At 64.0% G+C, this 57,671-nt stretch carries 48 protein-coding genes and 1 tRNA gene (1 of these 49 running past the window's edge); 28 read left to right on the top strand and 21 right to left on the bottom strand.

Annotated elements, in window-relative coordinates:
• The 5 genes from HY019_RS01870 to HY019_RS01850 form a co-directional block, all read right to left on the bottom strand.
• Positions 1-356, bottom strand: the 5' portion of a protein-coding gene (locus HY019_RS01870) for a phosphatase PAP2 family protein (RefSeq protein WP_290687923.1). 331 nt of this gene lie to the left of the window's left edge; the window shows 356 of its 687 coding nt (coding positions 1-356); its start codon is at positions 354-356; its stop codon lies beyond the left edge, outside the window.
• Positions 357-393: 37 nt separating this feature from the next.
• Positions 394-1,959 (bottom strand): FGGY-family carbohydrate kinase, encoded by a 1,566-nt coding sequence (locus tag HY019_RS01865; RefSeq protein WP_290687921.1) that lies wholly within the window; start codon positions 1,957-1,959, stop codon positions 394-396.
• An 8-nt stretch (positions 1,960-1,967) separates the two neighbouring features.
• Positions 1,968-3,455, bottom strand: a complete 1,488-nt coding sequence (locus tag HY019_RS01860; RefSeq protein ID WP_290687919.1) for a glycerol-3-phosphate dehydrogenase/oxidase — start codon at positions 3,453-3,455, stop codon at positions 1,968-1,970.
• 34 nt (positions 3,456-3,489) lie between these two features.
• Positions 3,490-5,088, bottom strand: a complete 1,599-nt coding sequence (locus HY019_RS01855) for an FAD-binding oxidoreductase (protein WP_290687917.1) — start codon at positions 5,086-5,088, stop codon at positions 3,490-3,492.
• Positions 5,089-5,298: 210 nt separating this feature from the next.
• The gene (locus HY019_RS01850) at positions 5,299-5,853 is read right to left on the bottom strand and encodes a DNA-deoxyinosine glycosylase (protein WP_290687916.1); all 555 of its coding nucleotides are present in this window, start codon (positions 5,851-5,853) and stop codon (positions 5,299-5,301) included.
• A 126-nt stretch (positions 5,854-5,979) separates the two neighbouring features.
• Between HY019_RS01850 and HY019_RS01845 the strand changes: the two genes are divergently transcribed.
• Both HY019_RS01845 and HY019_RS01840 read left to right on the top strand, forming a co-directional pair.
• Entirely contained in the window at positions 5,980-6,657 is a 678-nt protein-coding gene (locus HY019_RS01845; protein ID WP_290687914.1) for a methyltransferase domain-containing protein, read from the top strand.
• The gene (locus HY019_RS01840; protein WP_290687912.1) at positions 6,654-8,477 is read left to right on the top strand and encodes a GspE/PulE family protein; all 1,824 of its coding nucleotides are present in this window, start codon (positions 6,654-6,656) and stop codon (positions 8,475-8,477) included. The genes HY019_RS01845 and HY019_RS01840 overlap by 4 nt, the downstream gene beginning before the upstream one ends.
• Here the strand turns inward: HY019_RS01840 and HY019_RS01835 are convergent.
• Both HY019_RS01835 and HY019_RS01830 read right to left on the bottom strand, forming a co-directional pair.
• Positions 8,474-10,822, bottom strand: a complete 2,349-nt coding sequence (locus tag HY019_RS01835) for an ATP-binding protein (RefSeq protein WP_290687910.1) — start codon at positions 10,820-10,822, stop codon at positions 8,474-8,476. The genes HY019_RS01840 and HY019_RS01835 overlap by 4 nt on opposite strands.
• 47 nt (positions 10,823-10,869) lie before the next feature.
• Positions 10,870-11,598, bottom strand: a complete 729-nt coding sequence (locus tag HY019_RS01830) for a response regulator transcription factor (RefSeq protein ID WP_290687908.1) — start codon at positions 11,596-11,598, stop codon at positions 10,870-10,872.
• Between the two features lie 191 nt (positions 11,599-11,789).
• Between HY019_RS01830 and surE the strand changes: the two genes are divergently transcribed.
• The 4 genes from surE (at position 11,790) to rlmD (ending at position 15,942) form a co-directional block, all read left to right on the top strand.
• Positions 11,790-12,539, top strand: a complete 750-nt coding sequence (surE, locus tag HY019_RS01825; protein WP_290687906.1) for a 5'/3'-nucleotidase SurE — start codon at positions 11,790-11,792, stop codon at positions 12,537-12,539.
• Positions 12,536-13,423 carry a protein-L-isoaspartate O-methyltransferase gene (pcm, locus tag HY019_RS01820; RefSeq protein ID WP_290687905.1) on the top strand — a complete coding sequence of 296 codons (888 nt, stop codon included), beginning with the start codon at positions 12,536-12,538 and terminating at the stop codon, positions 13,421-13,423. Before surE ends, pcm begins: the two co-directional genes overlap by 4 nt.
• A gap of 49 nt (positions 13,424-13,472) precedes the next feature.
• Complete coding sequence (locus HY019_RS01815; protein ID WP_290687903.1) at positions 13,473-14,414, top strand: peptidoglycan DD-metalloendopeptidase family protein; 942 nt, start codon at positions 13,473-13,475, stop codon at positions 14,412-14,414.
• An 88-nt stretch (positions 14,415-14,502) separates the two neighbouring features.
• On the top strand, positions 14,503-15,942 hold the full coding sequence (gene rlmD, locus HY019_RS01810; RefSeq protein WP_290687902.1) for a 23S rRNA (uracil(1939)-C(5))-methyltransferase RlmD: 1,440 nt from the start codon (positions 14,503-14,505) through the stop codon (positions 15,940-15,942).
• On the opposite strand, the gene HY019_RS01805 is transcribed toward rlmD, so the two are convergent.
• The 4 genes from HY019_RS01805 to HY019_RS01790 form a co-directional block, all read right to left on the bottom strand.
• On the bottom strand, positions 15,871-17,253 hold the full coding sequence (locus tag HY019_RS01805; RefSeq protein ID WP_290687900.1) for a diguanylate cyclase: 1,383 nt from the start codon (positions 17,251-17,253) through the stop codon (positions 15,871-15,873). The two genes, rlmD and HY019_RS01805, sit on opposite strands and share 72 nt — an antisense overlap.
• 179 nt (positions 17,254-17,432) lie before the next feature.
• Entirely contained in the window at positions 17,433-19,190 is a 1,758-nt protein-coding gene (locus HY019_RS01800) for a PhoH family protein (protein ID WP_290687898.1), read from the bottom strand.
• A 344-nt stretch (positions 19,191-19,534) separates the two neighbouring features.
• Positions 19,535-20,014, bottom strand: a complete 480-nt coding sequence (locus tag HY019_RS01795) for a peroxiredoxin (RefSeq protein WP_035035232.1) — start codon at positions 20,012-20,014, stop codon at positions 19,535-19,537.
• 106 nt (positions 20,015-20,120) lie between these two features.
• A complete protein-coding gene (locus HY019_RS01790) occupies positions 20,121-20,495 on the bottom strand; it encodes an Mth938-like domain-containing protein (RefSeq protein WP_290687895.1) in 375 nt (124 codons plus the stop codon).
• A gap of 139 nt (positions 20,496-20,634) precedes the next feature.
• Between HY019_RS01790 and HY019_RS01785 the strand changes: the two genes are divergently transcribed.
• The 6 genes from HY019_RS01785 to HY019_RS01760 all read left to right on the top strand — a co-directional run bounded on the left by HY019_RS01785 (position 20,635) and on the right by HY019_RS01760 (position 27,000).
• Positions 20,635-21,870 (top strand): pyridoxal phosphate-dependent aminotransferase, encoded by a 1,236-nt coding sequence (locus HY019_RS01785; protein ID WP_290687893.1) that lies wholly within the window; start codon positions 20,635-20,637, stop codon positions 21,868-21,870.
• An 80-nt stretch (positions 21,871-21,950) separates the two neighbouring features.
• Positions 21,951-23,288 (top strand): homoserine dehydrogenase, encoded by a 1,338-nt coding sequence (locus HY019_RS01780; RefSeq protein ID WP_290689130.1) that lies wholly within the window; start codon positions 21,951-21,953, stop codon positions 23,286-23,288.
• Between the two features lie 110 nt (positions 23,289-23,398).
• On the top strand, positions 23,399-24,820 hold the full coding sequence (gene thrC, locus HY019_RS01775) for a threonine synthase (RefSeq protein ID WP_290687891.1): 1,422 nt from the start codon (positions 23,399-23,401) through the stop codon (positions 24,818-24,820).
• Between the two features lie 30 nt (positions 24,821-24,850).
• Positions 24,851-26,173 (top strand): gephyrin-like molybdotransferase Glp, encoded by a 1,323-nt coding sequence (gene glp, locus HY019_RS01770; RefSeq protein ID WP_290687889.1) that lies wholly within the window; start codon positions 24,851-24,853, stop codon positions 26,171-26,173.
• Between the two features lie 13 nt (positions 26,174-26,186).
• Positions 26,187-26,447: a molybdopterin converting factor subunit 1 gene (moaD, locus tag HY019_RS01765; protein WP_290687887.1), complete on the top strand. Its 261-nt coding sequence runs from the start codon at positions 26,187-26,189 to the stop codon at positions 26,445-26,447.
• 1 nt (position 26,448) lies between these two features.
• Positions 26,449-27,000, top strand: a complete 552-nt coding sequence (locus HY019_RS01760; protein WP_290687885.1) for a molybdenum cofactor biosynthesis protein MoaE — start codon at positions 26,449-26,451, stop codon at positions 26,998-27,000.
• 42 nt (positions 27,001-27,042) lie between these two features.
• Here HY019_RS01760 and HY019_RS01755 read toward each other — a convergent pair whose 3' ends face one another.
• On the bottom strand, positions 27,043-28,479 hold the full coding sequence (locus tag HY019_RS01755; protein ID WP_290687884.1) for a carotenoid oxygenase family protein: 1,437 nt from the start codon (positions 28,477-28,479) through the stop codon (positions 27,043-27,045).
• Positions 28,480-28,635: 156 nt separating this feature from the next.
• Between HY019_RS01755 and HY019_RS01750 the strand changes: the two genes are divergently transcribed.
• The 3 genes from HY019_RS01750 (at position 28,636) to HY019_RS01740 (ending at position 33,346) form a co-directional block, all read left to right on the top strand.
• A complete protein-coding gene (locus HY019_RS01750) occupies positions 28,636-29,802 on the top strand; it encodes a GGDEF domain-containing protein (protein ID WP_290687881.1) in 1,167 nt (388 codons plus the stop codon).
• Between the two features lie 118 nt (positions 29,803-29,920).
• Positions 29,921-32,467: an ATP-dependent chaperone ClpB gene (gene clpB, locus HY019_RS01745; RefSeq protein WP_290687879.1), complete on the top strand. Its 2,547-nt coding sequence runs from the start codon at positions 29,921-29,923 to the stop codon at positions 32,465-32,467.
• A 186-nt stretch (positions 32,468-32,653) separates the two neighbouring features.
• On the top strand, positions 32,654-33,346 hold the full coding sequence (locus HY019_RS01740) for a type IV pili methyl-accepting chemotaxis transducer N-terminal domain-containing protein (protein ID WP_290687877.1): 693 nt from the start codon (positions 32,654-32,656) through the stop codon (positions 33,344-33,346).
• Here the strand turns inward: HY019_RS01740 and HY019_RS01735 are convergent.
• The 3 genes from HY019_RS01735 to HY019_RS01725 form a co-directional block, all read right to left on the bottom strand.
• On the bottom strand, positions 33,321-34,400 hold the full coding sequence (locus HY019_RS01735) for an MBL fold metallo-hydrolase (protein WP_290687875.1): 1,080 nt from the start codon (positions 34,398-34,400) through the stop codon (positions 33,321-33,323). The genes HY019_RS01740 and HY019_RS01735 overlap by 26 nt on opposite strands.
• A gap of 99 nt (positions 34,401-34,499) precedes the next feature.
• Positions 34,500-36,026 carry a fumarate hydratase gene (locus tag HY019_RS01730; protein ID WP_290687874.1) on the bottom strand — a complete coding sequence of 509 codons (1,527 nt, stop codon included), beginning with the start codon at positions 36,024-36,026 and terminating at the stop codon, positions 34,500-34,502.
• Between the two features lie 103 nt (positions 36,027-36,129).
• A complete protein-coding gene (locus HY019_RS01725; RefSeq protein WP_290687873.1) occupies positions 36,130-36,732 on the bottom strand; it encodes a TIGR00645 family protein in 603 nt (200 codons plus the stop codon).
• 187 nt (positions 36,733-36,919) lie between these two features.
• Here HY019_RS01725 and HY019_RS01720 point away from each other — a divergent pair, with 187 nt between their 5' ends.
• The 3 genes from HY019_RS01720 (at position 36,920) to HY019_RS01710 (ending at position 42,478) form a co-directional block, all read left to right on the top strand.
• Positions 36,920-38,233, top strand: coding sequence for an HD domain-containing phosphohydrolase (locus HY019_RS01720; RefSeq protein WP_290687871.1), 1,314 nt, complete (start codon positions 36,920-36,922; stop codon positions 38,231-38,233).
• Between the two features lie 206 nt (positions 38,234-38,439).
• Positions 38,440-40,422 (top strand): acetate--CoA ligase, encoded by a 1,983-nt coding sequence (acs, locus tag HY019_RS01715; RefSeq protein ID WP_290687870.1) that lies wholly within the window; start codon positions 38,440-38,442, stop codon positions 40,420-40,422.
• Positions 40,423-40,636: 214 nt separating this feature from the next.
• A complete protein-coding gene (locus HY019_RS01710; protein ID WP_290687869.1) occupies positions 40,637-42,478 on the top strand; it encodes an MFS transporter in 1,842 nt (613 codons plus the stop codon).
• A gap of 108 nt (positions 42,479-42,586) precedes the next feature.
• Here HY019_RS01710 and HY019_RS01705 read toward each other — a convergent pair whose 3' ends face one another.
• Positions 42,587-42,898, bottom strand: coding sequence for a c-type cytochrome (locus tag HY019_RS01705; RefSeq protein ID WP_290687868.1), 312 nt, complete (start codon positions 42,896-42,898; stop codon positions 42,587-42,589).
• Positions 42,899-43,016: 118 nt separating this feature from the next.
• Between HY019_RS01705 and HY019_RS01700 the strand changes: the two genes are divergently transcribed.
• Positions 43,017-43,277 (top strand): TIGR04438 family Trp-rich protein, encoded by a 261-nt coding sequence (locus HY019_RS01700; protein ID WP_290687866.1) that lies wholly within the window; start codon positions 43,017-43,019, stop codon positions 43,275-43,277.
• A gap of 77 nt (positions 43,278-43,354) precedes the next feature.
• On the top strand, positions 43,355-45,205 hold the full coding sequence (ilvD, locus tag HY019_RS01695) for a dihydroxy-acid dehydratase (protein ID WP_290687865.1): 1,851 nt from the start codon (positions 43,355-43,357) through the stop codon (positions 45,203-45,205).
• A 93-nt stretch (positions 45,206-45,298) separates the two neighbouring features.
• Here ilvD and HY019_RS01690 read toward each other — a convergent pair whose 3' ends face one another.
• Positions 45,299-46,555 (bottom strand): putative Na+/H+ antiporter, encoded by a 1,257-nt coding sequence (locus HY019_RS01690; protein ID WP_290687863.1) that lies wholly within the window; start codon positions 46,553-46,555, stop codon positions 45,299-45,301.
• A 78-nt stretch (positions 46,556-46,633) separates the two neighbouring features.
• On the opposite strand from HY019_RS01690, the gene lgt reads away from it, so the two are divergent.
• Entirely contained in the window at positions 46,634-47,437 is an 804-nt protein-coding gene (lgt, locus tag HY019_RS01685; RefSeq protein WP_290687861.1) for a prolipoprotein diacylglyceryl transferase, read from the top strand.
• A gap of 177 nt (positions 47,438-47,614) precedes the next feature.
• Here the strand turns inward: lgt and HY019_RS01680 are convergent, their stop codons facing one another.
• From HY019_RS01680 to HY019_RS01665, 4 genes are all read right to left on the bottom strand, one after another.
• Positions 47,615-48,415 (bottom strand): ABC transporter ATP-binding protein, encoded by an 801-nt coding sequence (locus HY019_RS01680; protein ID WP_290687859.1) that lies wholly within the window; start codon positions 48,413-48,415, stop codon positions 47,615-47,617.
• A gap of 38 nt (positions 48,416-48,453) precedes the next feature.
• Complete coding sequence (ntrB, locus tag HY019_RS01675; protein ID WP_290687857.1) at positions 48,454-49,389, bottom strand: nitrate ABC transporter permease; 936 nt, start codon at positions 49,387-49,389, stop codon at positions 48,454-48,456.
• Between the two features lie 233 nt (positions 49,390-49,622).
• Positions 49,623-50,867, bottom strand: a complete 1,245-nt coding sequence (locus HY019_RS01670) for a CmpA/NrtA family ABC transporter substrate-binding protein (protein WP_290687855.1) — start codon at positions 50,865-50,867, stop codon at positions 49,623-49,625.
• A 321-nt stretch (positions 50,868-51,188) separates the two neighbouring features.
• Positions 51,189-51,821 (bottom strand): ANTAR domain-containing protein, encoded by a 633-nt coding sequence (locus HY019_RS01665; RefSeq protein WP_290687853.1) that lies wholly within the window; start codon positions 51,819-51,821, stop codon positions 51,189-51,191.
• Between the two features lie 76 nt (positions 51,822-51,897).
• Between HY019_RS01665 and tsaD the strand changes: the two genes are divergently transcribed.
• The 7 genes from tsaD to ndhC all read left to right on the top strand — a co-directional run.
• Positions 51,898-52,965 carry a tRNA (adenosine(37)-N6)-threonylcarbamoyltransferase complex transferase subunit TsaD gene (gene tsaD / locus HY019_RS01660; protein WP_290687851.1) on the top strand — a complete coding sequence of 356 codons (1,068 nt, stop codon included), beginning with the start codon at positions 51,898-51,900 and terminating at the stop codon, positions 52,963-52,965.
• Positions 52,966-53,139: 174 nt separating this feature from the next.
• Positions 53,140-53,409, top strand: a complete 270-nt coding sequence (gene rpsO / locus HY019_RS01655; RefSeq protein WP_290687850.1) for a 30S ribosomal protein S15 — start codon at positions 53,140-53,142, stop codon at positions 53,407-53,409.
• Between the two features lie 200 nt (positions 53,410-53,609).
• The gene (pnp, locus tag HY019_RS01650) at positions 53,610-55,904 is read left to right on the top strand and encodes a polyribonucleotide nucleotidyltransferase (RefSeq protein ID WP_290687849.1); all 2,295 of its coding nucleotides are present in this window, start codon (positions 53,610-53,612) and stop codon (positions 55,902-55,904) included.
• Complete coding sequence (gene tpiA, locus HY019_RS01645; protein WP_290689128.1) at positions 55,904-56,659, top strand: triose-phosphate isomerase; 756 nt, start codon at positions 55,904-55,906, stop codon at positions 56,657-56,659. The genes pnp and tpiA overlap by 1 nt, the downstream gene beginning before the upstream one ends.
• Before the next feature lie 36 nt (positions 56,660-56,695).
• A complete protein-coding gene (secG, locus tag HY019_RS01640) occupies positions 56,696-57,067 on the top strand; it encodes a preprotein translocase subunit SecG (RefSeq protein WP_290687847.1) in 372 nt (123 codons plus the stop codon).
• 111 nt (positions 57,068-57,178) lie between these two features.
• Positions 57,179-57,263, top strand: a tRNA-Leu gene (locus HY019_RS01635).
• Between the two features lie 148 nt (positions 57,264-57,411).
• A partial coding sequence (ndhC, locus tag HY019_RS01630; RefSeq protein ID WP_290687845.1) for an NADH-quinone oxidoreductase subunit A occupies positions 57,412-57,671 on the top strand: 260 nt, incomplete at its 3' end.

The raw sequence follows: 57,671 nt of genomic DNA, 5'->3' as shown, positions 1-57,671 counted from the left end.
TTCAATCTGTACGCCACGAGCACCCCGCCGATCGCAGAGCCCAGCGCCAGCCAGGACATGACACGCTGGCGCGCCATCACCAGGTAGCCCCATACCGCGCCCACAGCCAGCGTCAGCACGGCCGGGCTGCCCAGTGCCGTGAGATCGCGCATGCCCTCCTGCAGCCACAGCGGCCCTGCGGGGGTGAGGTGCTGGTCGCCGGTTCGCAGCAGATGAAGGATCCACAGGTCCACGGTGCGGGCATCGCCCTCCAGCACCTCGCCAGCGATCTTCATGAAGCCCCATACCGCGACGGCCATCAGCAAGATGGGCCACAGCAGGCGCAGTTCAAAGTGTTGGCGTACAGAAGGGCGCATGGCCGACAGCTTAGCGCGGTTGCGGCGGCCTGCTCGCTCAGTGCTTGGGGTAGTTGGTGATGTGCCGGATCGACCTGTAGAGCGGCGACAACCTGTCGTACATGCGGTTGTAGACCTCGCGGTAGAGCCGGTCGTAAAGGCGGGTCTTGTCCGACTCAGGCTCGAACGCCTGGCCTGGCCGCGACATGGCTGACACGGCCTGGGCATGCGTGGTGTAGTGGCCGGCGCCCACCGCCGCGTTGATGGCCGCGCCCAGGCCGGAGGCCTCGAACGTGTGAATGCGTTCCGTGCGCAAGCCAAAGACATTGGCCGTGATCTGCATGATGCGGTCGCTTTGCGAACCGCCGCCGGCCACCCGCAGGCTGTGGATGGGCACGCGGTTGCGGTGTTCGAGTTGCTCCTTGCCGTGTCGCAGGGCGTAGGCCAGGCCCTCGATGATGGCGCGGTACAAATGGGCCCGCGTATGCACATCGCCAAAGCCGATCACCGCGCCTTTGGCCTCGGGGCCGGGGAACTTCACGCCGGGGTTCCAGAACGGTTGCAGCACCAGGCCCATGGCGCCGGCAGGGGATTCGTCCAGCAGGGCGTCAAACAGCACCTCGGGGGCAATGCCGCGTTCCTCGGCCAGCCGCACCTCCTGCGCGGCGAACTCGCGCTTGAACCAGTTCACCATCCAGTAGCCCCGCTGCACGATGATTTCAGAGTTGTAGGCGTGCGGGATGGCGGCCGGATACGCCGGCAGGAAGGGCATGGGCGGCACATAGCGGGTGTTGCCCGTGTTGATGGTGGCCGTGGTCCCATAGCTGATGCAGGCGATGTCCGGGCTGATGCCGCCACAGGCCAGCACCTCGCAGGCCTTGTCTGCGCCTGCGGCATACAAGGTCAGGCCTTGAGGGATGCCGGTCTGCCGGGCGGCCGTGGCGGAGATCGTGCCCAGCGCGTCGGAGGCTTGCACCAGTTCTGGCAACTGGCCTCGTGTCACGCGCAAGGCCCGCCAGCTCAGGTCGGAGTCGGCCGCCCATTGCTGGTGCTTGTGGTCGAAGGGCACGTAGCCCACTTGCGATGGCACCGCATCACGCAGGTGGCCGGTCAGACGGTGGGTGAGGTAGGCCGACAGTTGCACGAAGTGGCGCGTGCGCGCCCACACCTCCGGGAAGTCCGAGGCCAGCCAGTTGCACTCGGCCTTGGACTGCAACTGGTACATCATGTGCTGCTGCCCGACCAGGCGCACGCCCAGCTTCAACCACCACGGCAGATCCGGGTAGCGATCGGTGCGGCGCGAGTCCAGCCAGATCGTGGCAGGGCGCAGCGGCTTCATCTCCTCGTCCAGGCAGATCATGGAGGCACGCTGGCAAGTCAAGGCCACGGCGGACACGCGCTCCTTCAGCAAAGGGTAGTCGCGCCACAGGTGTTGGCAAGCCAGGCCCAGGTGGTGCCAGAAGTAATCGCCGTTTTGCTCGGCCCAGTTCGGTTGATTGGAGAAGTAGGGCGTGATGTGCTGCTGCGACTTGGCCACCAACTGGCCGTTCAGGTCGAACAGCATGGCGCGCACGCTTTGCGTGCCTTGATCGATCGACAGGATCAGGTCTTGCGCGTGGGGCATGGCGGGCCTCATCGGTAGCTGCTGGCGATCACAGCGCGGTAGCGTGTGCATTCCCATTGCCAGCGCGCCTCATCCCAGCCCAGATACAGCTGGCACATGGGCTTGAGCGAGAGCAGCAGCGATTCGCCCGCATCGGCGCACAGCACGCCCAGACGCAGGCGCCGCAGCAGCAGGTCATCCAGGTGCACCACCATCTCGTGCGTGAGGATCCACTCGACCTGTGCTTGCAGCACGCCGCCCGAGGCGGTGCCGCGCACGGGGTCATTCAAACCATGCGGTGAGGGCACGGCGTGCCTGAAGCAGCGCAGGTGCCGGCCCTGGTGTGCCTGGCGGTGCGTGGCCGCGTCGATCAGGCCCGCGGCCTTGAGCGCGTCCAGGGCAATCTGCCTGAAGGTGGTGAGCTTGCCGCCCGACACCGAAATCACCCCATTGGCCTGCCAGACCAGGTGGTCGCGCCGCTCCTTCGATGGGTCCTTGCCCTTGCCGGATGCAATGATGGGGCGCACACCGGCCATGGTGGCGAGCACGTCTTCGCGGCGCAGGTGCAGCGCTGGCAACTCGCTGTTGGCGACCTTGAGCAGGTAGTCGATTTCGGCCGGCGTGCAGTGCGGCTCGTCCTGAAGGCCCTCGCGGTGGTCGATGTCGGTGGTGCCGATGCAGGTCTGGCCCTTCCAGGGAAACACGAACACCGGCCGGTGGTCATCCGGGTGCAGGATGGTCAGGCAATCCCGCACGGGCAGGCGCGAGGCCGCCACGAACAAGTGCGTGCCGCGTTGAGGCCGCACCACGGGTGGCGTGCCAGACAGGCGGTCTGCCCACAGGCCCGTGGCGTTGAAAACGTGGCGGGCGTGCAGCGTGAGGCGGGCGCCGTTGTCGGTGTTGGTGTCCTGCACCAGCAGTTCATGCATGTCACCCTGCGCCTTGATGTCCAGCACCTCGGTGTAATTGCGCGCCCTGGCTCCTTCAAGCGCGGCCTCCTGCAGCACGCGGATCACCAACCGGCTGTCGTCGGTGAGGGCATCGGTGTAGCGCATGGCGCCGCGCAAGCCCGCATCGTTCAGGGCCGGGTAGGCTTGCCGGACTTCGTCACGGCTCATCCAGCGGTGATCGCGGATGCCCGCCAGCGCGTCGTACAGCTTGAGGATGAAGGTCATCGGCCAGCGGCCAGGAAAGCGCCCCTGCCTGATCGGGAAGACATAAGGCATGCGCACGACCAGGTCCGGCAACTCGGCCAGCAGGCGCTCGCGCTCCTGCAAGGCATGCCGCGTGAGTTGGATGTCGCCCTGCGCGATGTAGCGCAGCCCGCCGTGCACCATCTTGGATGAGCGGCTGGACGTGCCCCACGAGAAATCCCTTTGCTCCAGCAGCAGCACCTTGTGCCCTCTGCGCGCCGCTTCCAGCGCGATGCCAGCCCCGGTGATGCCGCCGCCGATCACGACGGCATCCCAGGCACCGTGCGCCGCCAGCTCCGGCAGCGCCCTTCTTTGACCCAACATGGCGGTGCCTCCTTGGTGTGGGTTCGCTCGTGGATCAGTCATGGAAGCGCCCGAGGCAGCCCTTGTTGAGTTGCTCCTGCGGGTCGAAGTAGCGCAGCACCTGCCCGATGGCCGCCATGCCCAATGGGCCCTTCTCGGCCTGAAGCCAGGGCGCATGGTCACGGCCCACACCATGCTGGTGGCTGATCGTGCCGCCGACGCGCACGATGGCGTCTGACGCAGCAAGCTTCATGGCGCGCCAGCGCTGCAGCGTTTCGGGGTAGTTGTCCGAGTTGCGAAAGAAGTAGGTCGTGTAGATGCTGGAGCCTTGCGTGTACATGTGCGAGAGGTGGCTGAACACATGGGCTTGCTCGCCAGGCCCGGCATGGGCCCGCACCGCTGCTTCGATCTCGTGCATGGCCTCGCTGACATGGGCCCAGTTCACGCAGGTCTCCAGCGTGTCGATCGAGTAGCCGTGCTCCCAGAACCCGTGGCGCAGATACGGCGAGCGAAAACGCGAATGCGCCCATTTGCGGCCCATGAAAGTGCCGCCGTAGAAGCCCCCCTCACGCCGGACCACGCGCTTGACTTCACCCAGCACGTGCCGGGCTTGCCGCGCCGTGCCCGTTGCGCCGAAGGTGATCATGCATTTGCCATCCGGGCAGCCGCGCAAAGCCGCATAGCGGTTCAGCCACCGGGCCTGCCAGGCTTCGGCGCCCAGCAGCAGGTGCGTGCGTGTCTCCTCGGGGTTGGACAGCCGCAGCATGGACACCGGCACCTTGGTCTGGACCAGCTCGCGCACGATGCGCAAGGCGGCATCCCAATCCGGTGCAAAGGCCACATGGAAGGACTCGTGCTCGGGCAGGCGCTGCACGCGCACATCCACCTCGGTGAGGATGCCCATGCGGCCTTCCGTGCCCATGAACATCTCGCGCAGATCCGGCCCGGCAGACGAGGCCGGGATGGTGGGGATGTTCAGCGTGCCCTTGAAGGTCTCGATGCGGCCCCCCGCGAACAACTGCTCGATGCGCCCATACCGGATGGACTGCTGACCCGAGGACCGGCTGGCCACCCAACCCCCCACGGTCGACAGCTCGAACGACTGCGGGAAGTGGCCCAGCACATAGCCCTTGTCGGCCAGTTGCTGCTCCAGCATGGGGCCGGGCGTGCCCGCGCCGAAGCGCGCAATCTGGCTGACCTCATCCAGCGCCAGCATGTGGTTCATCCGTCCCAGTGAGATCGTGAGCACGGGCTGAGGCGAGGGCTGCGGCGTGATGTGCCCTGCCACGGATGTGCCACCGCCATAAGCAATCACCTGGACACCCATGCCATGCGCCCAGGCCAGCAGTTCGCGGACCTGATCCGTGCTGGTGGGCTCGGCCACCCCATCCGGAAACTGCCCGAACTGGCCGGAGCGCATGGCGTACCAGTCCGGCAGGCTCTGCCCTCGGGCATGCCGGATGCGCCTGTCCGGGTCTGTGGAGACCAGCGGGTGATGCGGCAGGCGGCTGGCGGGCACGCTCTGGCGCACCGACGCCAGCGTGGCATCGGGTAACACACGCCCCTGGCCGATCAGGCCGCGGATGTATTGCAGGCCCGCCTCCCTCAAGGGGTAGTGGTTGTTCTCGTCACCCCAGCCATTCCAGCGCCGCATAGCCAAACCTGCCTGTATCGCCCATTCAAATGCCATGAAAAAAGACGCGCAGGCTGACGCCATCGGGGTATGGGCATACCCGATTCAAAAGGCTGAAGCAGCGCGCGGGCTCAGGTCACAACGCGGGTGCGTGTGCCGGCCATCAACATGGGCCCATTGTTTCGAAACCGGCCCGCGGGGGCTTGACCTTCGCTGTCAAGCGTTGACCGATCACGCCAATCTGTGCGTGGCGAAAACGGTGCGCCACGCCGCCAGCTTGCGCTCGAAAGACCAGGACGCATTGGCCGGGCTGGTTGAGGGCAGTTTGTAGACCGGCAGCCCAAGCGCCTGCGTGATCTTCATGTGGCGGGCTGATTCGCCCCCGTTGTGCGCAATCGCCTCCAGCGTCGGGATGCGCTGGATCAGGCCGGCCAGATCATTGAGTTCGGCCTTCTGAATGGCACTGTCCAGGCTGCCCTGGCGTTCGCAGCCGGCGTACACATCCCAGATGGCCAGGCCATGCGCCTGCACGATGGGCAGCCGCTCGGCATAGGGCAGGGCGGTCAAGGCCTGGGCGCCTTCCAGCCCCCACAAGGCCGACAGAATGGGCCAGAAGTGGTTGCGTGGGTGCGCGTAATACTGCTGGGCCTGCAAGGAGGCCACGCTGGGGAAGCTGCCCAGCACCAGCAACCTGGCGCCCGGTGCCGCGACCGGCCCCAGGCCCGACAGCCGTGGTGCAGGCGAGTCAGTGGTTGCAGCAGGACTGGGCGAACGCGGGCGGGCCATGAAGGCGACTGTGCCACACTGACGGGCGTGAAACGCACCAAAGCTGTCCCCCTGCCTGACGCCACCATTTCTGAAGAAAGTGGCCTTCGATACCTCCACCTTGAGACGCCCTGGATCCAGGGCGCCATGCGCATCCGCCAGCCGCAGAAGCTGGAGCTGGACTACATCCAGCGCATGATGGCCTGGATGCTGCTGCGCGACCCGGCCGAGCTGGCCTACACGCGCTGCCTGCAACTGGGCCTGGGCGCGGCCGCCATCACCAAGTACTGCCACAGCGTGCTGCGCCTGCCCACCACGGCCGTCGAGATCAACCCCCAGGTCATTGCCGCGTGCCGCAACTGGTTCCACCTGCCTGAAGACGACGAGCGCCTGCACGTCATCCTGGGTGATGCGGCCAAGTACGTGAACAAGGATGACAACGTGGTCAGCGCCGATGCCCTGTGCGTCGACCTGTATGACCACGACGCCGCCAGCCCCGTGCTCGATGACGAGGATTTCTACCGCGCTTGCTGGCGTGTGCTCGACGACGGCGGCATCATGACCGTCAACCTCTTCGGGCGCGACGCCAGCTTCGAGCGCAGCGCCTCGCGCATCAGCGCCGCCTTTGGCGAAGGCCGGGTGGCCATGCTCAAGCCCACCACCGAAGGCAACACCATCGTGCTGGCCTGGAAGGGCTTTGACATGCCTGAGCGTGAAGTGCTGGCACAACGTGCCGAAACTTTACAGACCCGGTGGTCGCTTCCCGCGCGAAAATGGGTCAAGCTTCTGTCCACCTTCACGCCTGCCGCAACCAGCAAGACATGACCGCACACGCCTCGTCTTCGGGTGCCCCGCATGGGGCCCACAAGCCGCACACCAAGCGCCCCGTGACCTACAAGGGCCCCCTGGAGTGGCGCGCGCTGTTGACCTGGCTGACCGAAGACAAGGTGCTCTCGCTCAAGGATGCCGAATCGGTGGCGCAGCGCTTCGGCGCGGGCGACAGTGCCCAGCACCCGCTGGTGCGCCTGGCCGGCCTGGGGCTCAAGCGCGCCGATACCGGGGCCGCCCTGGAGCTGGAGCCGCTCACCGAATGGCTGGCCCATCACATCGGCATGCCCTACCTGCGCATCGACCCGCTCAAGGTCGATGTGGCCCGCGTGGCCGAGGTCATGTCCATCAACTACGCCGAGCGCCGCAAGGCCCTGCCGGTGCAGTTCGGGCTCAACGAAATCACCATTGCCACCTGCGAGCCGCTGGACGTCGGCTGGATCGACGAGATCCTGGCGCACACCAAGAAGACCATCAAGCTGGTGGTGGCCAGCCCGCTGGACCTGCAGCGCTACCGCACCGAGTTCTACACACTGGCCAAGTCCGTCCGCGACGCCAACAAGAAGACGGGCGACAGCGTGGCCCACAACTTCGAGCAGCTGGTGGAGCTGGGCAAGACCAACCGCCAGCTGGACGCCAATGACCAGGGCATCATCCAGGTGGTGGACTGGCTCTGGCAGTACGCCTTTGACCAGCGCTCATCGGACATCCACCTGGAGCCGCGTCGGGAGATGGGCGCCATCCGCTTCCGCATCGATGGTGTGCTGCACACCGTCTACCAGGTGCCGCTGTCGGTCATGCAGGCCATGACCGCGCGCATCAAGCTGCTGGGCCGCATGGACGTGGTCGAGCGCCGCCGCCCGCTGGACGGCCGCATCAAGACGCGCAACCCGGGCGGCGACGAAGTTGAAATGCGCCTGTCCACCATGCCCACCGCCTTTGGCGAAAAGCTGGTGATGCGCATCTTCGACCCGGACAACACCGTCAAGTCCTTCGAGGCCCTGGGCTTTGCGCCTTCCGAGACCCAGGTCTGGGAAGAGCTGGTGTCGCGCCCGCACGGCATCATCCTGGTCACGGGCCCGACCGGCTCAGGCAAGACCACCACGCTGTACTCCACGCTCAAGCGCGTGGCCACCGACGAGGTCAACGTCTGCACCATCGAAGACCCGATCGAAATGATCGAGCCCTCGTTCAACCAGACCCAGGTGCAGCCGGCCATCGACCTGGGCTTTGCCGAAGGCGTGCGCGCCCTGATGCGCCAGGACCCGGACATCATCATGGTGGGCGAAATCCGCGACCTGGAAACAGCCGAGATGGCCATCCAGTCCTCGTTGACCGGCCACCTGGTGTTCTCGACCTTGCACACCAACGACGCGGCTTCTGCCATCACCCGCCTGACCGATCTGGGCGTGCCGTCCTACCTGATCAGCGCCACGGTGATCGGCGTGCTGGCCCAGCGCCTGGTGCGCACGCTGTGCCCGGCCTGCAAACAACCCGATGAGCAGTTGGACCCGGCCACGCTCGCCGAGGCCATCAAGCCCTGGCGCATGAACGGCAAGATCAACGCCTACAAGCCCGTGGGCTGCCTGGATTGCCGCATGACAGGCTTCAAGGGCCGCGTGGGCCTGTATGAGCTGCTGCCTGTATCAGAGGCCATTCGTGCGGGCATGCATCCTGAAGTGGACATGGCCCGCATCCGCAAGCAGGCCGCCAAGGATGGGCTGCGCCCCTTGCGCCTGGGTGGCGTCATGAAGGTGGCCGAGGGCCTCACCACGCTGGACGAGGTCCTGCGCAACACGCCTCAGTGGGAAAATTAGTGGGAAAACTGACTGTCGCCAGGGTGCGTGCCACCCTGGTGCGTACCGGCCCCGGTGCCGGTCATGCCGCTGGAGCCCGAGAAGTAGTCGATCACCACCTCGCAGCGGATGCCCTTGGGCTCGACCTCCAGCCAACGCACGTTGCCGCCCAGTTGCTTGACGCGTTTGCGCACGCCGCCCAGGCCCAGCCCATGTGACCAGGTGGCGGGCTCGCGGCCCACGCCGTTGTCCTCCACGGACAAGGTCAGGCGGTCGTTCTCCAGCCGCAGCTGAACCTGCACCCGTTTGGCCTTGGCGTGGCTGATGGCGTTGCTGACCAGTTCACGCATGATGCGGGTGAGGGCCGACCACTGCACCATGGTCAGCGTGAGGTCGGTGTCCTGGAACATGTGCCAGTCCAGATCGCAGCGTGCAGCAGCCAGGCGCTGGCTGAGGTCGCGCTTCCATTCGCCTGCCGCTTCGCTCAGCAAGTGAGACTGTGCGGCCAGCCCGCGCGTCAGCGTCTTGAGATCCTGGATCGTGTGGCGGATGTACTCCTCGATCTCGGCATTGGGTGCCTGGTACATCAGCGTCAGCAGTCGCGCGCCGATGTCGTCGTGCAGATCCTGGGCAATGCGCAGGCGCTCTTCGCTGCGGCCTTGCTCCACCGCCTGGTCAAAGCTCAAGGCGCGGTAGAGCTGCTCCATCACCCGCTCGGCCAGCCGGGCGTCTTCAGACGTGAACAGGCGCTGCCCCTTGTGCGAATGCTTGAGCACCAGCACATGTCGGACCGCGGCGGGGCGCGCGCCCCAGCCTGGAATGGGCACCAGCAGCACCGAGCCATTGCCGCGCAGCGAGGTGTGGCCCACGTCACCGGGCACCAGGGCGACCTCCAGCGGGTCGAACAACTCACGCATGAGGCGCATCAGGGAGGCGTCCAGGGCGTCGGGCTGGCGCTCCACCTCGCGGGCAATGCGGTAGAGGCGCTGGAACAAGCGCTCCATGGTCAGCGAGTCGCGGCCTGGCAGGCGTGTCATCACCCAGCGGCGGATGATCAGGTACAGCCCGAACGAGAAGAACAGCGACAGGGTCATCGACGTGAACTGACCCAGCGAGAACACCGCCACGAACAGCAGGTCCAGCGAGGCCGCGATCGTGCTGGAGGCCGCCAGCAGCGAGAACTCCTGCAAGATGGGCCGCGAACGTGACAGGTACGGCGACAGCAACACCGCCATGGCCGCGAACACCTGCCAGGTCAACACGCCGAAGTTCGTGATGTTCAGTTGCATGTCGGCGCGCGCCACGCCACGCCAGATGGCCAGGCTCAGCAGCAACCAGGTCAGCACGGCCACAACCACCAGGCGCCGCATCATCAGTGTGAAGGGGTGAGGCTCCATGTGAAACGACGCCGTCATCAGGCTGATCGCTGCGATGGACAAGCCCAGGCAGCCCGATTGCACGACCCACCAGTTCAAGGTGGTGTCCAGATGGTTCATGCCCACCCACAGCCCTATGGCAGATAGCCAGGCCAGCGCGGCGTACCAGCCCCATCCAGCCATCCTGTGCGGGTGGAGCACGGCGATCTGGACCAGGGCAGCCGTCCCGACCAGGTCAAACACCAGCCGCAACTGCATGTCCAGTTGAACGAACCAGGCGGGCGCAAACAGGTCCAGGTTGTTCTCGATGGCAATGAACATCAATTGCCCGCTCTGGCTGAGTGCCAAGGCGGCAAAGGCGACATTGCGCCATTGCGGGCCAGCCAGCAGCACGACGGCCCCTACGCCAAACACCCCAATGGACAAGAGCCCCAGCAACCAGAACAGCGGGCTCAACCCAGTCCAGCCTGTCGGCGTGATCAGGACGGGTTCGTCTGGCGCATGCAGCAGATCGAGGCTCACCATCATGTTCCGCTCGGACGCGGCCTGCAGCAGCGTGCCCATGCGTTGATGCAGTTGCAGGTGGCGCTGGCGCAGGTCCGGGTCGATGATCCAGCGCTCCGAGCGTTGCAGCGACAACAACTCGATGGGCGCGACCAGGGTCTGCACCCCCCCTTCGACGGAGCGATCCAGCCGCAAGCCATCCAGCACGCGGCCCTCCAGGTGCATCAGCGGGGGGTAGTCCACGCCCTGGATCTTGACCAGCCCTTCAGGCGTGGCTCTCAGCGCAAAAGGCAGGTGAGGTTGGGTGGACAGCCAGTGCGCCACCAGGAAAAACAGCGCGCAACCCAGCAGCACGGTGCCGACCAGGGCACGCAAGCGCCAGCCGATCCAGCGCGGCAATTCATGCGAGCCTTGCAGGACCTCGTCCAGGCTGGGCCAGCCTGTCCGGCGTTCGCCCAGCGTGTTGTGTGATCCGGGTGTGGCCATGGTGGTCTTGCAGCGTGGCCGGGCAGGTCAGGCCCGTTGGGGGCACGTCAGACCAGCCCTTGCTTGCTGGCCAGAACGGCGGCTTCAGCGCGGCTGGAGACGTTGAGCTTCTTGTAGATGGACTTGATGTGGTCGTTCACCGTGAACCACTTGATGCCCATCAGCGAGGCGATTTCCTTGATCGTGAAGCCTTTGCTCAGATACGTCAGGACCTCGCTCTCGCGCGGTGTCAGCCTTTCGTGGTCCAGCACGGCAGGCGCTGCAGCGGCGACCGGGGCCACCGCTTGCGGAGCCTGGGCTTGCCCATGACCATTGCCCATGCCATCCCCGGAGCGGAAATGCGTCAGCAGCCGGCGCGCAATGGCCGGTGACAGTGGTGGTTGCCCCCGTACGATCTTCTGCAGCTCCTCCACCAGCACCTCGAAGCGGTCTTCCTTGAGCAGGTAACCATCGGCGCCGCATTGCAGGGCAGGGAACAGGTGGTCATCGTCAGAGTACAAGGTGGTGACGATGCGGGTGGCAGGGTAGTTGGCCAGCTCGGTCAGCAACTCCAGGCCGCTGCCATCGGGCAACTCCAGGTCAACCAGGATCAACTGATAAGGATCATCCGACGGTGCGGCACGACCACCTGCGGCGTGACCCAGCAAATGGCGTGCAGCATCCAGATCACCGGCTTCGGTGATGCTGCTGACGTCGCTGAAGCTCTCTCGTACCACGCGGCACAGAAAGCCCCGGGCGACCGGGTTGTCTTCAAGAATCAATACCTTGACGGCCATGGCACTCCTCCCGAAGCCGCCATGTTGGCCTGCCAGGGTTGCGGTTGCGCCCGCCCCGGCGAGGACCAGGCGGGGTCATCCTTTCGGACGGACACCGGGAGATTATCAGGTCCGGAACGCTGTGCGTCACGACTGGGCCCCCCGCTTAAACGGTTTGACGATTAAAGGCGTTGCGCTTCTACAATCCAGGTATGCGAATTTTGATTGCCAACGACGATGGCTACCTGGCGCCTGGCATTGCCGCGCTGGTCGAAGCCTGCAATGGGCTGGGCCATGTGGACGTCTTCGCGCCAGAGCGCAATGCCAGCGGCACGTCCAACGCGCTGAGCCTGCATCAACCGCTGAGCCTGCACACCGCCGCCAATGGCTTCCGCTACATCAGCGGCACCCCATCCGACTGCGTGCACCTGGCCTTGACCTCCGGTTTGATCCCCAAACCGGACCTCGTACTGTCGGGTATCAACAACGGCGCCAACATGGGCGACGACACTTTGTACTCCGGCACCGTGGCCGCCGCCACCGAGGGCTACCTGTTTGGCGTGCCCTCCATCGCGTTCTCCTTGACCGACAAGGGCTGGCAGCACCTGGATGTGGCCGCACGCGTGGCGCGCCAGGTGGTCGAGCACGTGCTGGCCCAGGCGCCCGCCTCGCGGCCCTGGCTGCTCAATGTCAACATTCCTGCCTCGGCCCAGGCTGATCAGGCCCCTTGGGCGATCACCCGCCTGGGCCGCCGGCACGCCAGCTTCCCCGCCGTGCCGCAGGCCAACCCGCGGGGCGACATGTTCTACTGGATCGGCCCGGCTGGCGAAGCCAAGGAAGACGGCGAGGGCACCGATTTCCACGCTGTACGTCAGGGCCAGGTCTCCATCACCCCGCTGCAGGTCGACATGACCGACCACCAGCGCCTGCCGGCGTGGCAAGGATGGGTGGCCACCCGATGAGTGCCAGCCAGCCTGATCGCAAGCCGCGCCGCTTTCCGCTGCAGCTGGATCAGGTGGCCACGGTCAAGTCATCGGGCCCCAGATCCGCGCCCGTGCCGCCCGCCGGCACGCGGACCTTGCTGCGTCCGCAAGCCCACCTGCAGCAGGCCGAGCAGGACCGCCGTCGCCACAGCACGCCGCAAGGGGTGGGCCTGGACTCCATCCATGTCCGGCGCCGCATGGTCGAGCGCCTGATGCTCGACGGCATCAGCCATCCCCATGTGCTGGACGCGTTTGCACGGGTGCCGCGCCATCTTTTTGTCGATACCGCCCTGGTCAACCAGGCCTATGAGGACACCAGCCTGCCCATCGGGCTGGGGCAGACCATCTCCAAGCCCTCCGTGGTGGCGGCCATGATGCAGCTGCTGTGCGTGCGCCCTGGGGTGCCGGCCGCGGCCGAGGGCGTTCCGCACAGACCGCTGGGCGTGTGCCTGGAGATCGGCAGTGGCTGCGGTTACCAGGCGGCGTTGCTGGGGCACCTGTCGCGCCGCGTGGTGTCCATCGAGCGCCTGCGCGATCTGCATTTGAAGGCCCGAACCAACCTGGATACGCTGCGCCAGCACCTGCCCGAATGGCCCGACGTGCGTTTGGTGTATGGTGACGGCATGATTGGCCATGCACCACTGGCGCCTTACGACACCATCATTGCTGCAGCAGGTGGATCGGCGCTGCCGCAGGCCTGGATTGATCAATTGGCTCCAGGCGGTCGCCTGGTGGCCCCGCTTGAAGAAGCACGTGGCGGCACGCAGGTGCTGACCATTCTGGACCGCTTGCTGGATGGCAGCTTGCAACACAGTCGCGCCGGTGCGGTCCTGTTCGTCCCTCTAAAATCAGGCACCACATGACGTTATTGGGCTGGTGCATCCGTGCACCCAGGCCCGATCGAGTGTCCTCATGCACATGACTTCCACTATCAGGTTGGCTGCTTCGGCGGCGTTGTTGCTCATTTTGGCTGGCTGCGCTTCGCCAGGTCACCATGCGCCGGTCGAAGACCGTTCGCGCACGGGTGCGCCAGGCTCGTCTGCGGCGACCACCGCACCACGCGTGCTGCCCGGCGCCGAGAACGCAGGCAAGCCCGGCTATTACACCGTCAAGCCTGGCGACACCTTGATCCGCATCTCGCTGGATGCCGGCCAGAACTGGCGTGATCTGGCGTCCTGGAACAATCTGGACAACCCCAACCTGATCGAGGTCGGGCAGGTCCTGCGCGTTGTGCCACCCACGGCAGACGCCGGTGCGGCGGGTTCTTCGGCCATTGCCTCGGCCAAACCCGTCACCAGCCCCAAGATTGAAAGCCGCGCGCTGGACAGCAAGGGCGGCCCGGCCAAGGGCGCATCCGGCGCTGCTGCGGGTTCGGCCAGTGCCGCCAGCGGTGCAGCCAGCGCGGCATCCTCGGGTGGTGCAGCCAGTGCCGCCGAGGCCAAGGACACAGGCAAGGAGGCCGCCAAGGACAGCAGCAAGGATGCGGACGAACCCGCATGGGCCTGGCCTGCCAATGGCCCGACCATCGGCAATTTCGAAGAGGGCAAGCGCAAGGGCCTGGCCATTGGTGGCAAGACGGGCGACCCCGTGCTGGCAGCTGCTGACGGCCGTGTCGTGTACGCCGGCTCCGGCCTGCGCGGTTATGGCAACCTCATCATCATCAAGCACAACGGCGAGTACCTGACCGCCTACGCCCACAACCAGACGCTGCTGGTCAAGGAAGACCAGGCTGTGCGCAAGGGCCAGAAAATTGCCGAAATGGGCTCGACCGACACCGATCGCGTCCAGCTGCACTTCGAGATTCGCAAGCAAGGCAAGCCGATCGACCCGGCCAAACAATTGCCCAGCCGATGAGGCTTCACTGCTGAACCGCACGGCTGAACCGCACAGGTGAGGGGCCCCGCCCGGCCGGGGAGCCCTCCAGTCCTGAGACAATCGGGGGATGAGTGATTCATCCCCCGTTTCTGTTTCTGCCGCCCCCGCTGAAGCCGTGGCGACACCCGCTGACATCTCCGTGCCTGCCCACCTGGAGTGGTTGAAGGTCGAATCCCTGGATCTGGAAGCCCAGGGCGTTGCTCACCGCGCCAACGGCAAGGTGGTGTTCGTCGAAGATGCCCTGCCTGGCGAAGAGGTGCGCGTCACCGTGTCGCGCAAGAAGAACAACTGGGAGCAGGGCACCATGACCGAGTTGCGCAGCGAAAGCTCGCAGCGCGTCAAGCCCAAGTGCACCTACTTCGGCCTGTGCGGTGGCTGCAAGATGCAGCATTTCCACCCCAGCGCCCAGGTGGCCGTCAAACAACGCGTGCTGGAGGACAACCTCTGGCACCTGGGCAAGGTCAAGCCCGAGATGCTGCTGCGCCCCATCGAGGGGCCGACCTGGGGCTATCGCTACCGCGCCCGCCTGTCCGTGCGCTACGTGGCCAAGAAGAACACCGTGCTGGTGGGCTTCCACGAGCGCAAGTCGCGCTATGTGGCCGACATGCAGACCTGCGAGATCCTGCCACCCCACATGAGCCGCCTGCTGATGCCCTTGCGCGCGCTGATCATGGGCATGGACCAGCGCGAAAGCCTGCCGCAGATCGAAGTGGCCATCGGCACCCAGGTGACCGTGCTGGTGCTGCGCCATCTGAACGCACTCAGCGCGGCCGACGCGCAGCGCCTGAAGGACTTTGCCATCGAGCACAGCGCCCACGATGGCGGCAAGCACACTATTTCGTGGTGGCTGCAGCCCAAGGGGCCGGACACCGTGCACCCGCTGGACGAATCCCTGCCGTCGCTGGACTACACCCTGCCTGAATTCGGCATCACCATGCCATTCAAGCCGACCGACTTCACCCAGGTCAACCACGCCATCAACCAGGTGCTGGTGGGCCGGGCGCTGCGCCTGCTGGACGTGCAGCCCACCGAGCGCGTGATCGACTGGTTCTGCGGCCTGGGCAACTTCACCTTGCCGCTGGCCACACAGGCCCTTGAGGTGCTGGGCATCGAGGGCAGCGAGGCCCTGGTGGCGCGCTCACGCGAGAACGCGAAGTTCAACCAGGTGGATGCCAACACCAGCTTCGTGGCGCGCAACCTGTTCGAGATCACCCCGCAGGAGCTGGCCAGTTATGGCCACGCCGACAAGTGGCTGGTGGACCCACCGCGTGAAGGCGCTTTTGCCCTGGCCAAGGCCATGGCCGACCTGCATCAGGACCCGACCCTGGTGCCAGACTGGGTGCCGCCCAAGCGCATCGTCTACGTGAGCTGCAACCCGGCCACCCTGGCCCGGGATGCCGGCCTGCTGGTGCACCAGGCGGGCTACCGCTGCGTCTCAGGCGGGGCGGTGAACATGTTTCCCCATACCGCCCACGTCGAAAGCATGGCGGTTTTCGAGCGCGACTGAGGACATCGTCGTCGGCTTGCCTGCAGGGGCTGCAGCAGGTGTGGCGACCTCGGGTTGCCCGGGCTCCAGCCGCACCACGCGGTTGCGCCCGCCTGCCTTGGCCATGTAGAGCCCCCTGTCGGCGCGGTCGATGGTGCGTGTCAGCATCTCTTCGGCGTCGTAGTGGGTCAGCCCGGCCGAGAACGTCACATGCAAGCTGGGCACCGCCTGGCTGACCATCGTCGCCGACAGCATCATCTGGATGCGCGACAGCACCAGCTCGGCGGTCGGGCAGTCGGTGTCGGTGAACATGACCAGGAACTCTTCGCCACCCCAGCGTGCCACCACGTCGGTTTCGCGCAGGCCACCGGTGATCACGCCCGCCACGGAGGCCAGCACCTCGTCGCCCACACCGTGCCCATGCGTGTCATTGACCGACTTGAAACGGTCCACGTCGATCAGGGCGATGCAAAAGCGCCGTTCGCTGCGGATGCTGCGGTGCTTCTCGTTGTTGAGCAATTCCAGCATGTGCCGGCGGTTGAACAGGCCGGTGAGTTCGTCGCGCGTGGCCAGGTCCTGAATGCGGGCCAGGGCTTCAGACAACTCCTGCTTGCGCCGGGTGGACTTGTCCCGCATGCGGTTGAACTGGGAGACCAGCACGCACACGCTCACCAGCATGAACAGCATCACGCAGAAATACACAAGCTGCAGCTTGGCCATGTAGGGCACCTGCGGCGTTGATTGCGCCACGTGGGTCATGGCCACCCCGAACGCCACGGCCGCAACCAGGCAAGCCTGGATCAGCGTGCGTGTGGTGGAGGTGAAGATGCTGAACATCAGGAACACGAACAACAGCAGCAGGGCGATGGGGCTGCCCGGCCCGCCCAAGGTGTAGCCCCAGGCCAGGAAGAGCACGGCGCAGATGATCTGCGGTGCGGCCATGGACGGGTCGGCAAAGCGCTGGTTGAACCCCATGCGCATCACCGCGTAGAAACCCAGTGCGCAAAAAATGGCGGTGGCCGTCAGCCAACTGCTGCCATCGGCTTCGATGACTTTTTCAGATACGCCGTAGTTCAGCGCCGCGATCCCTGCCACGCTGTTGGCGGCCCCCACCAGGTAGCGCAGCAGCAGCACGGTCTGCTTGGGGTCTTTGGACAGCACCAGGTCAGACAGCCGGTCCAGCCAGTGCCAGGATGTCAATCGGCGTGAACGACGCTGAGTCAGCCCTGCCAGGCCGGCAACCATCAGGATCAACATGAGGGCCAGCACGACCAGAAACTGGGTGGTGCTGATGCCTGATGAAGTTGTTGCGATGGTGGTGGCCGGGTTCAAGATGAAGACTTACTGCTGCTTACTTCTTCATTCTGTCGATTTGCAAGTGCTTTGTGTCGGGGCCGGATCAAGTTGTCTCGCTGTTTGTGCCAAGTAATGCGCGCATTTCCATCTTCTGAAAGCCATAAAGGAAAAGGACCCCGAATGGGGTCCTTGTGCAGCATGAAGCTGGGTGGTGCTCAGAGCACTTCAGAGGCGAAGTCTGCCAGGCGTGAACGCTCGCCACGTGCCAGGGTGATGTGCCCGCCGTGCGGCCAGCCCTTGAACTTGTCCACCGCGTAGGTCAGGCCCGAGCTGCCTTCGGTCAGGTACGGCGTGTCGATCTGGGCCAGGTTGCCCAGGCAGATGATCTTGGTGCCCGGGCCGGCACGCGTGATCAGCGTCTTCATCTGCTTGGGTGTCAGGTTCTGCGCCTCGTCGATGATCAGGAACTTGTTCAGGAAGGTGCGGCCCCGCATGAAGTTCATGCTCTTGATCTTGATCTTGCTGCGCACCAGTTCATTGGTGGCCGCGCGACCCCATTCGCCCGCGCTGTTGTCGCCGCGTGCGAGCACCTCCAGGTTGTCGTCCAGCGCGCCCATCCAGGGCGACATCTTTTCTTCTTCCGTGCCGGGCAGGAAGCCGATGTCTTCACCCACCGGCACCGTCACACGGGTGACGATGATCTCGGTGTAGCGGCGCTCGTCGAGCACCTGGCACAAGGCCGCGGCCAGCGTCATCAGCGTCTTGCCGGTACCGGCCGAGCCCGTCAGCGTCACGAAGTCGCATTCCGGGTCCATCAGCAGGTTGAGGGCGAAGTTCTGTTCGCGGTTGCGCGCAGCCACGCCCCACACGGAGTGCTTCTGGTTGGCGTAGTCCTTGAGCGTCTTGAGCACGGCTGTCTTGCCCGTGATCTCGAGGACCTTGCCGTACCAGGGCGTGGCACCCGGGCTTTCAAGGTACACGAACTGGTTGACCAGGAAGACCGGCACCATCGGGCCGCTGACGCGGTAGTAGGTGATGCCGCCTTGCTGCCAGCTCTCCATGCCCTTGGCATGGCGGTCCCAGAAATCGGCGGGCAGGGGCAGCACGCCGGTGTACAGCAGGTCGCCGTCTTCCAGGGTCTTGTCGTTGAAGTAGTCTTCTGCGATCAGGCCCAGCGCACGGGCCTTGATGCGCATGTTGATGTCCTTGGACACCAGCACGACATCGCGCCCCGGATGCTGGCTGCGCAGGGCCTGCACGACACCCAGAATCTGGTTGTCGGCCTTGCCTTGTGGCAGGCCCGCAGGCAGGTGCACCTCCATGCCCATGGTCTGGAAGTACAGCTTGCCCTTGGCCTCGACGTGGCCGGTCTTGGTCAGGTCGATGCCCGAAGCGGGGTCAACCTGCTGGCGGCTGCTCATGTCGGCGGCCAACTGGTCCAGATCCCGGCTGACCTGGCGAGCGTTGCGCGCCACTTCGGTCATGCCTTTCTTGTGCCCGTCCAGCTCTTCCAGCGTGATCATGGGCAGGTAGATATCGTGCTCTTCAAAGCGGAAGAGGGACATCGGGTCGTGCAGCAGGACGTTGGTGTCCAGCACGAAGAGCTTGGCGGGGCCACCCACGTCGCGGCGGCGGCGTGTGGGGCTGGAGCCCGGCGAGGGGTTGGCGCGGGATCGGGTGTCGCCGTTGCTGGGTTTGGTGGCCACCGGCATCGAATCGGCCTTGTCGGCCACGATGGGGGCAGGCGCTCGCCCCGTTTTGGTGCTTGCGGGTTTGGGTGCGGTGACTTGCTCGGCAACGGCGGGGGCGGGTCTCACCAACTCCAGCACGGGTGGCTGAACGTTGATGGGGGCTGCTTTGGCCGATGAAGAGCGTGTGTTGCTCTTGGCTTGCTTGACAGGTTTGGGCTGGGACGCGAAGTCTTCAGCGGTCAGCATGTCAGCGCGTTTGGTGGGCGGCTTGGGCAGAGGCATGATGAAGTCCGTCAGGAGTGAAGGCACAAACAAAAAGGCCGCACAAGACAATGTGCGGCCTCAGGCTGGTCGATCTCACAGGCATCAGGTCGATGCTCGGTGGATCGGTGGTCAGACAGTGGACTGAGTTCAGAACAGCTCAGATGCATGTAAACGATTATGCACACTCCGTGCCTGCGATGTGGTGCTGTTGCTGCGCTTCAACAGGCCGAATGCATCACGGTTTCCCTGAGCAACTTTCATGATGAGGGCAAGTCCCCCTCGGGGCGACCCGGTGGGTGGCATGTGGGCCCCTGCCAAAAGAAAAGCGCCCCGAGGGGCGCTTGTTCTGGGGCGAGAGGCGGTCAGGCCGCTTCTTGCTTGAGGTCCTTCACGGCCTTGAGCACGTCGTCGACGTGGCCGGCGACCTTGATGCCGCGCCACTCCTCGCGCAGCACGCCGTCAGGCCCGATCAGGAAGGTGGAGCGCTCGATGCCCTTGACCTTCTTGCCGTACATGATCTTGTTCTTGACCACACCGAACATGTGGCAGAGCTTTTCTTCTGTATCGGCAATGAGTTCGAAAGGCAATTCAAGGTTCTCCTTGAACTTGTCGTGCGAGGCGAGGTTGTCTCGCGACACGCCAAACACGACGGCGCCAGCCTTGACGAATTCCTTGTGTTTGTCACGGAATTGCATGGCTTCGGTGGTGCATCCAGGTGTATGGTCCTTCGGGTAGAAGTACAGCACCACAGTCTGTCCCACGAAGGCGTGAGGCGTGAATTTCACACCTCCGGTGGCGACAGCTTCAAATTCCGGCAAAGGTTTGTTGAGGGCGGGTGTCATGTTGTAGTGATCAGCAGCCTGCTTGATTAGCCTGCAATTATAAAGTGCTTCTTGGCCTCCCCCCGAAACTCGGGGCACATCCCCCACAAGGAGGGCGTTTTTCGCATCACGAATGGATGAGCAAGGCGGCCATCACCTGACGGCCCTCGGCCACCAGGATGTTGTAGGTGCGGGCGGCGGCGGCCGTGTCCATGGTCTCGATCCCGATGCGCGCGGCCATCAAGGGGCGCAGCAGGGCAGGGGGTGGGAAACGCAGCTGGCGGCCACTGCCGAAGATGATCAGCTCGGGGCGGGCCTCAGCCATGCGCTCGAAATGGGCTTCTGTGAGGTCCGACAGGGCGCTCACGTCCCAGGGGATCACCGGGCCGGTCGGCGGCACCAGGATGCTGGTGGTGTAGGGCTCGCCGTTGACGGACACAGACGCGGCCGTGTAGGCGTTGATGATGTTCACGCCTTCGGCGCGGTCGGCTTGCAGTTTCATATGAGTCGGATCAGTGTGGTTAAATTCTAGCTTTCCCTCATTTCGCCCTCGTTTTGGTCTGCCCGGACAGCCGGCAGGGGTTTGAGGCACACCGTTCGCCCTCGTATCGCCCCTGCATCGCTCTGTTTTGGAGACTGTTTTGAAGCCCATCGCCAAGTCCAGCAAACTCGCCAACGTCTGTTATGACATCCGTGGGCCCGTGCTGGAAAAAGCGCGGCAGATGGAGGAAGAGGGCCACAAGATCATCAAGCTCAACATCGGCAACCTGGCCGTGTTCGGGCTGGAGCCGCCCGACGAGATCGTGCAGGACATGATCCGCAACCTGTCGGGGGCGGCGGGCTACACGGACAGCAAGGGCCTGTTTGCGCCGCGCAAGTCGGTGGTGCATTACTGCCAGGAAAAGGGCATCCAGGGCGTGACGGTCGATGACGTCTATCTGGGCAATGGCGCCTCCGAGCTGATCGTGATGGCGCTCAACGCACTGCTCAACGAGGACGATGAAGTCCTGCTGCCGGCACCGGACTACCCGCTGTATACGGCCGCCGTGGCGCTGTCGGGCGGGCGCCCCGTGCACTACATCTGCGACGAGCAGGCCGACTGGTACCCCGATATCGCCGACATCCGCGCCAAGATCACGCCGCGTACCAAGGCCATCGTCGTCATCAACCCGAACAACCCGACGGGGGCGCTGTACCCCGAGAGCCTGCTCAAGGAGATCATCCAGGTTGCCCGTGAGCACCAGCTCATCGTGATGGCCGACGAGATCTACGACAAGACCCTGTACGACGGCGCCACGCACACGTCCATGGCCTCGCTGGCCGAGGATGTGCTGTTCCTGACCTTCAACGGCCTGAGCAAGAACTACCGCTCCTGCGGTTATCGCGCAGGCTGGATGGTGGTGTCAGGCGAGAAACGCCATGCCAAGGACTACGTCGAAGGCCTGAACATGCTGGCTTCGATGCGCCTGTGCGCCAACACGCCGGGCCAGTTGGCCATCCAGACGGCACTGGGCGGCTACCAGAGCATCAAGGACCTGGTGGCGCCGACCGGCCGCCTGTGCAAGCAGCGCGACCTGGCTTACGAGCTGCTCAACAAGATCCCGGGCGTGAGCGTGGTCAAGCCCAAGGGCGCGCTGTACATGTTCCCCAAGCTCGACCCGAAGATGTACCCCATCGCCGACGACCAGCAGTTCGCCTACGAGTTGCTGGCCGAAGAGAAGGTGCTGATCGTGCAGGGCACGGGTTTTAACTGGACGCACCCGGATCACTTCCGCCTGGTGTTCCTGCCCAACAGCGATGACCTGGCCGAGGCCATCAACCGCATCGCCCGCTTCCTGGACGGCTACCGCAAGCGCCACGCCGCCGTGAAAGCCTGACTTCCTTTTCAATGCGCGGCGCGCCGATCGGCAGCCCGCGGACGTTTTCTTCAAGAGAGATTCGAATGAGCCAACAACAACTGCGACCCGTGAAGGTCGGCCTGCTGGGCATCGGTACCGTCGGTGGCGGCACGTTCACCGTGCTGAAACGCAACCAGGAAGAGATCCGCCGCCGCGCCGGCCGTGGCATCGAGATCGCCATGGTGGCTGACCTGAACACCGAGCTGGCCAAGAAGGTCGTGGGCGAGTCGGCGCAGATCGTGTCCGACGCCCGTGCCGTGATCGCCAACCCCGAAATCGACGTGGTGGTGGAGCTGATCGGTGGCTACGGCATTGCCAAGGCCCTGGTGCTGGAAGCCATCGCGGCCGGCAAGCATGTGGTCACGGCCAACAAGGCCCTGCTGGCCGTGCACGGCACCGAGATCTTTGCCGCAGCCCGTGCAAAGGGTGTGATGGTGGCGTTTGAAGCCGCGGTGGCCGGTGGCATCCCCATCATCAAGGCACTGCGTGAAGGCCTGACGGCCAACCAGATCCAGTGGGTGGCCGGCATCATCAACGGCACCACCAACTTCATCCTGTCCGAGATGCGTGACAAGGGCCTGGATTTCGACGTGGTACTCAAGGAAGCCCAGCGCCTGGGTTACGCCGAAGCCGACCCCACCTTCGACATCGAAGGCGTGGACGCCGCGCACAAGGCCACGATCATGAGCGCCATCGCCTTTGGCGTGCCCGTTCAGTTCGACAAGGCCCATGTGGAAGGCATCACCAAGCTGTCGGCCACGGACATCAAGTACGCCGAGCAACTGGGCTACCGCATCAAGCTGCTGGGCATTGCCCGCCGCCAGGAAGTCAACGGCAAGGTGGCCGGCATCGAGCTGCGCACCCACCCGACGCTGGTGCCCATGCGCCGCCTGATCGCCAATGTCGAAGGCGCGATGAACGCCGTGATGGTGCAGGGCGATGCCGTGGGCACGACCATGTACTACGGCAAGGGCGCGGGCTCCGAGCCCACAGCGTCTGCCGTGGTGGCCGACCTGGTGGACATCGCCCGCCTGATCGATGCCGCGCCGGCGGCGCGCGTGCCGTATCTGGCCTTCCAGCCCGATTCAATGTCCTCGCTGTCCATCCTGCCGATCGAGGAGGTCGTCACCTCCTTCTACATCCGCCTGCGGGTGGCCGACCAGACCGGCGTGCTGGCCAAGATCACCGGCATCCTGGCCGAGCAGGGCATCTCGATTGACGCCGTCATCCAGCGCGAAGCCGATGAGGTCAGCGGTGAAGGCGGCAACCAGACCGACCTGATCATCCTGACGCACGACACCAAGGAAGGCCGCATGAACACGGCCCTGGCCGCCATGCAGGCTTTGCCAACAGTGCTCGCCCCGATCGTCCGCTTGCGCAAGGAAGAGTTGGCCTAAACAATGGCCCACCCCCTACGCGCTTCGCGCGCCCCCTCTAGGGGGCAGCACCAGCAGACCGGCCAAGCCGGATCTGCGGCGCTCGCTGGGTGGGGCATGGAGTAATCGATATGAAATACATCTCTACACGTGGCGACAAGACCGAGCGCGGTTTTTCCGAGATCCTGCTCGAAGGCCTGGCCCCCGATGGCGGCCTGTACCTGCCCACGTCCTACCCGAAGATCGATGACGCCACGCTGACCAAGTGGCGCGGCCTGAGCTATGCCGAGCTGGCTGGCGAGATCCTGTCGCTCTACATCGACGACATCCCCCAGGCCGACATCAAGGCACTTGCCGCCAAGACCTACACCAAGGCGGTGTACGGCTTTGACGAGATCACGCCCCTGAAGCCGCTGGAGCCTGGTCTGGCGCTGCAAGCCTTGTCCAACGGCCCCACGCTGGCCTTCAAGGACATGGCCATGCAGCTGCTGGGCAACCTGTTCGAGTACGAACTGGCGCGCCGTGGCGAGTCGCTCAACATCCTGGGCGCCACTTCGGGTGACACCGGCAGCGCAGCCGAATACGCCATGCGCGGCAAGAAGGGCGTGCGCGTGTTCATGCTCTCGCCCAATGGCCGCATGAGCCCCTTCCAGCAGGCACAGATGTTCAGCCTGCAGGACCCCAACATCCACAACCTGGCGGTGGAAGGCGTGTTCGACGACGCGCAAGACATCGTCAAGGCGGTCTCCAACGACCTGGAGTTCAAGCGCAAGTACAAGATCGGCACGGTCAACTCGATCAACTGGGCCCGTTTGCTGGCCCAGGTCGTGTACTACTTCGCCGGCTACTTCTACGCCACCAAGTCGAATGCCGAGAAGGTCAGCTTCACGGTGCCTTCGGGCAACTTCGGCAATGTGTGCGCCGGCCACGTGGCCCGCATGATGGGCCTGCCCATCGACACGCTGGTGGTGGCCACCAACGAGAACAACGTGCTCGACGAGTTCTTCCGCACCGGCAGCTACCGCGTGCGCGGCAGTGCCGAGACGTATGAAACTTCATCGCCCTCGATGGACATCTCCAAGGCCTCGAACTTCGAGCGCTTCGTGTTCGACCTGCTGGGCCGCGATGGCGCCAAGGTCAAGTCCCTGTTCAAGGACGCGCTGGAGCAGCGTGGCGAGTTCCACCTGTCGGCCGACGAGTTCGCCAAGGTGGCGGGCTATGGTTTTGTGTCGGGCACCAGCAAGCACAGTGACCGCCTGGCCACCATCAAGGACACCTTCGAGCGCTTCGGCGTGATGATCGACACCCACACGGCCGATGGCCTGAAGGTGGCACGTGAACACACCAAGCCCGGCGTGACCATGCTGGTGCTGGAAACCGCCTTGCCGGCCAAGTTCGCCGACACCATCGTCGAGGCCACGGGCCGCCAACCTGAACGCCCCAGCTGGATCAAAGGCCTGGATGGCCTGGAGTCCCTGCCCAAGCGCTTTGTGGTGGTGCCCAACAGCACACAGCAGGTCAAGGACTACGTCGTCCAGCACTGCAACGACTGAGCCATCGCACCAACAACATAAAGGCAAGCCATGGCCACGGCCTTCAAGCCCCTGATGCCTCTGGATGAGGCCTGGTCCAACTTGCGCGCGGCTGCCGAGCAGCACGTGGCCGGTGCGCAGGGCCAGCGCCAGACCGAATCGGTCAATAGCTTCGAGGCCCTGGGCCGGGTGCTGGCGCAAGCGGTGGTCTCGCCGGTGGATGTGCCCCCGCTGGACAACAGCGCGATGGACGGCTATGCCGTACGCGCGGCCGACCTGGTTCACGCTGGGCAGGACGGGCAGGCTGATGTGGATGGTGCTGCCGTGACCTTGCCACAAGCCCAGCGCATCGCAGCCGGGCAGGTTGGCGTGGCGCTGCAGGCGGGGCAATGCGCCCGCATCTTCACCGGTGCAGCCGTGCCAGACGGGGCCGATGCGGTGGTGATGCAAGAGCACACCACGGCCGATGCCGCCGCCGGCACCGTGCGCTTCAACGAGCCGGTGAAGGCCGGGCAGAACATCCGCCGCCGCGGCGAAGACATCGCCCAAGGCCAGGCCGTGCTGCAAGCCGGGCTGCGTCTGACGGCGGCAGGCCTGGGTGTGGCGGCCTCCGTGGGTGCGGACGAGTTGGCCGTTTACAAGTGCCCGCGCGTGGGCATCCTGACCACGGGCAATGAACTGGTGATGCCAGGCCAGCCCTTGCCACCCGGCGCGATCTACAACAGCAACCGGCATACCCTGCGTGGCCTGGTGCAGGCTGCTGGCGCGCAGGCCCAGGATCTGGGCATCGTCCCGGATAACCTGGAGGCGACCCGCGCGGCCCTGCGTCAGGCAGCGGAAACCAGCGACCTGGTCATCAGCAGCGGTGGCGTGTCGGTTGGCGAGGAAGACCACCTGCGCAATGCCGTGCTGGCCGAGGGCGGGCTGGACTTCTGGGCCCTGGCCATCAAGCCGGGCAAGCCCTTCGTGTTTGGCTGGCTCCAGCGCGCGGATGGCAGCCGTGCGCTCTACATGGGTCTGCCCGGCAACCCGGTGGCCAGCTACGTCACCTTCCTGTTGCTGGCGCGCCCCGTGCTGGGCGTGCTGGCTGGCGAGCCCTGGTCCTTGCCGCAGGCCTTGAGCCTGACGGCCGACTTCAGCTGGCCCAAGGCCGACAAGCGCCGTGAGTTTGCGCGCGCGCGTCTGAATGCAGAAGGCCGCGTCACCCTCTACCCCAACCAGGGCTCGGGCGTGCTGACTTCGGCCGTGTGGGCAGACGGGTTGATTGATCTGCTTCCTGGTCAGACTGTGCAGCCTGGGGATACAGTGGCCTATCTGCCGCTGTCCGAGTTGCTGCAACCGGCCAGTGGTGCCCGTCAGCTTGTTGCTGGCTGATCAGCCGTCCATCATGAAAATTCAAGTGCGTTACTTCGCCTCCGTGCGCGAGAAGCTCGGAGCGGGTGAAACCGTGTCGCTGGACGGTGGCGATGCGCCCCGAACCGTGGGCGAGTTGCAGGGTTGGCTGACCAGACAGTCTGCCGCCCACGCCGCAGCGCTGGACGATGCCCGTGGCCTGCGCATGGCCTTGAACCAGACCTTGTGCGATGCCGACGAGCCTTTGAGCGAGGGAGACGAAGTGGCCTTCTTCCCGCCGGTGACCGGGGGCTGAGATGAGCAGTGCGCCCCCCGTTTTCCCGGATCGCTCTTTCGAGGCCGCCTTGGCCTGCGTGCACGTGGGCCCCGAGGATTTTGACCTGTCCTCCGAAGTGGCCCGCCTGCGTGGCCGCGACGTGGGTGTCGGCGCGGTGGTCAGCTTCGTTGGCACCGTGCGGGAATGGCATGAGCACGCCGGGCAGGGGGCGCGGGCATCGGTCATGGAGCTGGAGCACTATCCCGGCATGACCGAGCGCAGCATCGCCAAGCTCATCCTGGAGGCGTGGCGGCGTTTTGATGTGCGTGGTGTGCGCGTCATCCACCGCGTGGGGCCGCTGCAGGTGTGCGACCAGATCGTGTTGGTGGCGGTGACCTCGGCCCACCGGGGGCAAGCCTTCCAGTGCGCCGAGTTCCTGATGGACTGGCTCAAGACCCAGGCGCCGTTCTGGAAGAAGGAGTCCTCCGGCGGGGAAAGCCGCTGGGTGGACGCCCGCAGCGCCGATGATGAGGCCGCGGCGCGCTGGGGTGGCCTGAGCGCAGTCAACGTCCAGATCCAGCCCGGCGACTGAGGCTGGCCACGCGGCGGCGGCTGCGTGGCAGCGGCCAGGGCTTCAGTTCATCGAACTCAGATCGGTGGCAGCGACCCAATTGCCATGAAAGCCCAGTGGCACCGCCGCGGGTATCTCGACAATGGCCACGGCCGGAGCGCCCACATCGGCCGCATTCAGCACGTGCAACTCGCCCAGGCCGGTTTCCAGGTTGCTCACCAAACCCATCAGCCAGCCATCGTCTTCTGCGGCTTTGGCGTGCCGGGGCACGAATACGAATTCACCTGGCTTGATGTGCTCGCCAAAGCGGTGCTCGGTGGTGGTCCGCGTGGCCAGGTCGTGCTTGAGCACCGATTGCCCGCCCCGGGTGTCCACGCTGAACTCCACCGCGTAGGCGTAGCGATAGGGTTGGGCAAACAGGCGTTCATCCGGGCGCGGGAACTCCTGCTGGCGCTCCGAGATCACCTCGCGCACCACGCGGGTGCCGCCCGCAGGCAGCGTCCAGCGCTCGAAACGGGGTTGCGTGTCGGCCTCGGGGCCGATGCGGGAGTGCTCGAACATGTGGCGGTGCACCACCACGTCCAGCACGACCGAGCCATCGGCCTGGTCAAAGGCGTTGCAGGGGTGGAAGACATAGCAGGGGTCGACCTCGAACCAGCGCACGTCACTGGCTTGCCCGTCGCGCGGCAGCAGGCCTACCCGCGCGCCATGGGCGGGGTTCCACACATAAGGGAAGGGCGAGCGCTTGAGCAGGGACCAGAACGAGAAGGTGACGGGCAGGTCCAGCACGATGACCTGCGTGCGTGTGATGGCGCAGTCATGCACCATGGGCCCGTGCTTGACGGGGATGCGCACCACCTTGTCGACCAGGCCCTGCGCGTTCACGCGCACATAGCTCAGGGCCTTGCGCTCGGTGGCGTCGTACGTCACCGCATGCAGGTCGCCCGTGATCGGGTCACGATGCGGGTGGGCAGAGAAGGCGACGGTGGGCGCGCTGTCAAAGAGCCCATGGCGCACGGACTGGAGTTCGGCGTCGAGTTGCACCGGCACGGGGCCGGCCTCTACCGATGCCCACAGGCGGCCGGCATGCCCAAACACATTGGTGTTGACCGTGTCGAAGATGCCCCGCGTCTTGCCGGGGAGCACGTCGCGCCCCAGCGCTTTTTGCACCGTCTTGCTGCCGATCCAGCGGTTGCGATACCAGAGCGCCTGCCCACCCGAGAGCCGCACGCCATGCACCATGCCGTCCCCGGTGAACCAGTGGTAGCGGGCAGGCGAGGGCGGCTTGAGCGGGTTGGGGCCAATGCGCACATACAGGCCGTCCAGTTCGGGCGGGATCGCGCCTTTGACGCTCAGGGAGGTCGCGGTGCTTTCGCGGTCAACCGGGGCAAAAGGCCCTTCCAGGTACAGGTTCCCCTGTTGGCTTTGCTGCCCGAGCAACTGGGTGGAGGGGGCCGACTCATCGTTATTGACAGAAAGAGGCAGGCTGGCGTGGCGCATGATCGGCTCCTTTTATGTTGACATTGTGAACATAAGCATTGAAACGCGATATGTTCCCGCTGTCAACATGGTCCTGCTGTTGTTAAACGATGCAAGTATCAATCTGGGGGCCGGCGTGCCGATAAAGCCCTTACTTTCAGAGTATAAAAACCGGGCATGCTGTCGATTGATGTCTATACCTGCTATGCGGTTGCGGGCGCAGGCTCCCTGGTGGGGCTGGGCTTGTTGGCCATGGTGCGCACGGAACAAGCCCGTGTGAGCTATGCATTGGGGCTGTTCCGCTGGGCCTTGCTGTGCCTGTCGGCGCTGCTGTGCGTGCAACTGAGCCCTTTGAATCTCCGGCCGGAGGTCACCAAGGGGGCCATCGGTTTTGCCGGCATGGGCGTCGCGCTGCTGGCCTGGGCCTTCCGGCAACTCAACGGGCGCCGGACCTATCCCGTGGCGGGGCTGGTGGTGGTGTTGCTGGTGGGCCTGTCGCTCTGGGGAGCAGCTGCTTTTGGCACCGATACGCAGTATGTGCAGGTCATCGGCATCGTGTTCAGCCTGATCAGCCTGGGCATGGCGCTGGACCAGAGCCTGATCACCATCCAGAACGGCAAGTTCACCGGCGGCGATCTGAGCTTGCTGGTGGCGGCCTGCGAATTCGCCTTGAACTGGCTGGTCCTGCTGTACTGGGCTCTCACCCAGCCTGGGCCCTATCCCTCGCATTGGCTGCACACGCCAGACTGGCTCATGCCCATCACGGGGCTGAGCTTTGCCTTGCTGCCCCTGGCGGTGTCGTCCGTGGTGTTCGCGTCGGTCAATGACCGCCTGATGCAGCAGTTGCGTGCCCGCTCCCTGTCCGACGACCTGACGGGCGCCTTGTCGCGCCGCGGCCTGCGCGAGTTGGGCGAACGCATGGTCGCCTTGCAGTCGGCGCAGGCCAGCATTCTGGCGGTCTTGATGATCGATATCGATCTGTTCAAGGACGTGAACGACCGATACGGCCACGCCACCGGTGACGACGTGCTGCGGCATGTGACCAACACCGTGCGTGACCACCTGCGGGACGACGCCTTGCTGGCCCGCTACGGCGGCGAGGAATTCTCCGTGCTCCTGCCCGTCCGGTCTCGCCTGGAGGCGCAGTCCATCGCCGAGCGCGTGCGCGAAATCGTGGAACTCAGCCCGTTCGAGACACGCCGGGGCGAGATCCGTGTCACCGTCAGCATCGGCATCGCCTACCACCGCGAGGACACCTCGCTGGAAGACGACCTGGCCCGGGCTGACGCCTGCCTGTACCAGGCCAAGCACACGGGCCGCAACCGGGTGGTCAGCGGCGACTGATTGATCTTTCTCAAGCCATGCGGGCATGCAGGGCTTGAAATGTCTGGCCATCGCCTTATCTTCTTGAGCAATCGGCTCTGCATGTCTTGCGGGGCCCCTCCGACCACCGGGAGTGCTCATGCGACTCGACAAACTCACCACCAAATTTCAGGAAGCGCTGACCGAGGCCCAGAGCCTGGCTGTCACGCGCGACAACCCCTACATCGAACCGGCCCATATCCTGCTGGCCATGCTGCGCCAGGACGATGGCCCGCGCGCCTTGCTGGAAAAAGCCGGCGTCAAGGTGCCGGGGCTGGCCACCGAGCTGGAAAAGCAGCTCGACAAACTGCCCCAGGTGCAAGGTGCGGAGCAGGTCCAGGCCGGGCGCGACACAGTCAGCCTGCTGCAAGGCGCCGAAAAAGAAGCCCACAAGCAGGGTGATCCGTATATTGCCAGCGAGATGTTCTTGCTGGCCCTGGCCGACCACAAGGGTGACACGGCCTCTGTGGCGCGTGATTTCGGGCTGAACCGCAAGTCGCTGGAAGCCGCCGTCAAAGCCGTCAGAGGAGACCAGAAGGTGGACAACCCCGAAGCCGAAGGCCAGCGCGAAGCGCTCAAGAAGTACACCCTGGACCTCACCGAGCGCGCCCGCGCCGGCAAGCTGGACCCGGTCATCGGCCGTGACGAAGAGATCCGCCGTGCCATCCAGGTGCTGCAGCGCCGCTCCAAGAACAACCCTGTGCTCATCGGCGAACCCGGCGTGGGCAAGACCGCCATCGTCGAAGGCCTGGCCCAGCGCATCGTGGCCGGCGAGGTGCCGGACAGCCTCAAGAACAAGCGCGTGCTGGTGCTGGACATGGCCTTGCTGCTGGCCGGTGCCAAGTACCGCGGTGATTTTGAAGAGCGCCTGAAGAACGTGCTCAAGGAAGTGGCCAAGGACGAAGGCCAGACCATCATGTTCATCGACGAGATCCACACCATGGTGGGTGCGGGCAAGGCCGATGGCGCGATGGACGCCGGCAACATGCTCAAGCCCGCCCTGGCGCGCGGTGTCGAGAAGGACGCTGCCCTGGAGCGCCGCTTCCAGAAGGTGCTGGTCGGCGAGCCGAGCGTCGAGGCGACGATCGCGATTCTGCGCGGCCTGCAGGAAAAGTACGAGGTTCACCATGGCGTCGAGATCACCGACCCGGCCATCGTGGCTGCGGCCGAGCTGTCCAACCGCTACATCACCGACCGCTTCCTGCCCGACAAGGCGATTGACCTGATCGACGAGGCCGCGGCCAAGATCAAGATCGAGATCGACTCCAAGCCCGAGGCCCTGGACCGCCTGGATCGCCGCCTCATCCAGCTCAAGATCGAGCGTGAGGCCGTCAAGCGTGAGAAGGACGAAGCCTCCATCAAGCGCCTGGGCCTGATCGAAGAAGAGATCGTCAAGCTGGAGCGCGAGTACGCCGATCTGGAAGAGATCTGGAAGGCCGAAAAAGCCCAGGCGCAAGGCTCGGCCACGGTCAAGGAAGACATCGACAAGATCCGCTTCCAGATCGAGGAGTTCAAGCGCAAGGGCGATTTCAACAAGGTGGCCGAGCTGCAATACGGCAGGCTGCCCGAGCTGGAAAAGCGCCTGAAGGACGCGCAGGACAAGGAGAACGCCAAGACCAAGGCCAGCGGCAAGCCCACGTTGCTGCGCACGCAAGTGGGCGCCGAGGAAATCGCCGAAGTGGTGGCGCGTGCCACCGGCATCCCCGTGTCCAAGCTGATGCAGGGCGAGCGCGACAAGCTGCTCGCCATGGAAGACAAGCTGCACGAGCGTGTGGTGGGGCAAGAAGAGGCCATCGTGGCCGTGTCGGATGCCATCCGCCGCTCGCGTGCAGGGCTGTCTGATCCCAACCGTCCGTATGGCTCCTTCCTGTTCCTGGGCCCCACCGGCGTGGGCAAGACCGAGCTGTGCAAGGCGCTGGCCGGTTTCCTGTTTGACAGCGAAGATCACCTCATCCGCATCGACATGAGCGAGTTCATGGAGAAGCATTCGGTGAGCCGCCTGATTGGCGCGCCTCCGGGCTACGTGGGCTACGAAGAAGGCGGCACCTTGACCGAGGCCGTGCGCCGCAAGCCTTACAGCGTGGTGCTGCTCGATGAAGTCGAGAAGGCCCACCCGGACGTGTTCAACGTGCTGCTGCAGGTGCTGGACGATGGCCGCCTGACCGATGGCCAGGGCCGCACCGTGGACTTCAAGAACACCGTGATCGTGATGACCTCCAACCTGGGCTCGCACCACATCATGCAGATGGCGGGGCAGCCTTCGGAGGACATCAAGGACGCGGTGTGGGTCGAGGTCAAGCAGCACTTCCGCCCCGAGTTCCTCAACCGCATTGACGAGGTGGTGGTGTTCCACGCCTTGGACATGGCCAACATCCAGTCGATCGCCAAGATCCAGCTCAAGAGCCTGGAAGGGCGCCTGGCGCAGCTGGAGATGAAGCTCGATGTGTCTAACGAGGCGCTGATCGAGCTGGCCAAGGTTGGCTTCGACCCGGTGTTTGGTGCGCGGCCTTTGAAGCGCGCCATCCAGCAGCGCATCGAGAACCCGGTGGCCAAGCTGATCTTGCAGGGCAAGTTTGGCCCGAAGGATGTGATCCCGGTGAAGGTCAGCGAAGCCGGCGAGTTCGAGTTCGACCGAACGGTGCACTGATACAGGCCGGCGCAGGGCGCCGGGTTGATCAGGGCTTGATCATGAGCCACACGTGCTTGCGGGCCGTGTGGCTTCTTTCATGGTTTTCGCGGTCTTGATCGCCAAGGCTGCATCCTGGTGCAGCACCTGGAATGACCTTTGCATGAGCGGTGCAATCATCCAGATCGGCCTTGCCGCGCATCCACCATGCCCACCGCTGTCCTTTCGTCCCGACCATCAAGCCCGCCCGCTGCCGCGATGGCGCCCAAGACGGGCGCCGTGCCCTGTGCGGACACCCTGTCCCGCCTGATCAACCTGGCGGGGCGTCAACGCATGTTGTCGCAGCGCTTGACCTTGTTCGTGGTGCTGGCGGGAGGAGGGCGTGCTGATGCGCTGTCCACGGCCGAGGAGGTGCTCGGGCAGTTCAGCACCAGCCACCGCTTGCTGGCCCAGGGTGGGGACGGGCTGCCAGGCCTGTTCTCCCAGAGCTTGCGGCAGGCCTTTGATGGGGTGTCGCAGGCGCGGGCGCGCATCGAAGCCTTCATTGACTTGCTTGGCCGCACCATCAAAAGCCTGCGGCGTGGCGAGCCTTTGACTGACGCCACACAGTCGGCCGTGGTGGACGCGTCATCGTCCTTGCTGACTGTGCTGACCCAGATCACACAGGCATATGAGCAGGAGGCGCATCAGCTGTCGCGGGCACAACAAGCGCAACGCGCGCGCCTGAACGAGGAAATCCAGTCCGTGGCACGCGAGGCCCGTGTGGTGGCGTTCAATGCCCAGGTCTCGGCCCATCGCGCAGGCCCAGGTGGCCGGGAGTTCGCGGTGGTGGCCGCGCGCATGGCGACCATCACGGAAGAGGTCGAGCAACTCGTCAAGGCGTCGATGAGTTCGGCTTGAGTCGCGCAGGCAGGCGCCAGGTCTCCCCGATGGCGGCCACGTGGAAGTCCTTGTCAGACAGGCCCTGAGTCGACAGCGCCTGCGCCAGCGCCCTGGGCGGCTCATCCAGCGCCTCGTCCGTCAACTGAAACGTGCCCCAGTGCACCGCCAGCGCGCGCTGGCACCCCAGGTCCTGGAAGATCTGCACGGCTTCTTCCGGGTTGACGTGCTGGTCCTTCATGAACCAGCGGGGCTCATAGGCGCCGATAGGGAGCAGGGCGATGTCGAAGCCTCCACCCAGTTCAGGCGTCTGCTCGCGCGCGAAGTGCTGGCGGATGTCGATGAAGTCCTTCGAGTAGGCCGTGTCGCCCGCAAAGAAGAGGTGGCAATCAGGCGAGCGCACCGCAAAGCCGCCCCACAGGCTGCGCAGCGCGTCAGTCGCCGTGCGCGCAGACCAGTGCTGGGCCGGGGTCAAGGTCACCGGTATCCGCGCTGATTGCGCAGTGGCGTCCAGCACATGCGTGTCCCACCAGTCCAGCTCGATCACGCGCTGGATGCCGCGCCGTGCGAACCAGTGCTTGTGTCCAAGGGGCGTGATGAACAGCGGGCACCCGCCAGGCTGCTTTGCCAAGGCCTGCAGCGAGCCTTCGTCCATGTGGTCATAGTGGTTGTGCGACAGCAGCACCACGTCGATGTGGGGCAACTGATCCAGCCGCAAACCCGGTGGGGTCTGTCGCGCCGGGCCCGCCCATTGCACCGGGAAGCAGCGCTCCGAAAATACCGGGTCGGTCAGCATGTTGAGCCCGCCGATCTGCGCCAGCACCGTGATGTGCCCGATCCAGGTCATGGCGGGCTGCATGGCCAGGCCAGCCTTGGCATTGGCATGGATGAAGGCCAGGTCAGGCGCGACCACGGGGATGGGCTCGTGCATCGGGCGAGGGTGCCCGGCACGCCAGGCCTGCCAGCGCCAGCGCAGGATCTCGTGCCAGCGTTTGCCTCTGAACGAGATGTAGTTGTTCTGGAAGCCGTCTGGCCGGTGGTGCTTCTTGGCAGGGTTGAAGTAGGGGTTCTTCATGAGCAAAGGCTACTGCACGAACGTTGCTGTGGTGTTGCGAGCAAGAAAAAGCCCCGAGGCCGAAGCGTCGGGGCTGCTGTGAGCTATGGCTGCAAGCGATCAGGCCACGGCAACCGGGATCTTGCCGATCTTGGCCTGCCAGGTCTTGGGCCCTTCGATGTGGGCGCTGGTGCCGCCACTGTCCACGGCCACGGTCACCGGCATGTCGACCACGTCGAACTCGTAGATGGCTTCCATCCCTAAGTCGGCAAAGCCCACCACCTTGGCGGCCTTGATGGCCTTGGACACCAGGTAGGCCGAGCCGCCCACGGCCATCAGGTAAGCCGACTTGTGCTTCTTGATGGCCTCGATGGCAGTGGGGCCGCGCTCGGCCTTGCCCACCATGGAGATCAGGCCGGTCTGGGCCAGCATCATCTCGGTGAAGCTGTCCATGCGGGTCGCGGTGGTGGGGCCTGCGGGGCCGACCACTTCGTCGCGAACCGGGTCCACTGGGCCCACGTAGTAGATGACGCGGTTGGTGAAGTCCACGGGCAGCTTCTCACCCTTGGCCAGCATGTCCTGGATGCGCTTGTGCGCGGCATCGCGGCCGGTCAGCATCTTGCCGTTGAGCAACAGGGTCTGGCCTGGCTTCCAGCTGGCGACTTCGTCCTTGGTCAGCGTGTTCAGGTCAACGCGCTTGGACTTGTTGTAGTCGGGTGCCCAGTGCACGTTGGGCCACAGGTCCAGGCTGGGCGGATCCAGGTAGACGGGGCCGGAGCCGTCCATCACGAAGTGCGCATGGCGGGTGGCCGCACAGTTCGGGATCATGGCAATGGGCTTGGAGGCGGCGTGCGTGGGGTAGGTCTTGATCTTGACGTCCAGCACGGTGGTCAGGCCACCCAGGCCTTGCGCGCCGATGCCCAGGGCGTTGACCTTCTCGTACAACTCGATGCGCAGCTCTTCCAGCTTGTTCTGGGGGCCGCGCTCCAGCAGTTCGTACATGTCGATGTCGTCCATCAACGATTCTTTGGCCAGCAGGGCGGCCTTTTCAGCCGTGCCGCCTACGCCAATGCCCAGCATGCCGGGCGGGCACCAGCCCGCGCCCATGGTCGGCACGGTCTTGAGCACCCAGTCCACGATGTTGTCGGACGGGTTGAGCATGTAGACCTTGGACTTGTTCTCGGAGCCACCACCCTTGGCGGCCACGGTCACGTCCACGGTGTCACCGGGGATCAGCTCCATGAAGACCACGGCAGGCGTGTTGTCCTTGGTGTTCTTGCGCTCGAAGATGGGGTCAGACAGGACCGAGGCGCGCAGCTTGTTGTCCGGGTTGTTGTAGCCACGGCGCACGCCTTCGTCCACGGCCTCCTGGATGGAGCGGGCACCAAAGCCTTCCCACTTCACGCCCATCCCGATTTTCAGGAAGACGTTGACGATGCCGGTGTCCTGACAGATGGGGCGGTGGCCTTCGGCGCACATGCGCGAGTTGGTCAGGATCTGGGCGATGGCGTCTTTCGCTGCCGGGCTCTCTTCACGCTCGTAAGCGCGGGCCAGGTGGGCGATGTAGTCAGCGGGGTGGTAGTAGCTGATGTATTGCAGCGCGGCTGCGACACTTTCAACGAGGTCGTCGTAGCGAATGGTCGTCATGGCAGTGGCCTTTGTGGGGCGTTTTTTGGGGCGGGGAGGGTGATACGGGAAAACCGACATTGTGCCAAGGACGCGCGCACTTGGCGCGCCGGCGGCGTGCCGATCAATGTTTCTCGTGCGTATCCCCCACCGGATGCAGGATGCGGTCGGTGGCCGCAATGGCCATGGCCGACAGCAGGAAGGCGATGTGGATCACCGTCTGCGCGATCAAGGCCTTGTCCGAGTAGTTCTCGGCGTTGATGAAGGTCTTGAGCAGGTGGATGGACGAAATCCCGATGATGGCCGTACCCAGTTTCACCTTGAGCACCGAGGCATTGACGTGGTCCAGCCACTCGGGCTGGTCGGGGTGGTCTTCCAGGTTCATGCGGGACACGAAGGTCTCGTAGCCGCCCACGATCACCATGATCAGCAGGTTGGAGATCATCACCACATCGATCAGGCCCAGCACCACCAGCATGATGGTGGTCTCGGTCAGGTGATCGGGGGCCGTGCCCCCATGCTGGCCAGAGGCCTCGAAGATGGCTTTGAGCGCGTCCTGGTTGCCCAATGCCGCCTCGACCAGGTGAACCAGCTCGACCCAGAAGTGAAAAACGTAGACCACTTGCGCCAGGATCAGGCCGAGGTACAGCGGCAACTGCAGCCACCTGCTGGCAAAGATAAATGATGGCAGGAGACCTGTTTTGGGTGACTTGTGATTGCTGCTCATGGGGGGTGTGGTGACCAAGTGTGAGAGGGGATTTTAGTTTTGTCTGCTGGACCAGGTCCTGGCGTGACAATTTTCCGCAAGGCTTGGCTGGCTTTGTTGATAAGCCATGCGTTGCATGCCTGTGTCCATCAAAATGAAACCGTGCACGCAAACCATTGCGAGTGTTGTCGTTTCTGGACTGGTTACCTTGACGAATCAAACCGCCCATTCCACGGTCAATGTCCATTATCTGGACCACGTGATGACCGTGGCTGAAGAGCGCCAGGTAGAGGCCACGGAAGATATTTATTCCGAAAATGGCATGAAACTGGTGGCAAAGGGTTATGCCATTAACCGGTCCATGCGCGAGCGCTTGATCGAGCACAAACTGATCAAGCCGCTGGAAGATTGCATGGCGGTGTCTGATGGCGTCACTGGCAAGCGGTGTGCGGAGATGGCCGAGCGCATGCTCGACACCTACCCTGCGCTGCGTGCCGTGTGCCTGTCCGATAAACGAGCCAGCCCGATCAAACTGATTGCCGACAGCACTTTTGCCGGGCGCTTGCAGACGCTGTTGACGGTTTACACCGAGCACCAGGCAGGCAAACTGGATCACGCCGTGTGCGTCGCCCTGCTGGCCATCAGCCTCGTGCAGCGCATGATGCCCGGCGAAAACGATGCGCTCAGCGTGATGCTGGTGGCAGCCTTGGGGCACGATGTGGGCGAGCTGTACATTGACCCCCGCTACCTGGAGAAAGACGCTCAGTTGGGGCCCAAGGAGTGGCGCCACATCGCGGCCCATCCGGTGATCGCCCATGGCCTGCTCAAGGATCTGGTTGGCCTTGCCAAGCCGGCCAGCGCCCTGATCCTGGACCACCACGAGCGCCTTGACGGTTTTGGCTATCCGCAAGGGCGCCGCATGGGGGAGGTGTCTGACAGCGCCCAGATCCTGGCCGTGGCCGAGATGCTGGGCGGGATGCTCGACAAAGGCGGCGGCGCACTTCAGCAGGCCGATGTGGCGGTCAAGCTGATCCATGGCGAGTTCAGTCGCCCCGTGATCGACGTGGTCAGCCGCACCTTCCGCGAATGCCGTGAGGCTGATGCTGCCGCTGAAGGCGAGGCCTTGAAGGATGCCTTGAACATGTCGCGCGAGCTGGGCGAGCGGCTGGACCGCATCTTGTCCGTGCAGGCCGAGTTCAAGCCCATGTTCGATCGGGCCAGTGGGCCCTTCAAATCCCTGTGGGGGCATGCGCTGGAGCGCTCCGAAAGCATCCGGCGCGCCTGGTCCAGCACGGGCCTGGATGTTCAGCCCGACGGGGCCTGGCTGCAAAACGAGTCTCCCGCCATGCAACGCGAGGTGGCCGCCATCCTCAGGGAAATCAACTGGCGCCTGCGGGAGCTGGACCGGGAGTTGCTCGCACGCGTCATTCGCCACGCGGGTGGCGATCTGCCCATGCTGGAGCGCTACCTCAAAGAAGTTCGCGCAACCACTGGCGCGATAGAAGGTGCGGCTGTATCGTGAAAGCACCGAGGCATATGTCACACCTCCTCTGATTTCTGCGTCGGTCTTGGCGCTTTATGCGGCCTGGGGCTTGGGGATAGTCCTTAGTTGGATGACCCAAAGTTGGGCGCATGGTGCCGAGTTGGCTAGGTTTGTCTGCAACCCAGGCAAATCTTGACCGATTGAAACCGCGACGCCACAAGCGCCGCCAGATGGAGTTAAAAGACATGACTGGCCCAACTGAGACCACAAATCAGAACAAGCAATATCCTGTTCCCGAGGCCTTTGCCCGTACTGCCCACGTAGGCAGCCGAGCGGCCTACGACAAGCTGTGCGCCCAGGCGCAAGAAAACTACGAGGGCTACTGGGCCGATCTGGCCAGGCAGTTCCTGAGCTGGCACAAACCCTTCACCAAGGCCCTGGACGAATCCAACGCCCCGTTTTTCAAGTGGTTCGAGGATGGTGAACTGAACGCGTCCTATAACTGCCTGGATCGCAACATCGAGGCGGGTCTGGGCGACAAGACCGCGATCATCTTTGAAGCCGACGATGGCCAGGTCACCCCGGTGACCTACAAGGAGTTGCTGACCCGCGTCTCGAAGCTGGCCAACGCGCTGAAGGCCCAGGGCGTCAAGAAGGGTGACCGCGTCGTGCTGTATCTGCCGATGTCGGTGGAGGGCGTCGTGGCCATGCAGGCCTGTGCACGCATCGGTGCCACGCACTCGGTGGTGTTCGGCGGCTTTTCGGCCCAGAGCCTGCGGGACCGCGTGGAAGACGCGGGTGCCGTGGTCGTGATCACGGCCGATGAACAGTTGCGTGGCGGCAAGGCGCTGCCCCTCAAGGCCATCGTGGACGAAGCCCTCACACTGGGCGGCTGCGACAGCGTGCGCCAGGTCATTGTCTGGCAACGCACGGGCGGCAAGGTGCCCATGGTGGCTGGCCGCGACGTGTACCTGCACGACGTGGTGGCGGCGCAATCCGAGGTGTGCCCACCCGAATGGGTCTCGGCAGAGCACCCGCTGTTCCTGCTCTACACATCCGGTTCAACTGGCAAGCCCAAGGGCGTTCAGCACAGCACCGGGGGCTACCTGCTGCACGCAGCCGTGACCACCAAATGGACGTTTGACCTCAAGCCCGACGACGTGTTCTGGTGTACGGCCGACATCGGCTGGGTCACCGGCCACACTTATGTGGCCTATGGCCCGCTGGCCGTCGGTGGCACGCAGGTCGTGTTCGAGGGCGTGCCCACCTACCCGGATGCGGCCCGCTTCTGGCGCATGATCGAGGCGCACAAGGTTTCGATCTTCTACACCGCGCCCACGGCCATTCGTGCCCTGATCAAGGCGGCCGAGTCCAACGACGCCGTGCACCCGCGCAACTTCAACCTGAGCAGCCTGCGCCTGCTGGGCACGGTGGGCGAGCCCATCAACCCGGCTGCCTGGGAGTGGTACCACCGCGAAATCGGTGGTGGCCGTTGCCCCATCGTCGACACCTTCTGGCAGACCGAAACCGGTGGCCACATGATCACGCCTTTGCCGGGCGCGCATGCCCTCACACCGGGCTCCTGCTCCTTGCCTTTCCCCGGCATTGACGCGGCCGTGGTGGATGAAACCGGCAAGGAAGTGCCATGGGGGCAGGGCGGCGTGCTCGTGGTGCGCAAGCCCTGGCCATCGATGATCCGCAACATCTGGGGTGATTCAGGGCGCTTCAAGAAGAGCTACTACCCGGCAGATTTCCAGGGCAAGTACTACCTGGCAGGTGACGGCGCCATCCGCGACGAGCACACGGGCTACTTCACCATCACCGGCCGCATCGACGACGTGCTGAACGTGTCGGGCCACCGCATGGGCACGATGGAGATCGAATCGGCGCTGGTGTCGCACCCCCTGGTGGCCGAGGCTGCCGTGGTGGGCCGCCCTGACGACCTGACCGGCGAAGCCATCTGCGCCTTCGTGGTGCTCAAGCGCCCACGCCCCACTGGCGAAGAGGCCAAGCAACTGGCCAATGAGCTGCGCAACCACGTGGGCCATGAGATCGGCCCGATTGCCAAGCCCAAGGACATCCGCTTCGGCGACAACCTGCCCAAGACCCGCTCCGGCAAGATCATGCGTCGCCTGCTGCGCGTGGTGGCCAAGGGCGAGCCTGTCACGCAGGACACCAGCACGCTGGAAAACCCGGCGATTCTCGATCAGCTGTCGCAGAGTAATTGAAAACTTTGGTTTTCAGATATTCGAATGAGCGTGAAACCCGATGTCGAAAGCCATCGGGTTTTTTGTGCTGGTGAAAACCCCATGTTGGAATATGTGCAATTTCACCGGCTTCTAAGCATTCACCCTCATTACATTTATTAACGACCCCCCCTAGATTGAGGGGTGAGTGCGCCACAAGCGTGCTTACTTCTGTAATGACGAGGAGCTCTACACCATGGCAAGCAACGTTTCCAGTGCACCTATGACGGCTGAGGAGAAGAAGGTTATCTTCGCCTCCAGCCTAGGCACGGTTTTCGAGTGGTACGACTTTTACCTGTACGGTTCTTTGGCGGCCATCATCGCCAAACAGTTTTTTGCCGGGCTTGACCCCACCTCGGCGTTCATCTTTGCGTTGCTGGCCTTCGCGGCCGGTTTCATCGTGCGCCCCTTCGGTGCCCTGGTGTTCGGTCGCCTGGGTGACATGATCGGCCGCAAATACACCTTCCTGGTCACCATCCTGATCATGGGTATGTCCACGTTCATCGTGGGCGTGCTGCCCAACTACAACGCCATCGGTGCTGCGGCCCCCGTGATCCTGATCGTGCTGCGCCTGCTGCAAGGTCTGGCACTGGGCGGCGAGTACGGTGGTGCTGCCACCTATGTGGCCGAGCACGCGCCGCACGGTCGTCGCGGCGCCTACACCGCCTGGATCCAGACCACGGCCACGATGGGCCTGTTCCTGTCCTTGCTGGTGATCCTGGGTGTGCGCACGGCCATCGGTGAAGAAGCCTTCGCCGACTGGGGCTGGCGCATTCCGTTCATCGTGTCGATTGCACTGCTGGGTGTCAGCGTGTGGATCCGCATGAGCATGAACGAAAGCCCGGCCTTCAAGAAGATGAAGGAAGAGGGCAAGACCTCCAAGGCACCGCTGACCGAGTCCTTTGGTCAGTGGGGCAACCTGAAGATCGTGATCCTGGCCCTGGTTGGTCTGGTCGCGGGTCAGGCCGTGGTTTGGTACACCGGGCAGTTCTATGCCTTGTTCTTCCTGACGCAGGCGCTGAAGGTGGACGGTGCGACCGCCAACATCCTGGTGGCCCTGGGGCTGCTGATTGGCACGCCCTTCTTCGTGGTGTTTGGTTCGCTGTCCGACAAGATCGGCCGCAAGCCCATCATCCTGGGTGGTTGCCTGATCGCTGCGGTGACCTACTTCCCCTTGTTCAAGGCCCTGACCGAAGCCGCCAACCCCGATCTGGCTCGTGCCCAGGCCACCGCCCCGGTGACCCTGGTGGCCGACCAGAACGAGTGCTCCTTCCAGTTCAACCCGACAGGTACCGCCAAGTTCACCAGCTCTTGCGACGTGGCCAAGCAACTGCTGGCCAGCAGCTCGGTGAACTACGAGAACGTGGCGGGTGCCGCGGGCTCTGTGGCGATCGTGAAGGTGGGTGACACGGTGATCAACAGCTTCTCGCCCACGAAGGTGAGCGAGGCTGATGTGCCCGCTGCCAAGGAGATCGCCACCAAGGCCAAGGAGTCGGCGCTCAAGAAGGTGGATGACATGAAGGCCGCTGGTGTCTCAGGCAAGGAGGCACAAGACAAGCTCAAGGATGCCGAGAAGGCTTTGAAGGAAGCAGGCGCGACCCTGGCTGCTTTCGACAAGGACGGCAAGGCCGCCGCGGCCAAAGTCATCGAAGCGCAGTTCAAGAAGTCGGTTGGCGCCGCTTTGAAGACGGCGGGTTATCCAGCCAAGGCTGATCCAGCCAAGCTGAACAAGCCCGTGATCGTGGCCATCCTGACGCTGCTGGTCATCTACGTGACCATGGTGTACGGCCCGATTGCCGCCATGTTGGTGGAAATGTTCCCGACCCGCATCCGCTACACCTCGATGAGCTTGCCGTACCACATCGGTAACGGCTGGTTCGGTGGCTTGCTGCCGACCACGGCCTTCGCGATCGTGGCCCAGACGGGCAACATCTACAACGGCTTGTGGTATCCGGTCATCATCGCCAGCATCACCTTCGTGATCGGCCTGCTGTTCGTGCGTGAGACCAAGGACGTCGACATCTACGCAGGCGATTGATGTGCTGATCTGTACCAGGCTGGTCGATGCCACAAGCGTCGGCCAGCCCTGAAAAACAAAGCCCCGCGTACAGCGGGGCTTTTTTCATGGGCGAGGGACCGCCGGGGCTTACTTCAGCGACAGGATCCAGCTCACCAGTTGCTTGGCTTCGGCTTCATTGACCTGGGGATTGGCCGGCATGGGCACTTCACCCCATGCACCCTTGCCGCCCTTGATGACCTTCTCGGCCAGCTTGGCCTCGATGCCCTTCTGGCCCTTGTACTTCTTGGCCACGTCCTTGTAGGCCGGGCCAACGACCTTGTTGTCCACGCTGTGGCAAGCCAGGCAGGCCTTTTTCTGTGCCAGCTCCATATTGGCCATGGCAGGGGCGCCAACGGCGGCCAGTGTGGCGGCAAGCATCAGGGAGGGCAGGATTTTCATGGGGGTCCTTCCGCAGAGGGTGAATTACAGTTGAGGGTGTTTTATAAACGTTCTGGCAGGGCGCGCGTTGACAGGCGTGTCTTTTTTGTCTCAGCGTGCATTTCATAGGGCAGCAATCATGTGGTTTGTCGCAATTGGCGTTGTGTTGCTGGTCCTGAACCTGGCTGGCATTGGTCCCGTCGGGGCCTGGACCTGGAAGGACGACTGGTGGATCATGCTGCTGCCGTTCGGGCTGGCCGTCGCCTGGTGGGCCTGGTCGGACTGGTCTGGCATGACCCAACGCAAGGCCATGCAGAAGATCGACGACAAGCGCGAGGCACGTCGCCAGAAGTCGCTGGATGCCCTGGGTTTGCAAAGCCCCAAGAAAGGTAAGCGTTGAACGGCTGAAGTCGGGTCTTTGTCGGGGTAGGGGATAAAATCGTTCCTTTCCGAAAACAAGCCCCCCGGAGCCGTTTCATGCCTCAGTATCGTTCCCGTACCTCCACCGCCGGTCGCAATATGGCGGGTGCCCGTGCCCTGTGGCGCGCCACGGGCATGAAGGACGGTGATTTCGAGAAGCCGATCATCGCGATTGCCAACAGCTTCACCCAGTTCGTGCCCGGTCACGTGCACCTGAAGGACCTGGGGCAACTGGTCGCCCGCGAAATTGAAGCGGCAGGCGGTGTGGCCAAGGAATTCAACACCATCGCCGTGGACGACGGCATTGCCATGGGCCACGGCGGCATGCTGTATTCGCTGCCTTCGCGCGACCTGATCGCCGACAGCGTCGAGTACATGGTCAACGCCCACACCGCCGATGCGCTGGTGTGCATCTCCAACTGCGACAAGATCACCCCGGGCATGTTGATGGCGGCGTTGCGCCTGAACATCCCCGTGATCTTCGTGTCCGGTGGCCCCATGGAGGCTGGCAAGGTCAAGCTCGAAGGCAAGGTCATCTCGCTGGACCTGGTGGACGCCATGGTCAAGGCCGCCGACAAGAGCTGCTCTGATGAAGAGGTCGCCCAGGTCGAGCGCTCTGCCTGCCCGACTTGCGGTTCGTGCTCTGGCATGTTCACCGCCAACTCGATGAACTGCCTGACCGAGGCGCTGGGCCTGTCTTTGCCCGGTAACGGCACCACGCTGGCCACACACGCCGACCGCGAAAAGCTGTTCCGCCAGGCTGGCCGCAGCATCGTGGCCCTGGCCAAGCGCTACTACGAGCAGGACGACGAATCCGCGCTGCCCCGCAACATCGCCAACTTCAAGGCCTTTGAGAACGCCGTCAGCCTGGACGTGGCCATGGGCGGTTCGACCAACACCGTGCTGCACCTGCTGGCTGCCGCCAAGGAAGCCGGCGTGGACTTCACCATGCAGGACATCGACCGCATCTCGCGCCGCGTGCCTTGCCTGAGCAAGGTGGCACCAGCGGTGCCTGACGTGCACATCGAAGACGTGCACCGTGCGGGCGGCATCATGTCCATCCTCGGTGAGTTGGCCCGTGGCGGCCTGCTGCACACCGATGTGCCGACCGTGCACACCAAGACCATGGGTGACGCCATTGCCCAGTGGGACGTGACCGTCTCCAAGGACGAAGCCGTGCACGAGTTCTTCAAGGCCGCACCGGGCGGTGTGCCCACGCAAGTGGCCTTCTCGCAAAACAGCCGTTGGAAGGCGCTGGACCTGGACCGCGCCAAGGGCGTGATCCGCAGCAAGGAGCACGCCTTCACCGCCGACGGTGGCCTGGCCGTGCTCTACGGCAACATCGCCGAGAAGGGCTGCATCGTCAAAACCGCTGGTGTGGACGAATCCATCTGGAAGTTCACCGGCAAGGCCCGCGTGTTCGAAAGCCAGGAAGACGCCGTGGACGGCATCCTGGGCGAAGTCGTGCAGGCTGGTGACGTGGTCATCATCCGCTATGAAGGCCCCAAGGGTGGCCCAGGCATGCAGGAAATGCTGTACCCCACCTCCTACCTGAAGAGCCGCGGTCTGGGTAAGCAATGTGCGCTGCTGACTGATGGCCGCTTCTCGGGTGGCACGTCCGGCCTGTCGATTGGCCATGCTTCGCCTGAAGCAGCGCAAGGTGGCGCCATCGCGCTGGTCGAAGATGGTGACACCATCGAGATCGACATCCCCAACCGCAAGATCCACCTGGCGGTCAGCCCCGAGACCTTGGCTCAGCGCCGCGAGGCGATGGAGGCACGTGGCACCCACGCCTGGAAGCCCGTCAAGCGTGAACGTTATGTGTCGGCAGCCTTGCAGGCTTATGCCTTGCTGACCACCTCGGCGGACACCGGCGCGGTGCGTGATCTCTCGCAGATCAAACGCTGACCAGACCACCTGCATCCTGGCAGAAAGAACGAGGGGGCCGCTTGGCCCCCTTTGTTTTGCTCGGTTCGTGATGCTTGCGTATGGCTCAGCTGGCTAGAGCAGTTTGAACGCCAGCAGCGCCACCAGGGTGGGCCCCAGCGCGGCCAGCAGCAGCCCACCGGCATGGATGGCCTGGTCCTCGAATTTGCCCTTGAGGATGGAGGCGCCAGCAGGGTTCGGTGCATTGGCAATGATGGTCAGGCCGCCGCCGGTCACCGCGCCGGCCACCAGGGCGTACTTGAACTCGTCGCTCAAGCCTTGCACGAGCGAGCCCAGGTAAGTCAGCGCAGCGTTGTCGGTGATGGCCGTCAGGGCCGTGGCACCAAAGAACACGGCGTTGGCGTCCATCTTGAGCAGCAAAGGCTCCAGCCACCATTGCTGTTGCCCGCCCAGCACCACGAGCCCCGCCAGGAAGAAGGCCACCAGCAGCCCTTCACGCAGGATCAGCGGGGATTGGTAGCGCTCGTAGGCCGCCGTGAAGCCCAGGAACAGCATGAACAGGCTCAGGAACACCGCAGGGTGGTGGGCGAAGACCACGATGCCGGCCAGCAGCAGGATGTGGATGGCGGTGACCAGCAAGGTTGGCCGCACCTCGGTGGGCGGCGCCAGAGGGGGCAGGTCCTTGAGTTCCCGGCCGAACAGCAGCACCAGCCCGATCGCGTTGAGGGTCACGGCCAGCGCGGCCTTGTCGCCAAAGTTCAGGAACATGAAGGCCAGGTCCCAGCCCCAGGCGCTGGCCACCATCAGCACCGGCGGCGCGGCATAAGGCGTCAAGGTGCCACCAATGGACACGTTGACGAACAGCACGCCCAGCACGGCGTACTTCAGCTTGTTGGAGATAGGTTGGCTGTAGAGCCCATCGCGCAGCAGCAGCGCGGCCAGGGTCATGGCGGCGGGTTCGGTGATGAAGGAGCCCAGCAGCGGCACGATCGTCAGCACGACCAGCGTGAATGACCAGCCGGGTGCCAGTGGCAGCAGGCGTGCCAGCAGCCTGGTCACCCCGCCGGCTGCCTGCAGGATGGGTTTGCTGGCAGCCGCCACCATGATCGCGAACACGAACAGCGGTTCGGTGAAGTTGCGCGTGTCCAGGTAATGGGTGGCCGCTGCCTTGCCCTCGGTCATGAACATCACGACCATCATGACGAATGCCCAGAAGCCGAACACCACCTCGACCTCTCCCAGCAGATGCCACAGGCCCGCATGGGTCGGGCGTGTGTGGGCCAGGCGCTCGAAGAACTTGGTCGAGAAGGTGTGCAGCAGGGCTACCGCAAACAGGCTCGCACCAATGATCTGGATGTTGGTCGGGTTCATGTTTTGATCCTAGCAGCCCAACACATCTTCACATCGGGTGCGGTCATGTGGCTGGCCACATCGGTTATCGTTCGCGCCATGCTGATTCATCCCCAATTTGACCCTGTTGCCGTGTCGCTGGGCCCCTTGAAGGTGCACTGGTACGGCCTGACTTACCTGGTGGCCTTTGTGGGCGCCTACCTGCTGGCGACCTGGCGCGTCAAGCAGTCACCTTTTGCCGAACGCGGCTGGACGCGGCAGCACGTGGAGGACCTGTTGTTCTTCTCGATGTTGGGTGTGGTGCTGGGTGGGCGGCTGGGGTATGTGCTGTTCTACAAGCCTTCGCACTATCTGGCCCACCCCGCAGAGATCTTCGCGGTCTGGCAGGGCGGCATGGCCTTCCATGGGGGCTTGTTGGGTGTGATCACCGCCATGGCTGTGTTCGCAAAGCGCCAAGGCCGACATTTTTTCGAGGTGGCCGACATGGTGGCGCCCTGTGTGCCCCTTGGTCTGGCGGCCGGGCGCATCGGCAATTTCATCAATGGCGAGTTGTGGGGCAGGGCGGCTGACCCGAGCCTGCCCTGGGCCATGGTGTTTCCGGAATCCGGCAGCGATTTGCCGCGCCACCCCTCCCAGCTCTACCAGTTCGGGCTGGAGGGGGTGCTGTTTTTCGTGCTGCTGTGGGTGTACGCCCGCAAGCCGCGCCAGCAGGGGGCGGTGTCCGGCATGTTCCTGTTGGGCTATGGCACCTTCCGCTTCATCGCCGAGTACTTCCGTGAACCGGACAGCTTCCTGGGCCTGCTCGCACTGAACATGAGCATGGGCCAATGGCTGTGCGTGCCCATGATCGTCCTGGGGGCCCTGTTCTGGGGCATGGCAAAAAAAGACGCCTTCCAGTCCTGAGACTGGAAGGCGTTAAGAGGTCGGTGGAGTTTTCGCGGACCCACTGACCCCCGCTGAGGAAGACCGCCCGGCTCTGGCGAATCGAGCGGTCATGGATCCTTATGCAAGGGGTGTGCCAGCGTGCTGAATCGACCTCTGTTTGCTCCTCGGTTTCTCCGTACGGTCTGTTTGGCCTGATCAGGCGGCTTTCTTGTCTGCCACGCCATGGCGTGTGTAGAGGAAGTCCAGCACGGCCTTGCGGCAATGGATGTAGGTCGAGTCCTCGGCCAGCTCGACGCGGTTGCGGGGGCGAGCCAGCGGTACGTCCAGCACTTCACCAATCGTGGCGGCCGGCCCATTGGTCATCATGACGATGCGGTCTGACAGCAGCACCGCCTCGTCCACATCGTGGGTCACCATGACCACGGTCGACTTGGTGCGCGCCACGATCTTGAGCAGCTCGTCCTGCAGGTGGGCGCGGGTCAGGGCGTCCAGGGCGCCAAAAGGCTCGTCCAGCAGCAGCACCTTGGGTTCCATGGCCAGGGCGCGGGCGATGCCCACACGCTGCTTCATGCCGCCCGAGATCTCGTTGGGGCGCTTGTGCGTGGCGTGGGACATGTTGACCAGCTCCAGTGCATCTTCCGTGCGCTTCTTGAGTTGCTCCTTGCTCTCTTTGGCGCCGAACACACGCTCCACGGCCAGGTAGACGTTCTGGAAGCAGGTCAGCCAGGGCAGCAGCGAGTGGTTCTGGAACACCATGGCGCGCTCGGGGCCGGGGCCGGCGATTTCGCGCTGGTCGCAGATCAGGCCGCCGCTGGTGGGCATGAGCAGGCCGGCGATCAGGTTGAGCAAGGTCGACTTGCCGCAGCCCGAGTGGCCGATCAGGGCAATGAACTCACCCTTTTCGATGCCCAGGTTGATGTCGCGCAGGGCGTGGAACTGGCCCTTCTTGGTGCTGAACACCATTTCGGCCTGGCTGATGTCGATGAAGTGGGACATGAGTGACTCCTTGGATGGCGGTGGATGGGGCGCGGGGCTTATTCGAAGCTGAAGCGCTTGGCGACAGCAACCAGGGCGTTTTCAAGCAGCAGGCCGACGATGCCGATCACGAAGATGGCGATCAGGATGTGGTGCACGTTCAGGTTGTTCCACTCGTCCCAGACCCAGAAGCCGATGCCAACGCCGCCGGTCAGCATTTCAGCCGCCACGATCACCAGCCATGCGGTGCCCACCGACAGGCGCACACCCGTCAGCATGTAAGGCAGCACGGAGGGAAAGAGGATCTTGGTGACGATCTTCCACTCGCTCAGGTTGAGCACCTTGGCCACGTTGAGGTAGTCCTCGGGCACGCGCTGCACGCCCACGGCGGTGTTGATGATCATCGGCCAGATCGAGCAGATGAAGATCGTCCAGATGGCAGCCGGGTCAGCCGACTTGAACACCAGCAAGCCGATGGGCAGCCAGGCCAGCGGCGAGACCGGGCGCAGCAGGCTGATCAGCGGGTTGAGCATGGCGCTGGCGATCTTGGAGCGGCCAATCAGGAAGCCCAGCGGGATGCCGACCACCGCAGCCAGGCCAAAACCCATGGCCACGCGCTTGAGCGAGAACAGGATGTTCCAGCCGATGCCCTGGTCGTTGGGGCCATTGCTGTAGAAAGGGTCCGAGAACAGCTTGACGGCCTCTTGCCAGGTCGCCAGTGGCGTCGGGAAGTTACCGCCCTTCATGGTGAGCAAGGCCCAGATGGCCACCAGCAAGGCGATGCCGGCCAAGGGGGCAAGGGCTGTCAAGGCCAGTCCGGCCCAATCAACAGGGGCCTTGGGTGGGGTGGCGGGCTTGGTGCTGGCAGAGGTGGGGGTGGCGCCAGCGGGCGCGGCGATGGAAGTCATGGGATTGGATGTGGGCTTGCCGGATGCCTTGTCTGCGCGCAAGGCGTCGCTGGCATCCGAGGGGCTGTGAAAGACGGCGCTGACCATGAGGAACTCCTTCAATGGGCCTGTGAGGTGTGAGCGAAGCGCAGGGGCCTGCCCGATTCGATGTCTGCAAAAAGGTGACCAGCCGGGGCCATCCATTCAAGTGGATGACCTTGGGGTGCCTTCGAGGGCGCCCCGGCAGGGTCGGGTCTCAGCGGGACTCAGTTGGTTTTTTGGCGAAACTCAAAAAACTCAGACAGGGAATCGGGCAGGTTGCACAAACCTGTGGATCAAGGTCAGGCCTTGATCTTGAAGCTGTCGGCGTACTTCTTCGGGTCCTTTCCGTCCCAAACGGTGCCGTCGATCAGCTTGCTGGTGCGAATCACATCCTTTGGCAAGGCCACGCCCATGGCGCTGGCTGCCTGCTTGTACAAATCAACCTTGTTGACCTGCTTGGCAATCGCCAGATAGTCCGGGTGGTCTTTCAGCAAACCCCAGCGCTTGTGCTGGGTCAGGAACCACATGCCATCGCTCAAGTACGGGAAGTTGACCTTGCCGTCGTTGAAGAACTTCATGTGGTTGGGGTCGTCCCAGGTCTTGCCCAGGCCGTTCTGGTAGCGACCCAGAATCCGTTGGTTGATGGCTTCCACGCCGGTGTTCACATAGGACTTGGCGGCGATGGTTTCAGCCATCTTCAGCTTGTTCTGCAAGCCGGCATCGATCCACTTGCTGGCTTCGAGCACGGCCATGATCACGGCGCGTGCCGTGTTGGGGTACTTCTTGACGAACTCGTCGGTGGTGCCCAGCACCTTCTCGGGGTGGTCTTGCCAGATGTCCTGTGTGGTGGCGCCGGTGATGCCGATGCCGTCCACGATGGCACGGTGGCCCCAGGGCTCACCCACGCAGTAGCCGTCCATGTTGCCCACACGCATGTTGGCGACCATTTGCGGTGGCGGCACGGTGATGACCTTGGCATCCTTCATCGGGTTGATGCCATAAGAGGCCAGCCAGTAATACAGCCACATGGCGTGCGTGCCGGTGGGGAAGGTTTGTGCAAAGGTGTATTCGCGCTTTTCCTTGCCCATCAAGGTGGCCAGCGAAGCGCCATCTACCGCGCCGGCATCAGCCAGCTTCTTGGACAGCGTGATGGCCTGACCGTTGTGGTTCAGGTTCATCAGCACGGCCATGTCCTTCTTGGGGCCACCGATGCCGAGCTGCACGCCATAGATCAGGCCGTACAGCACGTGCGCCATGTGCAGGTCGCCATTCACCAGTTTGTCTCGCACACCGGCCCAGGAGGCTTCTTTGGACGGGATGATCTTGATCCCGTACTTCTTGTCGAAGCCCAATACCGAGGCCATCACGATGGAGGCGCAGTCGGTCAGGGGGATGAAACCAATCTTGACTTCCTCCAGCTCAGGCTTGTCGGAGCCAGCGGCCCAGACAGCGGATTGGAGACCAGGTACAGCCCCGACGGCACTGGCGGCGGCTGCGGTTTTCAAGATGGTGCGGCGGGTCATTTTCAGATCCTGCGAGTTCATGGTGCAAAGCTTTCCTGTTTGAAAAACAAAAAAGGTGTCGTCGCAGCAGGCCTCCATCACAGGGACGGATGCACGCTTCGATGACACCTTTGTCGGAAGCTCGGGGCCCGTCATTGAGCACCCAAGGCACGCAAAGTCGCCGTTGACTTTGCTTGACTCAGTTAATGCAAACGGTGTGCCAGGTGTTTTGCCCGCTTTGCAGGGCACGTTTGGGCGGTCTTGGCGCGATCTTGGGGCGCATCAGCCCAGCATGGGGCGAGTGCGTGCACATGTCACGCGCATGGCGCACCGCAAGTCAGCCGGGCAGGTCAGCCGGGTAGCTCAGCCCAGCAAGTCGGCCGCATCGATCAGGCGCTGGGCCACGTCGGCCAGCTTGATGCCTTTGTCCATGGCCGCTTTGCGCAAGCGCGCATAGGCTTCTTGTTCAGACAGGCCTTGGCGGGTCATGAGCAGGCCCTTGGCGCGGTCGATCACCTTGCGCTCCTCAAGCTGGTTGCGTGCGTCAGCCAGCTCGCTGCGCAGCTTCTCTTCGTGCTCGAAGCGGGCCATGGCCACGTCCAGCACCGGCTTGATGTGTTCTGCCGGTGTGCCTGCCACCACATACGCCGACACGCCTGCGGCAATGGCCTTGCGCACATAGCTGGTGTCTTCATCGTCCGTGAACATCACGATGGGCCGGCGCTCATCACGGGTGGCCATCACCACGTGTTCCAGGATGTCGCGCCCTTGTGATTCGGCATCCACCACGACCATGTCGGGCTGGATCTCGGCCAGGCGATCAGGCAGGAAGCGGTCACCGGGCAGGGTGGCGACCACGTTGTAGCCGGCCTCCAGCAGCGCAATACGCAGGATGCGCGTGCGCTCGACCTCGGCCACCTCATCGTCATCGGGTTCGATGGACAAGGTGACGGGCAGGACGATGACGACGCGTAGCTGCTGCGCTGGAAGACTCATGGGCGCGATCATGCAACAAACAAGCCCACGCGCGACGACCATGGCACCGATGTTGGTGGGGATCTACACTCGCGGGATGGCTGAAACATTGATCCTGGGTATCGAATCTTCATGTGATGAAACGGGGCTGGCGCTGGTGGCGTTGCCCGAAAGCGGCGCACCCAGGCTGCTGTCTCATGCCCTGCACAGTCAGATCGACATGCACCAGGCCTATGGTGGCGTGGTGCCCGAGCTGGCCTCGCGCGATCACATCCGGCGCGTGGTGCCGCTGGCTCGCCAGGTCTTGAGCGAGTCGAGCCTCAAGATGGCTGATGTGGACGTGGTGGCCTATACAAAAGGCCCCGGTCTGGCGGGTGCCTTGCTGGTCGGTGCGGGGGTGGCCTGTGCCTTGGGTGCGGCCTTGGCCAAGCCTTTGTTGGGTGTGCACCACCTGGAGGGGCATTTGTTGTCACCCTTCCTGTCTGCCGACCCGCCCGAGTTTCCCTTCGTGGCCTTGCTGGTGTCGGGTGGTCACACGCAGTTGATGCGGGTCGATGGGGTGGGGCGTTACGAGCTGCTGGGCGAAACGGTGGACGACGCCGCCGGAGAGGCCTTCGACAAGTCGGCCAAGTTGATGGGCCTGCCTTATCCGGGCGGCCCGCATCTGGCCAAGCTGGCGGCGCTGGGGCGCGCGGATGCCTTCGAGCTGCCTCGGCCCATGCTGCACTCGGGCAACCTGGATTTTTCCTTCGCCGGCCTGAAAACCGCGGTGCGCACGCATTTGGTGCGTCTGGGGTGGCTGGATCAGGCTGACAAGCTGGTCGCACCCGAGAACCAGGCTGTGCTCGCTGATCTGGCTGCGTCCACGCAGGCGGCCATTGTGGAGGTGCTGGTCAAGAAGTCGCTGGCCGCACTGAAGTCCACCGGCTTGAGGCGTGTGGTGGTGGCTGGTGGCGTGGGGGCCAACAAATTGCTGCGCGAGCAACTGAATCACGCCTGCGCCCGGCGGGGCATCCGTGTTCACTATCCGGAATTGCACCTGTGCACGGACAACGGCGCCATGATTGCCCTGGCCGCGGCCATGCGCTTGCAGGCGGGCCTGGCCACGCTCAGCGCCGAGCCAGCGTTTGACGTCAAGCCGCGCTGGGACCTGGCCACCCTCTGAGGTTTTTTGCTATACTTTGCGGCTTGCTGCCTTTCAGCCCCAGGTTGAGGGTGGCAATTTCGCACGACCCGGGTTGGTTTCACCTGGCGTCGCAAGTTCAACGCAGAAACCGCTGGTGCCTGGCTTATTGATCAGTCTGCGCCGTCGGCCTGCATCTGTTTTTCAGGAAACACCATGTCCGTCGCAGACATCAATACCGCAGCCATCGTCAAAGACAACGCCCGTGGCGCCAATGACACCGGCTCTCCCGAAGTGCAAGTGGCCCTGCTGACCGCTCGCATCAACGAACTGACCCCCCACTTCAAGGCCAACAAGAAGGACCACCACGGTCGTCGCGGCCTGCTGCGCATGGTCAGCCGTCGTCGCAAGCTGTTGGACTACCTGAAGGACAAGGACTTCAGCCGCTACTCTGCCCTGATCGCCAAGCTGGGCCTGCGTAAGTAAGCACCGCATGACGACAAAAAGCCTGTCTGGTCTCCCCCAGCACAGGCTTTTTGTTTTTTGACGCCAGACACTCGACCAGCGAACGCTGTGTCATTCCAACGGGGTTGAGCCCTGCAATCCCGCTGGAATGGCATCGCGACTGAGTGACGGCATAACCAAAGGTGCCCTCGGGCACCCGACATAAAACGGAGATCACTTCCATGACCATGTTCAACAAAGTCACCAAGACCTTCCAATGGGGCAACCACACCGTCACGATGGAAACGGGTGAAATCGCCCGTCAAGCCACCGGCGCCGTGCTGGTCGACATCGAAGGCACCGTCGTGCTGGCCACCGTGGTGTGCGCCAAGACCGCCAAGCCTGGCCAGGACTTCTTCCCCCTGACGGTCGATTACCTCGAAAAGACCTACGCTGCCGGCAAAATCCCTGGCAGCTTCTTCAAGCGTGAAGCCAAGCCTTCCGAGTTCGAGACCCTGACCTCGCGCCTGATCGACCGCCCGATCCGTCCCCTGTTCCCCGAAGGCTTCTACAACGAAGTGCAGCTGGTCATCCACGTGGTGTCGCTGAACCCTGAAGTGGCCTCCGACATCGCCGCCATGATCGCTTCCAGCGCTGCGCTGTCGATCTCGGGTATCCCGTTCAACGGCCCCATCGGTGCCGCACGCGTGGCCTACATCAATGGCGAGTACGTGCTGAACCCCAGCCCCTCGCAGATGGCCGAGTCCAAGATGGACCTGATCGTGGCTGGTACCGAATCCGCTGTGCTGATGGTGGAGTCCGAAGCCGACCAGCTGTCGGAAGACGTGATGCTGGGTGGTGTCGTGTTTGGTCACGAGCAAGGCAATGTGGCCATCCAGGCCATCCACGACTTCGTGCGTGATGCCGGCAAGCCCGCCTGGGACTGGCTGCCCCCCGCCAAGGACGAGGCCTTCATCGCCAAGGTCAATGCCCTGGCTGAAGAGAAGCTGCGCGCCGCTTACCAGATCCGCTCCAAGCAGGCTCGCACACACGCTTGCCGCCTGGCCTATGCCGAAGTCAAGACCGCGCTGACCGAAGACGGCATCGCGTTTGACAGCGTCAAGGTCGAAGGCCTGCTGTTCGACATCGAAGCCAAGATCGTGCGCAGCCAGATCCTGGCAGGCGAGCCCCGCATCGACGGCCGCGACACCCGCACCGTGCGCCCCATCGAGATCCGCACCGGCGTGCTGCCCCGCGTGCACGGCTCGGCCCTGTTCACCCGTGGTGAAACCCAGGCCCTGGTCGTGTCCACCCTGGGTACGGAACAAGACGCTCAGCGCATCGACGCCCTGACCGGCGACTTCCGCGACACCTTCCTGTTCCACTACAACATGCCTCCGTTCGCCACCGGCGAAACGGGCCGTGTCGGCAGCCCCAAGCGCCGCGAAATCGGCCACGGCCGTCTGGCCAAGCGCGCCCTGGTGCCGCTGCTGCCTCCCAAGGAAGAGTTCGCCTACACCCTGCGCGTGGTCTCTGAAATCACCGAATCCAACGGCTCCTCGTCGATGGCTTCCGTGTGCGGTGGCTGCCTGGCGCTGATGGATGCTGGCGTGCCCATGAAGGCGCACGTGGCTGGTATCGCCATGGGCCTGATCAAGGAGGGCAACAAGTTCGCCGTGCTGACCGACATTCTGGGCGACGAAGATCACCTGGGTGACATGGACTTCAAGGTGGCCGGTACCACGTCTGGTATCACGGCCCTGCAGATGGACATCAAGATCCAGGGCATCACCAAGGAAATCATGCAGGTCGCGCTGGCTCAGGCCAAGGAAGCCCGTCTGCACATTCTGGGCAAGATGGTGGAAGCCATGGCTGGCGCCAACACCGAAGTCTCCGAGTTCGCGCCCCGTCTGTACACGCTGAAGATCAACCCCGAGAAGATCCGTGACGTGATCGGCAAGGGCGGCGCCACCATTCGTGGCCTGTGCGAGGAAACCGGTTGCCAGATCAACATCGCTGAAGACGGTGTCATCACCGTGGCTTCGACCGATGCCGAGAAGGCCAACTTCGCCATCCAGCGCATCAACGAGATCACCGCTGAAGTCGAAATCGGCAAGACCTATGAAGGTGCCGTCACCAAGTTGTTCGACTTCGGTGCCCTGGTCAACCTGCTGCCCGGCAAGGACGGTCTGCTGCACATCAGCCAGATCGCGCACGAGCGCGTCGAGAACGTGGGCGACTATCTGAAGGAAGGCCAGATCGTCAAGGTCAAGGTTCTGGAGACCGACGAAAAGGGCCGCGTCAAGCTGTCCATGAAGGCTTTGCTGGAGCGTCCTGAGGGCATGCCTGAGCGCGAAGAGCGTGGCGATCGCGGTGACCGTGGTCCTCGTGGTGATCGCGGCGACCGCGGTGGTCGTGACCGTGGTGATCGCGGTGACCGTGGCGAGCGTCGTGACCGTGCGCCGCGCGCCGAGCAAGAGACGTCGGCTCAAGGCGGTGACGCCGAAGGCCAGGCTCAGCAGCAACAGCAGCAGTGATCCGCGCCATGAAGAAACTGGTTGTTGGCAACTGGAAGATGCACGGCAGCCGTGCATCCAATGCTGAACTGATCAAGGGTCTTCTGGCGGCTGATCTGGCCGCCACGGCGCCCAAGGCAGACGTGGCGGTTTGCCCGCCTTTCGTGTTCCTGGCGGATGTGGCCGAGGCCCTCAAGGGCTCGGCCATCGCCTTCGGTACGCAGGATCTTTCCGTGCAGGCGCAAGGCGCTTACACCGGCGAGGTCTCGGGGCCGATGGTTCGCGAATTCGGTGCGAAATACGCCATCGTGGGGCACTCGGAGCGTCGCAGCTACCACCTTGAGAGCGACCAGCTGGTCGCCGACAAGGCCAAGGCTGCGCTGGCTCACGGCCTGACACCCATCGTCTGTGTGGGTGAAACGCTGGCAGAACGCGAAGCGGGGCAGACCGAGGCAGTGGTGGCGCGTCAGATGAAGGCGGTCATCGACACCTTGGGTGCGCAGCTGGTTCAGATCGTGGTGGCGTACGAGCCTGTCTGGGCCATTGGCACAGGCAAGACCGCTTCGCCCGAGCAGGCTCAGGCTGTTCACGCTTTCCTGCGTGGCCAGCTCAAGGCGGCTCAGCCTGAGGCGGCCAAGGTGCCTTTGCTGTATGGCGGCAGCGTCAAGCCCGACAACGCGGCCGAGCTGTTTGCTCAGGCTGATATCGACGGCGGCCTGATTGGTGGCGCTGCGCTCAAGGCGGCGGATTTCGCGGCCATTGCGCGCGCGGCCTGAGGTCGTTGACTGGAAAAGGTCTAGGAGTTTTCTTTCATGCAACAAGCTTTGATGACGGTGGTGCTCTTGCTCCAGGTTGTGTCCGCGCTGACCATGATTGGTCTGGTGCTGGTTCAGCATGGCAAGGGGGCCGACATGGGTGCCTCTTTTGGTAGCGGTGCATCGGGTAGCCTGTTCGGGGCAACCGGCAGCGCCAACTTCCTGTCGCGCTCGACGGCTGTGGCCGCCGCGGTGTTCTTCTCGTCCACGTTGGCGCTGGCGTATTTTGGCAACCACCGTGCAAGCTCGGCCGATCAAGCCAGCGTGCTGGATCAGGCGGCCAGTGCCGCGGTGTCCGCTTCTGCGGCCTCTGCTGTGTCTGCGCCTGCTGCCCCAGCCTCTGGTGCCGCACTGATTCCGAACAAGTGACGAATCGGCGACAAAAATCGGTTTAGAATAAGAGGCTTCGGTGAGCAAACCTCAAGCAATCCGAAGCAACAAACGAGCGGGTCCAGTCAAAGCATTTTTGCGGGCCCTCTTGCCGACGTGGTGAAATTGGTAGACACGCTATCTTGAGGGGGTAGTGGCGAAAGCTGTGCGAGTTCGAGTCTCGCCGTCGGCACCAGAAGGAAGACAGACGATCCGTCCGCCCAGGAAGACAAGGCGACGGCAACAGAGCGCGCCGGATGTACCGCCCCAGTCGGGCAGTGCAAGGCGCGCTTTTTTTGCGACCGGTTGAGACCTGACTCGAGCCTGACGAAGAACCGACAGCCATGGACCTGCAACCCTACCTGCCCGTGATCCTGTTCATCCTCGTCGGCGTCGCCGTCGGCGTGGCGCCCCAGGTGCTGGGCTTCGTGTTCGGCCCCAACCGGCCCGACGTCGAGAAGAACAGCCCCTACGAATGCGGCTTCGAGGCCTTCGAGGATGCGCGCATGAAGTTCGACGTGCGCTACTACCTGGTCGCGATCCTGTTCATCCTGTTCGACCTGGAAATCGCCTTCCTCTTCCCGTGGGCGGTGTCGCTGCGCGA

This window comes from Aquabacterium sp., assembly GCF_016195855.1.
Taxonomy (GTDB): domain Bacteria; phylum Pseudomonadota; class Gammaproteobacteria; order Burkholderiales; family Burkholderiaceae_C; genus Aquabacterium.
This window is presented reverse-complemented; position numbering and strand designations above follow the sequence as displayed.

Coding starts and splice junctions, on each gene's coding strand:
- HY019_RS01665 (WP_290687853.1), bottom strand. CDS start 51,821: ATGAGTCTTCCAGCGCAGCAGCTACGCGTCGTCATCGTCCTGCCCGTC.
- acs (WP_290687870.1), top strand. CDS start 38,440: ATGACTGGCCCAACTGAGACCACAAATCAGAACAAGCAATATCCTGTT.
- HY019_RS01855 (WP_290687917.1), bottom strand. CDS start 5,088: ATGCGGCGCTGGAATGGCTGGGGTGACGAGAACAACCACTACCCCTTG.
- secG (WP_290687847.1), top strand. CDS start 56,696: ATGCAACAAGCTTTGATGACGGTGGTGCTCTTGCTCCAGGTTGTGTCC.
- HY019_RS01845 (WP_290687914.1), top strand. CDS start 5,980: ATGCGCATCCGCCAGCCGCAGAAGCTGGAGCTGGACTACATCCAGCGC.
- ilvD (WP_290687865.1), top strand. CDS start 43,355: ATGCCTCAGTATCGTTCCCGTACCTCCACCGCCGGTCGCAATATGGCG.
- clpB (WP_290687879.1), top strand. CDS start 29,921: ATGCGACTCGACAAACTCACCACCAAATTTCAGGAAGCGCTGACCGAG.
- HY019_RS01735 (WP_290687875.1), bottom strand. CDS start 34,400: ATGAAGAACCCCTACTTCAACCCTGCCAAGAAGCACCACCGGCCAGAC.
- pcm (WP_290687905.1), top strand. CDS start 12,536: ATGAGTGCCAGCCAGCCTGATCGCAAGCCGCGCCGCTTTCCGCTGCAG.
- HY019_RS01815 (WP_290687903.1), top strand. CDS start 13,473: ATGCACATGACTTCCACTATCAGGTTGGCTGCTTCGGCGGCGTTGTTG.
- surE (WP_290687906.1), top strand. CDS start 11,790: ATGCGAATTTTGATTGCCAACGACGATGGCTACCTGGCGCCTGGCATT.
- HY019_RS01760 (WP_290687885.1), top strand. CDS start 26,449: ATGAGCAGTGCGCCCCCCGTTTTCCCGGATCGCTCTTTCGAGGCCGCC.
- HY019_RS01725 (WP_290687873.1), bottom strand. CDS start 36,732: ATGAGCAGCAATCACAAGTCACCCAAAACAGGTCTCCTGCCATCATTT.
- thrC (WP_290687891.1), top strand. CDS start 23,399: ATGAAATACATCTCTACACGTGGCGACAAGACCGAGCGCGGTTTTTCC.
- moaD (WP_290687887.1), top strand. CDS start 26,187: ATGAAAATTCAAGTGCGTTACTTCGCCTCCGTGCGCGAGAAGCTCGGA.
- HY019_RS01865 (WP_290687921.1), bottom strand. CDS start 1,959: ATGCCCCACGCGCAAGACCTGATCCTGTCGATCGATCAAGGCACGCAA.
- HY019_RS01840 (WP_290687912.1), top strand. CDS start 6,654: ATGACCGCACACGCCTCGTCTTCGGGTGCCCCGCATGGGGCCCACAAG.
- rlmD (WP_290687902.1), top strand. CDS start 14,503: ATGAGTGATTCATCCCCCGTTTCTGTTTCTGCCGCCCCCGCTGAAGCC.
- HY019_RS01690 (WP_290687863.1), bottom strand. CDS start 46,555: ATGAACCCGACCAACATCCAGATCATTGGTGCGAGCCTGTTTGCGGTA.
- HY019_RS01705 (WP_290687868.1), bottom strand. CDS start 42,898: ATGAAAATCCTGCCCTCCCTGATGCTTGCCGCCACACTGGCCGCCGTT.
- rpsO (WP_290687850.1), top strand. CDS start 53,140: ATGTCCGTCGCAGACATCAATACCGCAGCCATCGTCAAAGACAACGCC.
- HY019_RS01710 (WP_290687869.1), top strand. CDS start 40,637: ATGGCAAGCAACGTTTCCAGTGCACCTATGACGGCTGAGGAGAAGAAG.
- HY019_RS01835 (WP_290687910.1), bottom strand. CDS start 10,822: ATGGCCACACCCGGATCACACAACACGCTGGGCGAACGCCGGACAGGC.
- HY019_RS01850 (WP_290687916.1), bottom strand. CDS start 5,853: ATGGCCCGCCCGCGTTCGCCCAGTCCTGCTGCAACCACTGACTCGCCT.
- HY019_RS01755 (WP_290687884.1), bottom strand. CDS start 28,479: ATGCGCCACGCCAGCCTGCCTCTTTCTGTCAATAACGATGAGTCGGCC.
- HY019_RS01860 (WP_290687919.1), bottom strand. CDS start 3,455: ATGTTGGGTCAAAGAAGGGCGCTGCCGGAGCTGGCGGCGCACGGTGCC.
- glp (WP_290687889.1), top strand. CDS start 24,851: ATGGCCACGGCCTTCAAGCCCCTGATGCCTCTGGATGAGGCCTGGTCC.
- pnp (WP_290687849.1), top strand. CDS start 53,610: ATGACCATGTTCAACAAAGTCACCAAGACCTTCCAATGGGGCAACCAC.
- HY019_RS01740 (WP_290687877.1), top strand. CDS start 32,654: ATGCCCACCGCTGTCCTTTCGTCCCGACCATCAAGCCCGCCCGCTGCC.
- HY019_RS01830 (WP_290687908.1), bottom strand. CDS start 11,598: ATGGCCGTCAAGGTATTGATTCTTGAAGACAACCCGGTCGCCCGGGGC.
- lgt (WP_290687861.1), top strand. CDS start 46,634: ATGCTGATTCATCCCCAATTTGACCCTGTTGCCGTGTCGCTGGGCCCC.
- HY019_RS01795 (WP_035035232.1), bottom strand. CDS start 20,014: ATGACACCCGCCCTCAACAAACCTTTGCCGGAATTTGAAGCTGTCGCC.
- HY019_RS01790 (WP_290687895.1), bottom strand. CDS start 20,495: ATGAAACTGCAAGCCGACCGCGCCGAAGGCGTGAACATCATCAACGCC.
- HY019_RS01700 (WP_290687866.1), top strand. CDS start 43,017: ATGTGGTTTGTCGCAATTGGCGTTGTGTTGCTGGTCCTGAACCTGGCT.
- HY019_RS01680 (WP_290687859.1), bottom strand. CDS start 48,415: ATGTCCCACTTCATCGACATCAGCCAGGCCGAAATGGTGTTCAGCACC.
- ntrB (WP_290687857.1), bottom strand. CDS start 49,389: ATGGTCAGCGCCGTCTTTCACAGCCCCTCGGATGCCAGCGACGCCTTG.
- HY019_RS01730 (WP_290687874.1), bottom strand. CDS start 36,026: ATGACGACCATTCGCTACGACGACCTCGTTGAAAGTGTCGCAGCCGCG.
- tsaD (WP_290687851.1), top strand. CDS start 51,898: ATGGCTGAAACATTGATCCTGGGTATCGAATCTTCATGTGATGAAACG.
- HY019_RS01800 (WP_290687898.1), bottom strand. CDS start 19,190: ATGCCTCTGCCCAAGCCGCCCACCAAACGCGCTGACATGCTGACCGCT.
- HY019_RS01750 (WP_290687881.1), top strand. CDS start 28,636: ATGCTGTCGATTGATGTCTATACCTGCTATGCGGTTGCGGGCGCAGGC.
- HY019_RS01670 (WP_290687855.1), bottom strand. CDS start 50,867: ATGAACTCGCAGGATCTGAAAATGACCCGCCGCACCATCTTGAAAACC.